Origin of the sequence: Elusimicrobium sp. (genome assembly GCA_015062115.1) — a bacterium.
Classification (GTDB): domain Bacteria; phylum Elusimicrobiota; class Elusimicrobia; order Elusimicrobiales; family Elusimicrobiaceae; genus Avelusimicrobium.
Genome location: SUVG01000005.1, coordinates 57,672 through 115,342, shown reverse-complemented (window position 1 = coordinate 115,342; position 57,671 = coordinate 57,672). Strand labels below are relative to the sequence as shown.

Sequence of the window (57,671 nt, the reverse complement as noted above, 5' to 3'; positions counted from 1 at the left end):
CATTACCAGACTTCAAAAAGGAACTTTTAAGAAAGAAGGCGTAACGAGTTCGGAGTCGTTTGAGGATAATTTGCTGGAAGCCCCGCAATATACACGCCCGGAAGTATGGCGCGGCCGCAGGGTTCCGCAGGTGCTACTCAACGGAAACCACAAAGAAATAGAAGCGTGGAAACGCGAACAATCTTTACAATTAACCAAACAGTTAAGACCCGATTTGCTTGAAACCGCCTCTCTAAAGCCAAAAAAGGTCCAAAAGAAAACGATTCGGAGGAAGTAAGTTTTATGAATATCAACGATATTAAACACAATCTCAAAACCAATATCCCGACTTTCAAAGCCGGTGATACGGTAAGAGTAAAAGTAAAAGTTGTCGAAGGTGACAACGAAAGAATCCAAGCCTTTGACGGCGTAGTAATCGCCCGCAGAGGTTCCGGCATCAGCGAAACGTTCACCGTTCGCAAAATTTCGTTCGGCGTCGGTGTGGAACGCATTTTCCCGCTCCACTCCCCCCGCGTGGACAGCATTGAAGTCCTCAAGATCGGCAAAGTAAGAAGAGCCAAACTCAACTACTTAACCAAACTCTCCGGTAAAGCCGCCCGCTTGCAGGAAATCAAAAAACCCGTAGCCAAAACCGCTGAAACCGCGGCCCCGGCTGTGGAAGAGGCGAAATAGTTATCATTTGATAACGAACTCCGATTCAAAACCCCGCGGTTACTAGTCCCGCGGGGTTTTGTTTTACCCTTTTGAGGGGCCCAAACAGGGCCTAGGTCTTTTGTCCCTTGTTTTTCTGCCTCCATTATTAGTATGCTAACTATATGAGAAAACTGGTTTTCTTCCTGTGTGGTGTGATTCTTTTTACCTCGGCGGTGCTCCAGCCTGTACAAGCCGTAGCCGGCAAGTTGCCCAAAGGCAGACATTTTCTTAAAAAAGCCTCCAAAGCCGCCCGAATTCCTAAAATATCTCAAATACAAGTTTTGGTTCCGCCTTCCGTTGCTTTGTTAGGAACCGCCGCTATAACAGCCCCCATAACTTTGCCGCAAACCAACTTAAAACCGGTTTCCTTACCGCAAACGCCTCAATACCAAGAAACTTTTGCCCGTGTTAAAAAAGCCAAAAATAAAAAACTGCGTATTACTTTTAACAAATACGAAAAAATCCAATCTATCTTAGAAGATGAACATGATGTGCTGGGGGCTCTTAAAAAAGTATGGAACTTGCAAGACCAATACGGCCGCCACGACTTTTTTGAAATTTTTGCCTTGGCCTATTATCATCAACATTTTAGAGTTCTTACCCCTCACTTACGCCAATTATTCGAAACCGTATCCAAGGCCAACAACCGCGATTTGGAATATGCCCTCATCAAGCGTATGCGTTTTCTTTCCATGAACCGCGATAATTTCCGTGCCGTGTTTGCCCCCAATATCCCCAAGGTAGGCATGAGAATGCGTTACCTGCGCGATGTGAAATACTTAGCGCCGGACAACTTTTCCCCCAACGATTTGGTTTTTTCCTTTGAACGAAAAATGGACCCGGGCCAAGCAGAAAATGCTGTTATCCGCCATGTAAATGTACAGAGCCAATTCCCGGCCGGGCAAAAGACCTACCCCGTATATCGCTATGACGGGCCGGCCGATTTGTTGCCCAACTTATACCGCTACCTGTTAAACGGAAAGAAATTACGCTCTCCCTTACTGATGGTTTTTGACGACAAATTGGGAGCACTTGCTATATACAATCAAGACCGCTCCATTTGGTTGCGTGTAACCGCACACGAATATTCCAATTTGGAAAAACTGCATATTCACCTCAACGAAACCCGCACCGCTACCATTACCACCATTATGGGCTTAGAAGCGGAAGAAACGGTGCATTTCAACCTGTCTATTCCCATGGAACTACCGCAAGATTTTCCTTACCAACTTTCAGAAGAGGATCAAAAAAAGTGGCTCTATCATAAATTTTTGGAACACCCGGTAAAACACTTCCAGGGGGACGACCATGTCACCATTTTGTACCGTTCCATTTTCTAACGGTTTAAGGCTGTTTGCCGACTGAAATTATTGGTATAATAAATTATCATGAAGAACGAACTTATACAGTTTGATAAAAAAGAAGCCCTGCGCTTGGAAACCAGTTTTTTGCTGGGAATAGATGAAGCCGGGCGCGGGCCGCTGGCGGGCCCGGTGGTGGCGGCAGCATGCTTTATTCCCCCGTCTTTAGCAACCCTTTTTGAAGATGTAAATGACAGCAAAAAATTAACCGAAAAAAAACGCGAAGCCCTTTTTGAACGCCTCACCAATTCGGGTATTCTGTACGGAATCGGCTTTGCTTCTGCGGCAGAAATTGACCGCTTAAATATCTTGCAGGCCACTTTTTTGGCAATGCGCCGAGCGGCTTACAAATTTTTGAATATGCCCGGAGCAGTGGCCTTGATTGACGGGCCGCACCCCGCCGCCGGCCTTACCCTAAAACAATGTCCCGTTGTGGACGGAGATGCCAAATCCCTTTCTATTGCCGCCGCCAGCATTATTGCCAAAGTAACGCGCGACCGTTATATGAACCTCTTAGATTCCCTGTACCCCGGTTATGGATTTGCCGGACACAAAGGATACGGCACCGCCAAACACTTAAAAGCATTAACGGAATTGGGCCCCTGTCAAGAACACCGCCGTTCTTTCGGCCCGGTGGCGCGCTTACTGACTCCTTTATTTTTACCATGAAAACAACCCAAATCGGCCGAGAAGCCGAAACTCAAGCCGCCGCTTATTTATCCCAAAAAGGATACACGCTCCGTGCACGCAACTTTTCCACTCCCGAAGGGGAAATCGATTTAATTTGCCAAGATAAACAAACGCTTGTGTTTGTGGAAGTAAAAGCCCGCGCTTACGAGGCGTTTGGAGGCCCTTTGGCGGCTGTTACCCCCGCCAAACAAAAGCGTATCATGCGCGCCGCGGTGCAATATGTCAAAGCAAGCGGCTCTAAATTTGATAGTATAAGATTTGATGTTGTATGCGTCCTGCCCGGAAAAACGGAACACATCGTAAATGCTTTCGTACCGCAACGGACGACTTTGTAACTTAAAAACCCATGGAGAAAAGTTATGACCCAACTGCAACAAGTAAAAAAAGCCGCCGCATATATCCTTAAAAAGACTAAAAATTTCAAACCCGAAATTGCCCTCATCACAGGCTCCGGTTTGGCGGGCTCTATTCCTCCCCTGGAAAAAGAAATCAAAATTCCCTATAGTTCTATTCCCGGTTTCTTGCAAAGCACTGTCCCCGGGCATACCGGCAACTTAATCTTTGGGGTTTACAAAGGCCGCAACATTGTTGTGATGCAAGGCCGCTTTCACTATTACGAAGGCCACCCGATGAAAGATTTGGCCATTTCTATCCGCACCTTAAAACTTTTGGGCGTAGAAAAACTGATTGTTTCCGCCGCCGTCGGTTCCTTGGATATGAAATTAAAACCCGGCTCCGTGTGTGTATTAAAAGACCACATTAACTTCCTGGGTTCCAACCCGTTAATCGGCAACCACGAACCGGCCTTCGGCCCCATGTTCTACGATTTGTCCGAAGCGTACGATAAAACCATGCGCAAATACGCTTTGGCTGCGGCTAAAAAAGCCGGTGCCGTAGCGGGCGAAGGGGTTTATTTGGCCACCACCGGCCCGAACTTCGAAACCCCGGCCGAAATTAAAATGTTCAAAAAATGGGGTGCCACGGTAGTAGGTATGTCCGTCGTACCGGAAGTGCTGGTAGCCCGCCATTGCGGCATTTTGGTTTTGGGCCTTGCCTGGGTAACCAACATGGGTTGCGGCATTGCCAAAGAACCGCTTTCTCACGAACAAACCGTGCGCGAAAGCAAAAAGATTGAAGGCAAATTCAAAAAGATGCTGGAAACCTTGTTTGTAAAAATCTAAAAATAATATGTCCCGCGCGGGAATAAAACCGCGCGGGGCTTTTTTCGTTTTATGGCAAAAGATATTAAACGGCTTGGCAAAGAAACCCTTATTTATGGCACCTCTACCGTACTGGCAAGGTTGCTCAATTTTTGTTTAGTTCCGTTTTATACTTACTATCTGCTCCCCGGCCAATACGGCGAAATTGCAACTGTTTTCGCGGCGATTGCGCTGTTAAGTGTCGTGTTTCTTTTCGGCATGGACCAAAGTTACCTGCGTTTTGCAAGCGAGGCGCAGGATAAAAACAAAGTCTTTCGCCAATGTTTTTACGGGGTCTTATTAAACGGACTTCTCTTGGGAGGACTCCTCTATTTCTGCAGCAAACCCGTAACAGCCCTTATCGGCCTGCCGCAAGAGTCCTATGGGCTTATCCGCTTGGCCGCCGCTATCTTGTTTTTAGATGTACTGAATATGATCCCCTTTACCAAACTGCGTTTGGAACGGCGTGCCTGGTATTTTGCCGGGGTGCGGACGGCCTCTATTGTAGTCAATGTATTGGGAAACATTTTATTTATTGCGGTACTAAAAAAAGGGCCGGCCTCTATTTTGTGGGCGAACATTTTTGCTTCTCTTGCTTCTTTAATTTTACTCTCACCCGTACTTTGGCAAGAACTAAAACAAGGCTTTTGCTTCCGCTTTGACCTGAAACTGGAAAAAGAATTATTCGCATTTGCTTGGCCGTTTGTGCCTTCGGGTTTGGCCAGTTTACTCGTCAGTGTAATCGACAAACCGATTTTGGTACACCTGGTGGGTACGGAACAGGTGGGTATTTATCAGGCCAACTTCAAAATAGGCGTATTTATGATGTTGCTTGTGTCCATGTTTGACCAAGCCTGGCGGCCGTTTTTCCTGGCCCATGCCAAAGATGCAGACGCACAAGATACTTTTTCCAAAGTGCTCTCTTATTTTTCGGCACTTGCCAGTTGGTTTTTGTTGGGGCTTTCGCTCTTGATGCCCATTATTATCCAAAGCAACCTATTTGGAAATTTTCATCTTATTTCCCCCGATTACTGGGGCGGGTTATCCGTTATTCCGTTGGTGCTTACGGGGTATTTTTTCTACGGGCTTTATATCAACTTTATGGTGGGCCCCGTGCTTACCAAAAAAACACGCGTACTTATGTGGATAACGCTTTTGGGAGCCGCGGTCAGCATCTCCACCAACCTCGCGCTGGTGCCGAAAATGGGTATTGTGGGGGCCGGCTGGGCCGTAGCGCTGAGTTACGCCTCTATGGCGGCGGCGTTGTTTATTTTCACTCACAAGGTGTACCCGATTGCGTATGAGTACAAAAAATTGGCCTCTATCGCTTTTGTTTGTGTGGCAACGGCCGTCCTTAGTTACTACGCAGGCAAACATTATCCTGCTTATTCTCTGCACGCCAAATGTACCCTCTTAACGCTTTATCCCCTGTGCATGTGGTTTATCCTTAAAACGAAGAATAAATAATTTATCCATAAAAAAGGCCCCTTTGCAGGGGCCCTTTTTTTTATTTGCTTTCTATCTCAAACTAATCAGGCGCATATCCAAGGTAATGTTACCGTCCTTGTAAGTAAGAGCATGCGGGATTTGGGCATCACCCTCAGCATTGGACGGGGCATACTCCTCATAAAACAAGTTAGCCGTATTAAGAAGGGTTACGGACTGGGCTTGCGCGGGGTAGTCGTTCCCTTCGTTATAAATCAAACGGGTTTTAAGGCCGTTTCCTTCGTAAGTAGCCACCGTTTGGCCTCTTTTATTTCGGCGGTTTTTGTAAGTGCCGGGGTCGGACACCAACAAATGCAAGAGTTGCTCGATACGGGCACGCACGGGGGCCGTGTCGGCCTCTTTGAAAAGATAGCGAAAGGCAATCCCTTCCGGGCTCACGACAGCATGCAACAGGCGGTATGCCGCGCCCGTCATCACCATCACATCATAATCTTCTTCCCCTATCTTTTTTATCCGCAAAACGCCTTCCAAATAATCTTCGTTCATCTGCCCTATTACCTTAAAAGCCGCTTGGGTGTGCCCTTGTTCAAAATAATTTACTTTTTTAAGAGGACGGCTGGTTCCCCCCCCTTGTTTGATTTGCCCGCCCGCACACGCACAAAGCAAAAATGCCGTAGAAAAAATTACAAATTTTTTAAGCATAAACTTCCTCCTTATTATGATATTATAGATATTATGAATACTTTTGTCCTTTATCTCATAAGTGCGGGAACTTCCTTTCTGCTGACGGCCCTATCCTTGCCGCTTATGTACCGATACTTAAAAAAATTCTTTTTAGATGCTCCCGGCGGGCTTAAAACACACGCCCGGGCCGTGCCCGTGTTGGGCGGAAGCGGCATTTTTATCGGGGTATTGGGCAGTTTGGTACTGATTCGCTTTATCACCGCTTTTCCCAGCGGGACACTGCATAATTTAAGAGGTCTGTTTATCGGCGGGCTCCTCATTTTTATAATGGGGTTACTGGACGATTTAAGAAAACCGCGCGGACTAAGTATTTCCCTTAAACTGCTCCTTCAGGCTACGGCCACCGCTGCCCTCATTTACTACGATGTATCTATCCATATTTTTGAGTCGCCCTGGCTTTCCTACCCCCTTACTTTTTTGTGGGTCATGGGCCTCACCAACGCATTTAACTTGCTTGATATTCAAGACGGGTTGTGCATCAGCCAAGTAATTATTTGTACTCTGGGGCTGACCGTGGTAGCCTTGCCCAACGAACAGATTTATGTAAATTTTGCCGCACTTTCCCTTTTGGGGGCCGCTCTTGCCTTTTGGCCTTATAACCATGCCAAGAAAAAAAAGATTTTTCTGGGAGACAGCGGATCTAATTTCCTGGGTTTTACCTTAGCCGCGCTTTCCATGGGGACGGAATACTCCCGCCATACCGATTGGGGGGTGCTGGCTCCGTTACTTATCTTGGCGGTACCCTTATTTGATACGGCCTTTGTCTGCCTGGCCCGCGTGTTAAAGGGCAAAAATCCCCTCAAGGGAAGCGACGACCACGCCGCCCTGCGCTTGCAAAAGCAAGGTGTCAAAAAAAGCCATATTTTAATTTTATTTATGGCGGCGGGAATTACTGCCAATACTTTCGCGTTTTTCCTGATTTACAGCAGTTGGAAAACCGCCCTTTTGTTGCTGGGAATTACCGCTTGGGTAATGATAGACACTACCCTGTATTTACTGAAAGAACATGCACACTAAAATTCTTATTTTAGGCGGCGGCCTGACCGGGCTAAGCATTGCTTATCATTTGGAAAAATTCGGCCAAACCGATTACTTGGTAGCCGAGCGGGAAAGTGCGCCCGGAGGTTTGTGCGGAAGCATACAAAAAAACGGTTTTACCTTTGATTACGCGGGCCACCTTTTACACCTGCATACCCCCTACGGGAAAAAACTGGTAAAAAAATTATTGAAAACCAACCTGCTCCGCCAAAAACGAAAGGCATCGATTTATACAAACAAATCACGAATTCCTTTCCCTTTTCAAGCCAATTTATTTGCGCTTCCCGCCCGTCAAAGAAACGCATGTGTAGCGGGATTAGCGGAAGCCTTAACGGCCCCCAAAAAAGAACCGAAAAATTTTGAGGACTGGTGCCTGCACTCCTTCGGCAAGGGAGTATATGAACAGTTTATGCGCCCCTATAACACTAAATTATGGGGTTGCTCTCCCCGAGAGTTAACCTGTGATTGGTGCGGGCCGTTTGTACCCTGCCCGAACGCACAAGAAATTCAAAAAAGTAGCCGACAAAAGCCTAAAAAATCATACGGATACAACGGAGAATTTTATTATCCCCGAAAAGGCGGCTGCCAAGCGTTGGTAGAGGCCCTTTGCAAACATGTCAAAAATTTACGGCTGCGGGCCCCTGCCACCAGCATTAACCTAAAAAAGAAAACGGCCCGAATCGGGGAAGAAACCGTATCGTTTGAGTTTCTTATCAGCACGATTCCGTTACCCGAATTACTACGCAGTTTAGAAGGAGAACCCACCCTTTCGGCCTTGGCGGACGATCTATCCCACACGTCCGTTCGGGTATATAATTTAGCAATAAAAAGCCGCAAAAAACCCTTCAGTTGGATATACCTGCCGGACGAAACCGACCCTTGTTACCGCGTGGGTATGCAAAGTTCTTTTTCGCCGCAAAACGCGCCGTCTTTCACCCGTTCTTTTTATGTGGAACTTCCGGGGGATACACCCCCCACGGCAAAGACGGAAAAACAGATTTGGAACAGCCTTATCCAAAAAGGTATAATAAATAAGTCCGACGAAAAACTGTTTTCCTTTTGGCAATTTTTACCCTACGCTTACGCCGTTTATAATTCCCGCCGCGCCAAAACCGTTTACGCGGCCGAAAAGGCCCTTCTTAAACGGGGTTGTCTGTTGGCGGGGCGTTACGGAAAATGGGAATATTCCTTTATGGAAAAATCCCTTTTGCAAGGATTGGAAATCGCTGAAAAACTTGTATAATGAGGTGTTATGAAAGTCCTAGTTTTTGGGGGTAGTTTTGACCCTGTACATAAAGGCCATGTTTCGCTTTTCCGTCGCGCGTTAAAAATGCTCGCGCCCGATGTAGCCCATATTGTGCCTGCTTATCACTCCCCCTTCAAGGCTAAATCGCCCACACCGTTCCGCTTGCGCATGAAAATGCTTAAACAAGCCTTTGCGGGCATGGGGAAAAATGTTATTTTCGACGATTACGAACTGAAACAAGGCGGCAAAACCTATACCTATCAGTTGGTACAATACCTCAAAAAGAAATACAAAAACCCGGAAATTTATTTACTGGTGGGGACGGACTGCTTAAACGATTTACATAACTGGAAAAACCCCAAATACATTTTTGATAATGCCATAGTAGTAGCCGGAAAACGAAAAGGCTACGATGAAAACCCGGCCGATTTTCGTCATGTATTTTTGCCGGGATTCTTCCCTAAACTTTCTTCCAGCCGCGTGCGCGCGCACATTTTGGCTTGCGGAGATGTGCCCGACACAGTACCTTCCTCTATCGTAAAAACAATCAAAGAAAACAAATTATACGGCTTAGATGTTCACGATTGGTTAAAAGACCACTTAAAAACCAACCGCTACCTGCACTCCAAAAATGTAGCCGAAATGGCTGCCGCACTAAGCGATATTTACGATGTAAATGTGGAATCGGCCGTCCGTTCCGGCATTTTGCACGACGCCGCAAAAGGTTTTTCCGGCGAAGAACTGATTGAATTTTCTAAAAAGCACAAAATAAAAGTGCCCTTTTTTGAAGATATTTGCGGGCAAGAACCCAGTTTACTGCACAGTTATGTTTCCGCGTGGATAGCCAAACATGTTTTTGATGTAAAAGATAAAGATGTGCTCAATGCCATTGCCGAACATACATTGGGCAGCCTAAAGATGAGTACCCTTTCCAAAATTTTATTTGTGGCCGATATTTCTTCTAAAGACCGCAAGTACAAAGATGCGTTTGTTATCCGCAATTTGGCTTTGCAAGATTTGGATAAGGCCCTCGTCTATGCGGCCAACCGAAAACTTTTGTTTACCATTGATTCGCAAAAATGGCTCTGTCCGCTCGGTATTGATTTATGGAATCACTTAATAAAACGCGAAAAATAGTAGGCAAACTGCTACTGTGGTTGTTAATCGCACTCACGGCGTGGGCGGCCTATGCCCAGTTTTCCTCCCCGTATGCCCAGATTCTAAGCGGGGCTTCGCAAGGGGAAGTAAAACTGACCGTGTTAACCACTCCGGCAATGTTTGTATCCTATAATCCGAAAACCAACAAAGCTCTCGTACAAATTTTAAGTGAAAAACGAAATCAAAAAGACCCGGTTACCCGCGTAAAAAAACTGCTGGAAAGCGAAAAATTGCCCACTCAAAACCTGCGCTATTTTATTCCCAAGTTAACCGACCAGGAGTTTTTCTGGGAACATTTCAAATACCGCTTGGCCGCTTGGCGTTATAATCCCTTATTGGCGGCCCGCCTGGCTTGGGAATACCTGGACGCCCGCCACAACCGCCGCACCAACATTACGCCGGCGGAGTTTATCCTTTTGTCTATGAGACTTTCCCAACTGGAAGCCAACGATTTTACCGTTAAATCTTTATCCCGCACCAAAAAACGCCGCAAAAACTCGCAAACCGATATGCGTGCATATCCCATGCAAGATGTGGCCACCGTGTCGGCCAAAGACCGCCCGATTGTGGTGGAAATCATGAACGCCTCCGGCAAGAGGGGCCTTGCCTCCGAACTGACCCAATACCTGCGCGAACAAAACGCAAAAGGACAACTGCGCGTAGATGTATTGCAGTACGACAATTACCCCTCCGTGCAGGAAACTTCCTGGTTGGAAGATTACAGCGGCAGGCTGGTACAGGTAAAACAAATCAGCCAAGCATTGGGTATCCACACCGAAATAAAAGCCGGGGCGCCCGGCGGAGCCATTTGCGATACGCGCATTGTGCTGGGAAAAGATTTCAAAATGCCGCTCTAAAGCGGGTGGCATATATCGCAATACCATACAAAAAATGCTAAACTAATTGTATTGCTATTTATCGTTTAATGAGAGGTCAATTTTTATGAATACAAAAGAACTGGTTTGCCTGGCGGCCCGCTTGGCAGATGACAAAAAAGCGGAAAACATTAAAGTAATCGATTTGTGCGGGCTTTCCTCCTTATGCGACTATATTTTAATCGCCACAGCCACTTCTAAACCTCATTTAGATGCCGTAGAAGAAGAAATCAGCAAAAAACTCAAAGAACAAGGCTACTACAAATCCAACCGCGACGGCGGAGACAGCAACCTCTGGCGCGTAAGCGATTACGGCGGCTTTTTGGCACATGTAATGACCCAAGAAGCGCGCGACTTTTATGCCTTGGACAAAATTTTCAGTTTCGGCAAAGAAATCGATTTCAAAAAACCCGTCAAGAAAACGGTAAAAAAAGCCGCCGCCAAAAAGACGGCCGCCAAAAAAACAACTACGAAAAAAACCGCAGTGAAAAAAACCGCCACAAAAAAGACCTCTACCAAAAAAGCTACGGTCAAAAAAACGGCCGCTAAAAAGACTACGGTTAAAAAAACTACTAAAAAGAAGTAACCTACCATGTTAGAAAAACTGAAACAAGATATTACTGTAAAACTTTCCAGCGCCGAGTATTTCCAAGGGGCGGAACTTCCCGCCGTGGAATTTTCCCCCGCGCCTGCCCACACCGGGGCTGATGTATCCTTAAACTGGGCCATGGCCGCAGCCAAAAAACTGCGCAAAAACCCCATGGAAATTGCCAAAGAAGCGTGCAAAGTCTTGCGCGAAGTAACCGCCGTGGCAGATGCCGTGGCCGTTGCGCCGGGGTTTATTAACCTTACCTTAGAAGAAAAATTTATCATCACCACCGCTTCCGACCGCCGCATCAAAGACCAACAAGGCGAAGTAACCAAGCACAACATTTTAATCGAATTCGTATCCGCTAACCCCACAGGTCCCTTACATGTGGCCAGTGGCCGCGGGGCCAGTTTGGGCGACAGTTTGGTAAAAATTCACCGTGCGCTCGGCTACTCGTGCGACAGCGAATACTATGTCAACGATGCCGGTAACCAAGCGGAACTTTTGGCCGTATCCGTCAAAGCCCGCAAGGAAGGCAAAGAACCGCCGGAAAATGGCTATCACGGTTCCTATCTTATCGATTTAGCCAAGCGTATTCCGGAAGATTTACCCGAAGAACAATACGGACGCTGGGCCATGGAAGAACTGATTAAAACGCAACAACAGGATATGCGGGATTTCCATGTGGACTTTACCCGTTGGTTCCGCGAATCGGATCTTCACAAAGAAGAAGCCCCCAAAAAAGCCTTGGAAGCCTTGGGTGAAAAGGGTTATACTTACGAAAAAGAAGGCGCCGTATGGTTCGGTTCCACGCAAGATACCGAAGCCCAAGACGATAAAGACCGCGTACTCGTCCGCAAAGATGGCAGACCGACCTATTTCTTAGCCGATATTGCTTATCACAAAAATAAATACGATCGCGGATACACCGAACTTATCGATGTGTTGGGTGCCGATCACCACGGTTATGTACCGCGCATGAAAGCCGCCGTGCGTGCTTTGGGCCACGAAGAAAAAACCTTTATTCCGATTATTCACCAACTTGTTCACTTAACCGAGCACGGCGAACAGGTGAAAATGTCCAAACGGGCCGGACGCTTTATCACACTAAAAGAATTGATGGACGAAGTGGGAACAGATGTATGCCGTTTCTTCTTTGCCAGCCGTACGCCCAATGCGCATATGCTTTTTGATTTGGACTTAGCCAAAAAACGCACGAACGAAAACCCTGTATTCTATGTACAGTATGTTCACGCACGCATTTATTCCATCTTCAAAGCCGCTGCCGAAAAAGGCTTTACCGATTTTAACAGTATCACCACGCCGCTCAGCCAACAGGAACGCGCTTTAATGCTTAAACTGATTTGGTTTAAGCAAGTGTTGCGCAACTGCGTGGCGGACTTGAGTCCTCACCACTTGACCACTTATTTAATTGAGTTGGCGGGGCTTTTCCATGCGTTCTACGACACTTGCCGCGTAGTAGATGAAACCAACCCGGAACTGACCCGTTCCCGCTTGTTCATCTGCCAACGCGTAGCGGAACGCATCAAAAAAGGTTTAGAGTTTATCGGTGTCAGCGCACCGGAAGCCATGTAACGCTTTTTTTGAAACATTAGTGAGAATAAAAATCTCTTTCCCCCACATCGGGCGGACAGAGATTTTTATTCTACAAATATATATTGGGGAGTTTTTATGAAAAAATACTTTATTTTACTCACGGCTCTTATCCATTTTCCTTTCCTTGCAAACGCACAAACGCTGCAAGAAGCGGAAAAGTTATTTGCGGAAAACAATTTTGCCGCCGCCGAAAAACAGTACGAAAAACTCCTCTCTTCCGCTACCGGAAACGATTTTCTGCAAGCACGCCTTCGTTTGGCCGCTTGTCAATTTCACCAAGGGCAATACATCACTTCCGCCCAAACAATTTTCGACTTTCCGCTCCCGAGCGAAGATATCTGGAAAGCGCGCTTTTTGCTTTATCGCATTGAGATAGCCAAATCGGCCGCCGAAATCAGCCGCCGCTTACAAAACGATAACGAAATTTTATCCGCCGAGGCTGAAAAGGACTTTTCCAAATGGACAAGCAAACAATGGAACCGGCAGATAAACGAAGATTACCAAACCCTTTGGGCCTTGCGTGCTTCTCTTATTAACGCACCCATAGAAAAAGAAAAATTGATTTTCCGCTTAAAAGATACGGACACCTTGCGTATCCCTACTTTATTTGATTATGTGGTAGAAAACTGGAAGCAATATCTTCAAAATTCTCAATCTGTCGTTACCCTTACCGAAAAAAACGAGACCGAGCCTTTTTTGGAAGGTTCGGCCCGCCTGCTTGAAAACGAAGGAAAAGACCGTTTTATCCAACTGGCTTATCTGTTAAGAACAGCCTATCTGCTCGACGGCACAAACCGCCAAAATGCCAAAATATTTTGGAAAACGGACTACATCCTTTTGCCATTTAACTATACAAGTGATTTCAAAATAGAAGATAAAGATAAAGCCCTCAAAACAGCCCTTATCCAACTGAACCTTTTAAGCGGGTATTCTACCGAAAAACAAAGTTTTTGGAAGAAAGTAAAAGCCTATGTGGCCGCTACCGAACAAACCCGCTATGCTCAATCCTACGCCGCCTTTCATACGGCTCAATTGTTATTTGAAAATGAAAAAGCCCCTCAAGCCTTGGACATTTGCAATTATGCCGCAGAAAAATTGCCCGAAAATTCTTTTACAACTCAATGCCGCCAACTGGCTAAAACCATTACTGCCCAGGAATTACGAGTATCTCTTCCCCCCCACTTCAACCGCCACATGCCCCAAATACAAATAAAAGGGCACAACCTGAAACATGTTTATCTGCGTCTATACAAAACCACCCTGGAAGAACTGACTTCCCTTTACAAACAAAGTCACCGTTCCACGCTAAACGATTGGGATTTTTTAGACCGCCTGGATACGAGCCATTTTAATGCCTTTTTAACCAAAACCCCTTTCAGCAGTTTGGAACTGGCCGTTCCTTTTAAGGAAGTTTACCAAAACCAAGAAACCACTTTTCAACTTCCCGAATTGGAACCGGGTTTTTATGTAGTTTTCTTTTCGTTGGAAGAATCTTTCTCCAAAGAAAAAACCCCCATTTCGGCCTTGGTATTAAACGCTACGGATTTGGCCCTATTCGTTACTTCCGCCCTGGAAGGAGACCCTGCCCAATACACCGCCGTTTTGGGCGCCCCGGCAAAAACCTACCGTCCTTCCGTTTTCCACCTCTATACCGTCAACTTAAAAACGGGCCAACCGGAAGAAAATACAACCTTGGATATGTTTACCCATTGGAACGGTACCCGCGAACAGAAACAAACCGACTCCCGCGGAGAAGCCTCCCTGCAACGCACGGTAACGGTATCCACCCGTAACGATCATAACGAATCTTACCTGTTAAATGCCTTAGCACGCAAAGGCGACAGCATGGCTTATATGCCCAATTCCCTTTATTTCCGTTTTTACAACAGGGAACCCGTCAAACTTTTTGCCCAAACCGATCGCGCCGTTTATCGCCCCGGGCAACGGGTGCAATTTTCCGCCAATGTATTTGAAATTTTACCGCGCGGCCTAAAAACTTTGGGCGGAAAGCGCATCAAAATGCTCTTGCGCGACACCAACTGGAAAACGCTTTTTTCCGCTGAGCACACCTTAAACGAACTGGGCAGTGCCCAAACGGAATTTACCTTGCCGCAAAACGCGCCGTTGGGGCTATATAACCTGCAACTTACGCTTGAGGAAGAAGGCCATACTTATCGTACGAATCACTCTTTCCGGGTGGAAGAATTCAAACGCCCCGATTACGAAATTTCCTTAAACGAGCCGGAAACCGCCTTGGCGTTTTCCATGCCGGCCCACATTAACGGAAAGGCCGATTATTATACGGGAGCCCCGTTACAAAACGCGGTGGTAAAATACACCGTGGAAAGAAAACCCTACTGGCCGCCCTTCTATTGGTGGAGAAACTTTTTCTGGGAAGAACAATCGTCCGCCCTTATCGCGGAAGGCTCTACCCGTACCGATGAAAACGGACAATTTAATATCGTCTTTACTCCCTCCAAAGCCAATGAAGAAGACTCCTTTGCCCAATTTACGGTAAAAGCGGAAATTGCCGACGACAGCGGCCGCATGATAGAAACCACCCGCACCTACAAAGTAAGCACCCAACCGCACTTGTTCCAAGTAACTTTTGCGCAAGGTTTTTACGATGCCAACCAAACGGCTACTTTGGCCGAAATCAATTTAACAGACGGCGAAGGTGTAGGCCAAACAGGAAAAATCACGCTGGTGGCCGAACGCCTCAAAAATGTACTTCCGCCCTCGCAACCCGAAACTCCCTGTTACACGGACAGTTGCGCATTTTCCTTGGAAAACGCCTATAAAGAAGTAGCCAAAGAAAAAACCGCCTTTAAGGAAACGCTTTCCTTCAAAACGCCCGGTGCGCAAAAAGTGCAATTGCCCGCCTTGCCCGAAGGGGTATACCGTTTGGTGCTGTCTTCGGAAAAAGCCGACAAGCAAGAACTCATTTTTATTGTCGCGGAAGAAAATTCGTCTCTGCAATTGCCGCAAATTGCCTTGCCGCAACACACCCGTTACTACCCGGGCACGCAAGCGCGCGTATTGTTGGGGGCCTCAAAATTGGAAGGTTCCAAACGCATTGAACTCTACGAGCAAGGAGCCTTTTTAACCCAAAAAGATTTACAAAAAGGCGGGGTGCAGATTTACACCTTCCCGATAACGGAATCTTCCCGCGGCGGAGTTTCGTTGCGTTGGTTCGGGGCCAGTAATTATAAATTCTACGAAGCCCAAACCCGCGTGGAAGTTCCGTTTGATCAAAAAGCCCTCCACGTAACCTTAAATGCGCCCGAAACACTCTCCCCGGGAGAAAAAGTATCGTGGGAATTATCCGCCAAAACCAAAGAAGGCCAACCCGTTAACGGTTTAGCCAGTTTAACAGTGTACGACAAATCTCTCGATTATTATGCCCAAAAGAAAAACCCTTTCTCGTTGGATACGCTCTATCCGCAACGCACGGGGGTAGGCAATTCTTCCTACAGTCAAAATTCGTCACGCGCAACAACTTCTTACCCGCCGGAAGAATCAACGCTGTTAAATGGAACGCCCCTACAGTTACCCACGCTTGATTTGGTGCCGTTTTTTGGCTCGTACCGTATGATGGTCACCCGCTCCTCTATGCGTGCCGCTCCCACGATGGCCAAAGGAGCCAACAATGTTGCCTTTGACAGCGTAGAAAGCAGTTTTGACGGAGCCGTTATGGAAACCTTTGGCGTGGAAGAAGAAACCTCCGCCGAAACACCTTCCGTTTCGCCCCGTACCGATTTTTCGGAAACGGCCTACTTCAATGCCCTTTTGCCTGTCAGAAACGGGAAAACATCTGCGCATGTTACCATGCCGCAAAGTTTAACTACCTGGAACATTTTGGGCTTTGTGCTTACCCGAAATGCCGATTTCGGCGCATTTACCGCCCAAACCGTTACCCGCAAGGACTTTATGGTTCGCCTTACTTTGCCGCGCTTCTACCGCGAAGGGGATAAAGGCTCCCTGCAAGCGGCGGTAACCAATGTAACCGACAAAAAAATAACGGCGGAAGTAAGCCTTACCGTTACCCAAAATGACAAAAATGTCCAGCACCTTTTCGGCTTGGATAAAACACCCAAACGCGTAACGGTAAAACCCAACAGCACGGAATTTGTGTCTTGGGAAATCACAGCCCCGAACACGCCGGAAGTGTACCAAATCACGGCCGTGGCCCGTAGCGGCAAAGACAGCGATGCCGAGCAACGCAGCCTGCCGATTTTGCCTTCCAAACAACGCTTGTTGGCTACCCAAAACATCGCACTTAAAAAGGGTACGCAAACCTTGTCCCTTACGGAATTAAAAGAAGTTCCTTCCAAACAGGTGGAAACCTTGGTGCTTACGCTTAACCCCAGTTTGGCGTTATCCGTCCTTAATTCCATGCCGGGTTTAATTGCCAACAAACGCAGCGACCTCGTCTCCGCGCTTAACCGCTTTGTACCGTTAAGTGTGGTGCATCAGTTCTACACCACTTACCCGCAACTTAAAGAAGCCGTGGCAAAACTGCCCAAACGCACCACGCTTACCCCCGCTTGGGACGAAAAAGACCCCTTGCGCTTGATGCTGTTGGAACAAACGCCGTGGCTCCGCCAAGCCCAGGGTAACACACAAATTCAGGCCGATATCATTGATTTGTTTAATGATAAAACGGTCGCCCAAGTGCTGGAAAAGGAAACCGCCGCCATCGCCAAATTTCAAAACCCCGGCGGTGCTTTTGCCTGGATTGCAGGCGGACAGGACGACGAATACTTAACGCTTTACGCGCTTGAATCGTTTGCACAGGCTCTTTCTTACGGGGCCCAAGTTCCGCAAGCCTCCGCACAAAAAGCCTTTGCCTACATTTATCCCCGCATTGAAAAACGCCTGAAAGAGGCCGAAGAAGGCTCCGTGCTTTCCGTATCATACGCGCTTTACGCGGCCTATACGCTTTCCGCTTTCCCCGCCGATTGGCCTGAAGCGGAAAAAGCCAAACCGTATATTCAAAAATGGGCCGATTATGCCGATGCGCACGCCCGCTACATGACCCCGCTGGGCCAAATCTATGCGGCGGCCGTTTATCATCGTTTAGGCGATAAAGAAAAGGCCAATCGGTACTTAGATTTACTCTTGGCACGTATCAAAACGGACGAACTCGCCGGGGCCTATTTTGCCCCCGAAGCGCAAAGTTGGGTGTGGTATAACGACACGCTTTCCACCCAAACGGTCACCCTGCGCACACTGCTGGAAATACGCCCTCAAAGCCAATACATTGACCCCATGCTCCAATGGCTTTTGTTCAACCGCCAAGTGAACAGTTGGGATAATGCCAAAGTATCCGCGCAAGCCGTGTTTACAGTGCTAGCGGTGATGAAACACAAAGGGGCCCTTTCGCTACCGACGAGTTATCAAATCAACTGGGCAGGCGAACAAAAGAAACTCTCTTTTGAGCCCATGGATTGGACGGAAGATTTGCAATTTGTCAAAACGGGAACGGCCATTACGCCTGCGGCGTATTCCGCTACCATTACCAAACAAGGCGTACTGACCGATTTTGCTTCGCTCAGTGCCATTTATCAAACGGACAATGCAAAACCCTCTGCCGAAGGCGTCATCAACCTAACGCGCCAATACTTTGTGCGCTTAAAACAAGACGGCGAAACCAAACTCCGCCCCGTGGAAGATTTAGACGAAATCAAAGCAGACGACGAAGTGGAAGTGCATTTAACCTTGCGCACGGACAGTGCTTTTGAATATGTACTCCTGCAGGATCCTCGCCCGGCCGGCTTTGAAAACGAAGAACTTTTAAGCGGTTGGGATTGGAACCCCATTTCCTTCTACAAAGAAATTCGCGACGGCGGAACGAACTTCTTTATAAATTGGCTACCCGCGGGAGAAGTAACCCTGCGCTATGGCTTGCGCCCCACGCAGGACGGCCGATTCCGCGCTCCTGCCGCGCAGGTACAGTCCATGTACGCGCCTGAATTTGGCGCGCACTCCGCCAGTACGCTTTTCAAAATAGCCAAATAAATCAATAAAAAACCCCCGGCATTTAACCGGGGGTTTTTTATGCGGAAAAGAAACTAGCAATTTTCAACTACAAAACCGGTGCTTCTTAATTGGCTGAAAATATCCCCGCCCGACCAATTGCAGACATGATAAAATTTCTTCCACTCTCCGTCAATTAATTGCATTCTAAGTCCATATTCGGGAGCCCCTTGGGAATACGGGTGGGCGTCTGTCCATCTGATTGCGGAAACACTACCGGAACTTTCGGCAGAATAACAAAAATTTTTAGAACAGTAATATTCCCCTGAGCCTGTTGGAGTAAGGTGGGTAACATCAATATCCAAATCCGGCAAAATGTCTCCCACGGAAGAACCGGAAGTCTGGCCGTTCGCCAAAATATATACATCTACCGCTTTTTGCAAAGAACTCAGCAAACTAACCGCTTCACTCATACGCGCCTTTTCAACCGATTTGGTATATTGCGGAAGAGCCACCGAAGACAAAATACCAATAATCAATACAACTACCAAAAGTTCTATCAAAGTGAAACCTTTTTTCATATAACACTCCCTTTATGTAATCTTACGGCCATGTTAGCACCTTATCCGTTGCATGTATTGTAAGAAAAAAAGGAAAGCAGAGCAAGAACTATTTTTTCAAACTTCCGCAAATAAAATTTATCTTCCTACGCATAGCGCACGCGTACGGACGGCAAAAAATATACTATAATGAGGGAAACAATCCTAAAGGAGAACTTTTATGCCCGATTCATTGACGGTCTTTTGTCCCCTAGACGGAAATTCTGTTTCTTTAGATCAAGTGCCCGACCCTGTATTTAGCGAACGCATGCTGGGAGACGGCACCGCCATTCACCCCGCCAGCGGGGCTGTATATTCCCCTATCGACGGAAAAATCATCAATTTCAACAAAGCCCGCCACGCCTTTGTAGTCAGCCAAAACGGCATTGAAGTATTAGTACATGTAGGCTTGGACACCGTTTCTTTGAAAGGAAAAGGCTTTACCGCTCTTGCCAAAGAAGGCGACACCGTAAAAGCAGGCCAACCGATTTTAACTTTTGATTTGGAAACACTCCTCACAGGCCTGGCCTCGCCGCTTGTGATGGTGGTGGTTACCGCCCCGGCGGACATCAAAATTTCCGCTCCTGTCTATGGCCCCGTAAAACAGGGCACGGCTCTTTTTTCTATTCCGGTGGCGTGTGCTTCCTCGCAAACGGAAGCGGCCGAAACTTTTTGGCAATCTAACCCCATTACCATTGCCAATGCCAACGGTATCCATGCCCGCCCCGCGGCCGTGCTGGCACACTTGGCGGCCCAACACCCCTATTCCGTAGAACTCGTTTTTAAGGAACGCTCCGCCAACGCTAAAAGTGTGGTAGCCATTATGGGGCTTGCGCTGTCGCACCAGGACAGCATCGTCCTGCGTGTAGCCGGCCCGGAAGCCGAAGCCCGCACGATGATTGCCAAACTGCAGGAAGCCTTTGAAACAGGCCTTGGCGAAACGGTCACTCCCGTAGCAAAGCCGACCGAAACACAAGAAAAACAAACCTTGCCCCCCTCTGCCACTACAACCCTTACGGGCTTAACGGCGTGTGGCGGGTTGGCAGTCGGCAAGGCGTTTCGTTTTCAAACGCAACAAATCACTTTTGAAGAATTTGCCAAAGACCCCGTTACCGAAGAAGCCGAATTGGAACGCGCTTTGCAGGTACTTCGCCAAGAATTGGAACAAAAAATCGCCGCGGAAAAAAACGAAGTGGCACGCGATATTTTGACGGCACATTTACTGCTCGCCCAAGACCCGCTTCTTTTTGAAGTAGCCAAAGAAACGGTAGCCAAAGGGAAAACGGCCGAATTTGCCTTCAATACGGCTATCCGCCAAAGCGTAGATGTACTGAAAAAAACCAAGAATCCGTTTTTAATGGAACGCATCGCCGACTTAAAAGATTTGCGCTTGGAAGTATTGGCCCTTTTAACCGGGGATAAAAAGAAAACCCTGCAAGTACCCGACGGCAGTATTTTGGTGGCAGAAGAATTGTTGCCTTCCGATGTTACCGCTCTGCCGACCAACATTGCAGGTGTACTGCTCGCCCAAGGTTCCCCCACCGCACACGCCGGTATTTTACTGCGAAACCGTGGGATTCCGTCCGTTGTACGCGCGGGCACTACCGTACACGAAATCGTAAACGATACGTCCCTTCTCTTAGATGCCGACCACGCCAAAGCGGTTATCAACCCGAGTGAAGACCAAGTAAAAGAATTTACCGTCCGCCGCGAACGCTTACAAGCGGAAACCAAAGAAGCCCAGGCCGCGGCCAACACTCCGGCCGTAACGCTGGACGGCAAACGAATTTTTATAGAAGGAAATGTGGCAGGCGCGGCCGAAACAGCCAAAGCCTGCGAAAACGGGGCCGAAGGCATGGGCCTTGTGCGTACGGAATTTTTGTTCCAAGGGCGCGCCATTGCTCCGGCGGAAGCCGAACAAACAACCGCTTATCAAGCCGTGTTGGACGCCGCCAAAGACACCACCGTCACTTTCCGCCTGTTAGATGCCGGGGGCGACAAACCTCTCCCGTTTGTCAACATTGCCCCGGAAGCCAACCCCATTGTGGGCGTGCGCGGAATCCGCGCGTTTGAAAAGAACGAGGGCTTTTTCCGCACCCAACTGCGTGCCCTCTTGCAAGTAAAACCGCTCAACCGTGTACGCATCATGTTGCCCATGGTTACTTTTACTGAGGAATTGGCACATTTCAAACAAATTATCGAAGAAGAAAAAACCGCTCTGGGCATTACCGAATCCGTGCAGGTAGGCACGATGATAGAAGTTCCTTCTGCCGCCCTGACCGCCGAGCAACTGGCCAAACAGGCCGATTTCTTCTCCCTCGGGACGAACGATTTAACCCAATACACTTTGGCAATAGACCGCAGCCACCCGGTGTTAAGTGCCCAGTCGGACTCGCTACACCCCGCCGTGTTGCAACTGATTGCCTCTACTTGCCGCGGAGCCGCCGCATACCAACGCCCCGTTGCTTTATGCGGGGCCATGGCAGGCGATAAACTGGCGGTACCGATACTGATTGGATTGGGTGTAACGGAACTGGCTGTAGGAGCCGGCACGGTGGCGCGTATCAAAGCCTTGGTGCGCAAGTTGAACCTGGCCGACTGCCAAGCCGTTGCCCGACAAGCCTTAACCCTCCCGGACGCCGAAAGCGTACGCAAGTTGGTAAAAGAAAAATTTTCGATGGAATAAGGAGCAAAAATGCAAACACTTAAAAAGTTTTTTTCCGCTGTAGGAAACGGGCTTGTGCAACTGGGCAAAGCCCTCATGCTACCCATTGCCGTACTCCCTATCGCAGGGTTACTCCTGCGCTTAGGCCAGCCGGATCTCTTAAATATTGCCTTCATTTCCGATGCGGGCGGGGCAGTATTTAACAATTTACCCGTCATTTTTGCGGTCGGTGTGGCTATCGGCTTTGCTAAAGAAAACCACGGGGCGGCGGCGTTGGCCTCCTTTATCGGCTATTTAATTATGAGCGCGGCCCTGGCTACGCTGGACAAAACTATCAATATGGGCGTGTTGGGCGGTATTATCGTGGGTGTAACGGCAGGCCTTCTTTACAACCGTTTTCACAACATCAAACTCCCCTCCTATTTGGCTTTCTTTGGCGGAAGAAGATTCGTACCCATTATTACAGGGGCCAGCTGTCTAGTGATTGCGGTAGCCGCGTATTTTATTTGGCCACCAATCGGTAAAGCCATTTCCGCCTTCGGGAATTGGACGATTTCCTCCGGCAGTGTGGGGCTTTTCTTCTACGGGCTCGCCAACCGCTTGTTAATTCCGCTCGGCCTGCACCATGTGCTTAATAACTTGGTATGGTTCCAATTCGGCGATTTTGCCACCCTGCAAAACGGTGTGGAAACCGTTGTTCATGGCGACTTACACCGCTTTTTCGCGGGTGACCCTACCGCCGGGGCGTTTATGGCGGGGTTCTTCCCCATTATGATGTTCGGCTTGCCGGCTGCCTGTTTAGCCATGATTCACACCGCCGACACCAAGCGCAAAAAAGCCACCGCCGGTATTTTACTTTCCATGGCGTTTACTTCTTTCTTAACCGGTATCACCGAACCCGTGGAATTTGCCTTTATGTTCCTCGCTTTCCCGCTTTATGTGGTGCATGCCTTCCTGACGGGTATTTCCATGGCGCTTATGCATATTTTGCATGTAAAATTGGGCTTCACCTTCTCCGCCGGTCTTTTTGACTATTTGTTAAGTTACGGATTGGGAACAAATGCCTGGCTGTTGTTGCCCGTCGGCTTGGCTTACGGAGTAATTTACTATTTTGTGTTCCGTTTTGCTATTGTAAAATGGAACTTAAAAACACCCGGCCGCGAAGAAGAAACGCAAGAGCCCGTTTCTGCTCCCGCCGAGCAAAATGCGGTTGAAAAACCCGCAGAAAAACAGGCCGTTGAACCCGAAAAAAAGGAAGAACCGGCCCCTGCCCCCGCAGCAGAAACCCCCAAAGCGGCTGACTCCCGCGCGGCCAAATATGTAGCGGCTTTAGGCGGAAAAGAAAATCTAAGAGTGGTCGATGCCTGTGCCACACGCCTTCGCTTGGAAGTAAACGACCCGGCCCTCGTGCAAGATGCAACCCTCAAACAGTTGGGGGCGCGCGGGGTAGTAAGAGTCGGCGCGAACAGTGTGCAGGTGGTTATCGGCCCGGAAGCAGACCTGATTTCCACGGAAATTAAAGAAATTATTTAACAAGGATATTAAATTATGCGTTTAGTAGTAACTCATATGAACTTAGGCCAATGGGCCGCCGAATATATTCAAGGGAAAATCAACTCCGCCGCCCCGACGCAAGAAAAACCGTTTAAGATGGGGCTTCCCACCGGGGGAACAGCCGTAGATATGTACGCACATTTACGCCGCTTACACCAAGAAGGCACTCTTGATTTTCAACCTGTTATCACTTTTAATATGGACGAATATGTAGGGCTTGCCAAAAGCCACCCGGAAAGTTACCACAGTTTTATGCACCAAAATTTATTTGGCGGCATCAATATCCGCCCCGAAAATGTGCATATCCTAAACGGTGAAGCCGAAGATTTACAGGCCGAGTGCGAAGCCTATGAACAAGCCATTAACCAAGCGGGCGGAATTGATTTGTTCCTCGGCGGAGTGGGGCAAAACGGACACTTAGCATTTAACGAGCCCGGTTCCTCCTTTGAAAGCCGCACGCGCTTAGTAGATTTAACGGAGAATACAATTCAGGCCAATGCGCGCTTTTTTCAAAACGATACCACCCTCGTCCCCAAACAGGCCCTTACGGTAGGCATTGCCACCATTACCGATGCCAAAGAAGTGCTTTGTCTTGCTATCGGGGACAAAAAAGCCGCTGCCGTGGCGCGCGTAATGCAACCCGGTACGGATATAAATTGCCCGATTACCGCCCTTAAACTCCACCCCAGCGCCACGCTTTTGGTAGATGAAGACGCTTGCTCTTTGCTGGACGAGAAATCCCGCGCCCGCTTACAAGCCTTGCAGACCGCCGAACCGCAAGCCAAACAATGGTGTTTGGAAATCGAGGAATAATATGAACGCTTTTTTAATTACCAACATTTGCGCAGTCACTCCCGAAAAAACATTGGAGAAGGCCGTTATTTGGGTGGAAGACGGGCGTATTAAACAGGTATGCGAAAAAAGCGAACTGCCCTCCACCGCAAATGCTTTGCCGAAAATTGACGGCAAAAATACATTTGCTTTGCCGGGTTTTATTGATTTACATATCCACGGTTTTGCCGGGTTTGGGGTAGAAACCGGCAATGCGCAAGATTTGCTTGCCATGTCGGCCGAACTGGGCAAACACGGCGTAACGGCCTTTACCCCCACCCTCTACTGCGGGCAACCGGAAGACATGGCGCGTTTACTGCGCCTGCTTTCCCCTGCGTTGGGGAAGGAGACGGGTGCGAAAATTTTAGGTTTCCATTTGGAAGGCCCTTTTATTTCGCCTGCAAAACCGGGCGTTATGAAACCACAGGATATTGCCCCCGCCAATTTGGAAGTGTTAAAAAACCTCTATGAAGCATCAAACGGTAAAATTGTTTCCATGACGCTGGCTCCGGAATTACCCGGCATAGAACCCATTATAGAGTTTTGCCGTTCGCACGGTATTTTACTCCAAGCGGGGCACACCAATGCCACCTATGAAGAATTTGCCCTGGGCGCGGCCCGCGGGGTTACCCATGCCACGCATTTGTTTAATGCCATGAGCCCGTTTACCCAACGCGCTCCGGGGGCTTCGGGTGCGGTACTGATGAATCCGGGCATTTCGTGCGAAATTATCGCCGACGGCGTGCATGTTCACCCTGATATCGTAGGGTTTCTGCGTACCGTAAAACCGGTGGAAAATATCATTTTGGTAACAGATGCATTAAGACCTACCGGCCAAGAAAAAGGGCCCTTCCTGGCCAATGGGGAAGAAGTGGTTCTTAGCGGCGGCGTATGGAAAAGAAAAGCAGATAATGTGATTGCCGGCTCTGCCCTGACCATGGCTCGCGGAGTGAAAAACCTGGTAGATTTCGGCTATACTTTGCCGCAAGCATCTCTTTGTGCGTGTGCAAATCCGGCCCGCCTTTTGGGTCTTTCCCATACAGGCAGATTGGAAGCCGGATACTCCGCAGATATTGTTTTACTGGGAAGTGATTTTACCCCGCTAAAAACATTTATTCAAGGAAAAGAAATCTAAAAATATGCCTGATTTCAAAAAATTATTCGTAAAAATATATTCTGCTTTTATCGTAAATAAGCAAAAAAGGCATGAGGTAAGAGAAATTTTGCTCTTGCCCGACCCGAATTCGCCCTCGTCCCAACATACTTGGTGCGGAAGACATACTTATTTCGGCTCAAATTTTACCAGAATGCACGAACAAAGCACTGTGGGAAGTTTTTGTTCTATCGGTAAAAATGTAGCGATAGGGCCTTCTCAACACCCGATAGATTGGCTATCCACCGCCCCATTTCAATATGTTGAATACAAAAAACTCACGGAAGATCAGCCTATCCTATCTTATTCCTATCCTCCAACAGTTGTAGAAAACGATGTTTGGATTGGAAACAACGCTGTTATCAAAGACGGCATTACCGTAGCCAATGGTTGTATCATTGCCTCAAATGCCGTGCTTACGCGCGATACGGAACCCTACGGCATATACGCAGGAGTACCCGCCAAGTTGATTAGAAAAAGATTTTCCGACGACATCATAAAAGATTTACTGGAGTTAAAATGGTGGGAATTAGACGATAAAATTATCGCAACACTTCCATTTAATGATATCCGCCGATGTATAGAAGAATTGAAAAAGATTAGAAAAATGTAACTCTATTAAAACTTTTTTGCAAAAACTCTGTGGAAAAAGGGTTATTCCTTATCTACAGAGTTTTTTATAGTTTGCGGATTGCCCAAGGTTTGGGATAAAGGTTATTGGCCCGGTCTCCCAGGTTTTTCATAAACCCAAGCGCACGACCTTGATAGGTAACGAGCACAAACCCGCGCGGAGTCCCCGCAGGCAAGGCAAAAGTTTCGCGGTGTAGGTAACGCAAAGCCGACTCCAACGGAAGTTCCGCTTTCGGGAACTCTTGCGCAAGAGGCGACAAAGAAAGCGCCTGTTCTACGGAAGGGATAAGTTCCTTGCCTTTTAATTCGGGGGCGGGAATCCCGTTAGACAACACATGTATCAAGCGGTATTTTTTTATCTGCTCCCGCAGAGAGGACGGCAAAGTACCAAATTCGTTTGAACCGTTCCGTTTACGAAGCACCGCCATAAACAAGCCTTCACTGGGCGTTGTGCCGGGAATAAAACGGTACACGGGCTCGTTCCAACCCGCAAGCAAACTTCCCGTTACGTTCCACTGCGCCTGAAGGGGAACGGAAATCAAATCGGCCCCCAGTTCTTCTTGTATCCAACGCACATTTTCTTCGTTTTCGTGCAAATTAAAAGTACAAGTACTATAAATGAGAATCCCCCCGCTGCGCAGACACGGCCAAATACCGCTTAAAATCTGCCGTTGGCGTTCCTGGCAAAAATGCACATTTGGCAAACTCCACTCCCGCACCGTTTCGGGGTCTCGCCGGAAAAGTCCTTCCCCCGAACACGGAACATCCGCCAAGATAACATCAAACGATAAATTGGTTTTAGAAAATTCTTGCGCGGTATTATGGGTAACCAACACGCCCGGGTGCCCTTGTTTAAGCATATTTTCCAACAAGATATTGGAGCGGCGGCGGTCAGTTTCGTTACTGATCATCACCGAACCTTCCGGCAACGCGGCACGCATCAAGGTAGATTTTCCGCCGGGAGCGGCACACAAATCAAGCGCGCTTACAGGGCCGGTAACAAGTTGGCGCAGTACATGATCCAAAAACATAGAGCCCGCTTCCTGCACATAATACACCCCGGCATGAAAAAGCGGATCTGCAGTAAAGTTAGGCCGCTCTTTCAACCAAAAACCATGTTGACACCAAGGCACGGGTGTAGCCTCGGGCGGGATATCCTCTTTCCTTTGTTTCCAGGGATTATAACGAACGCTTACCACCGGTTCTTGTGTAAAAGAATCTACAAAACGCTGCCAGCGTTCCGCACCAAAAAGAGAAGATGTATATTCGGTAAATGCTTGAGGTAAGTTCATATACGGCCTTGCCTTTGTTAAGTAAGTACGCTATTATTTTACAATTTATTCGCCGGCACAATAAAATGCTTTCTCTTTCCCATTTGCACACAAACATTTTGTTATAATTTAGTTAAGAAAAAGGGATTCCCCATGAATAAACAATCAAAACTGTTAGACCAATTATTCACCGCCGCCAAAACAGGTAATGTTGCTGCGCTAAAAAAGCTCGCCGCACAAGGTGTACCGCTGGATATCCGCCAAAAGGAAACGGGGTTTTCCCCTTGTTTGGTGGCCGCGGGTTTGGGGCAGGTGGAAGCATTGGCTTTTTTGGTAGAAAACGGGGTAAATGTAAACGAGGTTACCGCGCGCGGAACAAGCACGCTTATGTTAGCGGCGGCACAAGGCCACATTTCTATGGTAAATTGGCTACTCAATAACGGCGCAGATGTAACCCTTAAAAACGAATCGAACGACACGGTGCTTTCTTACGCACTCCAACTGTTTGAAGGCCCCGAGCGGGTACTAAACGATATCGTAAAATTCTTGTTGGCCCATGGGGTAGAACTGGAAAATCGAGAAACCGAACTGGGTTTTACTCCTTTAATGCTTGCCTCCCATAAAGGCTATTCTTCCATCGTAAAATTATTGGTGGCGCACGGAGCCGATGTGAACGCGGCCTCCGCACGGCAGAAAAACGATTCCAAACAAACGGGGGGAAAAAACTCTCCCGGGGATAATACCAAAAGAGGTTTTCCCATAGAACTTATTACCGTTTCGGTTCCGGAAACGCCTTTAACTCTCGCCAAAACTCCGGAAATTCGTGCCTATCTAAAAGAACACGGGGCTAAAGAATAAACCCATGAAGATACAAATAAAATCGCCGGAAGATGCCCTCCTTTCCCACTATTTCCATCGATCCGTTATTATCACAAGTGTTGTGTTGATAGCCGCGGTTGTTTTTTTGTGTATGGACGGGCTTTTTGAATTTGTGTGGAGCATGTTAAAAGATTTTCTTACCTACCTGAAGGCAGAAAGTTTCGTAACTTGGATATCGATTCTTTTTTTGATGGTAGCGGTTCCCGTGGCGTGTATCCTCACTTTTGTGGAAGTATTTAATTCCCCAAAAAACGGAAAAAACAAATTTACCCACCTTCACTTTACCCCCACCGGGCTGATATTAGTTAAAAAATATATGCCCAAGAAAAATGTTTTTCTCCCTTTTGAAGAAACCGATTTTGATTTTACTTTGGAGGTTTCGGAAAAATTAAATAAGCACCACATGCCTATTCCCTGCATTAAGGGTATTCAAATGCTTTTTACGCAAGCAAACGGAACAAAAATTATCATCAAACATTTCGGTGCATTACCGTTTTTCTACCAAATAGCGAACAAAGCCAAAAAATTCCGCTCTTTCTCTTATAAAACCGTAACGGAAAAAGCAGATTCCGTCGTTCAACAAAAACTGTCCAAATTCGCTACCGAACAAATGGATAACTTTTTTAACCATGGCCTTTTTATCAAATACTCACCCGATACTCATTTCAGTCTTTATCTGTCGGCTTTCTTCTTCCTAGGCATAGCGGGACTTCTGTTATATACCTATCTCAAATTGGGAACCGCGGATAAAGACCTCCGATTTACCGTTTTCTATGCTCTCCCCGCGTTGTTTGCGCTGCCCGGTATTTATTACTTGGCCCAACCGATTAAAGATTTTTTTGTTGCAAAGCGCTTAAAAGCCTTAAAAGTGAAAACGCATCCCCCAAATGGAAAATAATTTTTCTGGAAACTAACCCCTAAAAAACCCTTTCCAAGAAAGGGCCTGTTTTCTATAATATAGGTAATATTCGCCCGAACACGGGCCTTTACACGGAGGGGTAAATATGGATATCACCACCTTAAACAAACAAGTTCAGCAAGAAAGCCTTTTTTTACAAGACTTAAAACGCGAAGTGAGCAAGGTTATTGTCGGGCAGGAAGGCCTGGTAGAAAAAATGTTGGTAGCCCTTTTGGCCGACGGGCATATTTTGATTGAAGGCGTGCCCGGGTTAGCCAAAACCCTCGCCGTAAAAACCTTGGCCCAAGCGATTCACGCTCAATTCCAACGCATTCAATTCACGCCGGACTTGCTCCCCGCCGATATTACGGGTACGCTTATTTTTAACCCGAAAGACGGCCTTTTCTACCCTAAACGCGGGCCGGTTTTTTCCAACTTTGTATTAGCCGACGAAATCAACCGTTCTCCCGCAAAAGTGCAAAGCGCCCTGTTGGAAGCCATGCAAGAACGCCAGGTAACCATCGGCGAACAAACCTACAAACTGCCGGAACCTTTCATGGTAATGGCCACCCAAAACCCGGTGGAACAGGAAGGTACTTATCCGCTTCCGGAAGCGCAGGTAGACCGCTTTATGCTTAAAGTAATGGTTACTTATCCTTCCAAAGAAGAAGAAAAAATCATTTTGGAACGCATGGCCAGCCACCAAAAAATTGAACTCAACACGCAAGTCACCCCGGAAATGATTTTGAAGGCACGCCGAGTAACCGATTCCATTTATGTGGACGAAAAAATCAAAAACTATATTGTAGATTTGGTATTTGCCACGCGCGACCCGAAAGCCGCCGGGTTGGAAAAATTAGCCTCCTATATCCAATACGGGGCCAGTCCGCGCGCCACCATCTTCCTTACCCAAGCCGCTAAAGCCTATTCCTTCCTGAACGGGCGCGGCTATGTAACGCCGGAAGATATCAAAGCCGTCGGGTTAGATGTGTTGCGCCACCGGGTGCTTTTGTCCTACGAAGCCGAGGCGGAAAATGTCACTTCCGACCAAATCGTTAGACAAATCTTTGATGCCGTAGATGTGCCGTAAACCGAACCCTGGGGGTAAACCGTGGATACTTCGGAAATTCTTAAAAAAGTACGCCAGATAGAAATTCAAACCAACAAATTGGTCTCCGAAACTTTTGCCGGGGAATACCTCAGCACGTTCAAAGGCCAAGGGATTGAATTTGCCGAAGTGCGCGAATATACCCCGGGGGACGATATCCGTTCTATTGATTGGAACGTAACGGCCCGAACGGGTGTTCCCTACATTAAAAAATACAACGAAGAACGCGAACTGACACTGATGATTGCGTGCGATGTTTCCGCCAGCGAGCAATTCGGCTCTACCGATAAATTAAAATTGGAGGCCGCCGCTGAACTGGCTGCACTTTTTGCCATGTCTGCCCTTAAAAACAGCGACAAGGTAGGCCTCTTGTTATTTTCGGACCAGGTGGAATTGTTTGTCCCCCCCCGAAAAGGCAAAAAACATGTGTTACGCCTGATTCGCGAAATGATTGCTTTTGAACCCAAACGCAAAGGTACTAATTTGGGGCTCTGCCTGGAAACCTTAAATAAAGTAATCAAACGCCAAGGAATTTTAATTCTCATTTCCGATTTTTTGGAACCGTTTGAAAATTTCGCAAAACCTTTTAAGTTGGCGGCTAAAAAATTTGATTTAATACCTGTTATCGTTAAAGATAAACTAGAAGAAAAAGTTCCCTCTTTGGGGGTTTGCATCGATGTAGTGGATCCCGAAACGGGCGCAGAAGATTTAATTTCTCTTTCCGGTAGCGAACTAAATGCCCAACTAAACCAATACCGCCAAAAACAAGACGAACAACTGAAAAGTCTTTTCAACCCTTTTAAGATTGAACCCATTGTGGTGGATACGGCGCACTCCCCGTTTGAACCTGTGATTTCGTTTTTTAAGCAACGCGCCAAGAAACTGCGGAGATAGGCCATGAAAAAACTGTTACTGTTTTCCTTATTTTTCTTTTCTTTCGGTGTAATGGCGCAGGAAATCAGCATTACCCAAAAGCAAGCGGCCGCTTCCGTGCCTTTCGCTCAGCCGTTTGCCGTACAATATGCCCTTTCCCACTCTCCCGATTACCAAGTGGCAGTGGACGAAGATTCCCTGCCGGCTGAATTTGAAATTACCCAAACCTCGGTTGTCAAAAATTCCCCCGCCACTCAAACATACGATTTTACCGTTATTCCGTTTTCTTTGGGAAAATCTACTTTTACGGTTACCTTCAATCTTACCCAAGAAGGTAAAACCATCGCTCAAGCGCAAGAACCCGTTTATGTAGAAATTACCCCCGCCAAAACTTTCCCCGGAGAAGACCTGCGCGAAATCCGCGGGCCGAAAGTGCCGGACGGTTGGCTGACCTGGCTGTTGGCTTTTTTGGCGGCTGCGGCCCTTATTTGGGTGCTTCACCTGTGGCGCAAAAAAGTGACGGAAGAAAAACTGCAAATTACCCGGCAGGAAGATTCCCGCCCCGGCCATGTAATTGCGTTATCCAAAATCGATGCTCTCCTGGATAGCGGGCTTTGGGAAAAAGCGGAATATAAGTTGTTCTATATTACTTTGTCCGATATTTTGAGGGAATACCTGTGGCGTCAATTTCAAATAGATGCTTCGGCCGATACTTCCGCCGAACTGTTGCGCCGTGTAAAAAATATGCCGCAAATGGCACCGCTGCTTTATCAGTTACGGGATTTCTTAAGTTCGGGCGATTTGGTTAAATTCGCCCAAGCCGTTCCCAACGAACAAATTCGCAACAAAGATGTTCAAATCTTGCGGGAACTAATCACGGAAACCGCCCCCAAAGAAATTATCCCCGCCCAAGAGGAGGAGCCCTTATGATTTACTTTTTCTTAATCTCGTTGGGGTTGTTACTGCTGAGTCTGGTGGTTTCTCTATTCGTTAAAAAAGCCCCCCGTATGCAAGCCGCCGTACTCAGTGTGTTGGGAGCCGTGAGTGCTTTTGCTTTGCTGGGGCTCTTGTTTACCCGGTTTTTTGGCGGACGCATAGAGTTTATGCACCCGTGGGCTTTTGTTCTTCTGCTGGTGGTATTGGCGGTCTTTTTGGGGCAAACCCTTTTCAAAAAATCATTTTCCAGACAGATAAATTATCCTTTTTCGCACTTGATTATTCACCAAGCTTCCTTGCGGGTACTTTTTACCCGTTGGGTTCCTATGTTCTGCTATTTAGCAGCTCTTTCCTTGATGATTTTGGCCTTAGCCCGTCCCGTAAAAATAGACCGAACTCTCCTCCCCCCCACCGAAGGGATTGATATTATCTTACTGTTAGATGTTTCCGCCTCCATGCAAAAGCAGGACTTTTACCCCAACCGCTTTGTAGCGGCCCAGAATACGGCTTCCCGTTTTATCGCCAAACGCCCCACGGATCGCATGGGTCTGGTGGCCTTTGCCAAAGAGGCCATGCTTCATGCGCCTTTAACTTTGGATCACGAAGCCTTGCAGGAATATATTTCCACCCTGTACTTAGGCATTATCGATGCCAACAATACTGCCATAGGCGATGCTTTGGGCGTGGCGGCCAATCACTTAAAAAACAGCAAAGCCAAAAGCAAAATCATCATTTTACTGACGGACGGAGATTCCAACGCCGGCGCCATTGACCCCAGCATGGCGGCCAAAGCGGCAGCCGCGTACGGAATCCGCGTTTACACCATCGGCACGGCCAGTGCCCCCGGAGAAAACCCCTATTCCAGCCAAGAAGATGAAATCAATGAAGGCCTGATGCTGGAAATTGCCCAAGAAACGGGCGGAAAATTTTATCGCGCAAAAAACGAAACGGAACTGGAGCAAATTTATAACACGATTAACCAACTGGAAAAGACGGAATTTTCGCCCAGTTCCATTATCAGTCGTACGGACTTTTACCAACCGCTCCTTTTACTGGCGGTGGTTATGTTGTTTGCCGGGCTGATAGCGGAAAAAATTCTTTTTATCAAGGTGCCATAATATGGAATTATTCGCTAAACCTGTTTTCCTGCTTTATTTGTTGGGAGCCCTCTTGGTAGCGGGCGGCGTGCTTGCCTTGGGGAAAAAACGAAAAAACAGCATTATTCACGCCTTGTTCGGCACCCAGGCTTATCACAAACTGGTGGCCCACTTGCGCCCGCAAAGCGCCTGGAGAAATGTTCTGCTTTTAGGCAGTTTGGTTTTTCTGTTTGTGGCGTTGGCCGGCCCTCAATGGGGAACGGAAATTACGCAAGCCCAAGGCTCTTTTGCCCAAACCGTTATTGCGGTAGATGTATCCTCTTCCATGAAAGCACGCGACCTTCGGCCCGACCGTTTGGACAACGCCAAAACCATGTTGCGTATGCTTATCAGCCACCTCAAGGAAGAACGCGTCGGCATTTTGGCCTTTACCTCCCAGGCCTATGTGCAATGCCCCATCACAACGGACGAAGATGCACTTAAATACTTTATCACCGCCTTAAAACCCGATATGCTCCCCGTGCCGGGCACTTCCCTTGCGGCGCCTGTTTCTTTAGCCGCCAAAATGTTAGCCAAATATCCCGGCAAAAAAGCCCTTATTCTATTGACGGACGGAGAAGATCACTCCCCCGAAGAACTGAAAGCCGCCAAAGAAATTGCCGCTAAAAACGGAATCCGTATTATCGCTATCGGTATCGGCAGCAAAGAAGGCACCCTTATCCCGGCGCGCGTGGAACCGGCCAGCGGAAAAATTTTAGAGTATAAAAAAGACCGTCAAGGTAATACCGTTGTGTCTAAATTGGACGAAAACACCCTACTGGAATTAGCCCAGGCCACCGGCGGCGTATATATTGCTTACACCACCCCTGCGCAAGTAGCGGCTAAAGTAGAAGATGCCGTACGCGGGTTGGACAAAACCGTATCCAACACTTCCCGCTGGGTAACCTATAAAAACCGCTATCGTTTCCCGCTTGCACTTGCCTTTTTGTGTTTGGCAGGTTATTTGTTGTGGCCCAGAGGCACCCGCAAAAGAACGAACGAGGAAAAAGAGCCTCAAAAAAGGTAAAATATGAGTATGAAAAGTCCGCTGATTTTATTTGTGCTTTTACTCTCTCTTCCGCTCCAGGCGGGAGTGCGCGGAGAATTGCGTAAAGGCGGCAATTTGTACGAAGACAAAAAATACGGTCAAGCCCTCAGCACTTACAACAATATTTTGAAAAACGAACCTCAAAACGAAGAGGCCGTATTCGGGGCAGGAGCGGCCGCCTATCGCTTGAAAGATTACTCCTCGGCTCAAGCCGCCTTCACTCAAGCAGCCGAAAAAGAAGGCGACCTTCAGCAAGATGCTCTTTTCAATTTAGGTAACACTTACTATCGGGCCGGAAATATGGAAAAGGCCAAGCAAAGTTATCGCCAGGCCATTGTAAAAAACCCGAAAGATAAAGAGGCCGTACACAATTTGCAACTTATTTTGCAGGAACAGAAAAACCAAAATAACAAAGACCGGCAAAACAATCAAAACAACAGTGCCGATAATCAAAATAATTCGGGTGCGGATGCTGCACAACAAAACAACGAACAAAATAACCAAAACGATTCGCAAAGCCAACAACAAAAAGATGCCGCCGAACGTGTGATGCAAATGGCTCGCGAAAGCGAATATAAGAAACCTACGGCTTCTGCTCCGGCCCAAAATCATACGGTAGAAAAAGATTGGTAAATTTATGAAAAAACTTTTACTCGCTTTATTTTTCTGTTTTTGTTTCGTTTCGGCCATGGCCCAAGTCTCACTGACGGCCAGCGTAAACAAAACAGCCCTTGCGCTTGATGACGAAATTACTTTAACGGTGGAAATTCGCGGGGCCTCCGGCAATATGATTATGCCCCAACTTCCCAGTTTGCCGGCTTTTAATGTTTATTCGCGCGAAGTGGAACAATCTACCGTAAACGGCCATACCACCACTGTTTTTCGTTATGTAATGTTACCTCGTTTTGTAGGGAAAACCTCCATTGGGGAAGTTTCCTTCACTTATGACGGCAAAACCTATAAAACGGAACCTATCTCCGTCACTATTTTCCGCCACGCACAAGGGGTAACCAACGCGGGGGGCGCGTCCTCCGGTGCGCGCCGCAACTCCGCCGGGAATTACGACTCTGCCTTTGCCAAAGTTCCCAAGGTGGATCCTAACCTTCCGCCATTGGAATCTTCCCTGGCTAACTTAGCCTACGCTCATGCGGAAGATGCCTTCTTTATGGTAGCAGCCGTCAGTGACAAAACCCCTTATGTAAACCAAACCATCACGCTCGCGGTTCGCTTTTACTATTCCAACAGTTTTTACGATGCCCCCTACCAAAAGCCGAGCGTCACCAATATTTTTATGGAAAGTGCCGGTTCGGCGCAAGGCACCCAAAGCATTAACGGTGTGTTGTACCGTTACGAAGAACAACGCTATCACTTAACGGCCGCGGCACCCGGCAAAGCCACCATCGGCCCGGCCTCGATTCGTTTTCAAACGGGGTCTTCCCCCTTTACGGCTTTCGACCGTCTTTTCGGCGGGGCAGCTGTCAGCGAAACGCAAACCGTTGCCAGCGACCCTATTACCCTTCAGGTACGAGCGTTCCCACAAGACGGAAAACCCAAATCTTTCTACGGGGCGGTGGGCGAAGGTTTTGTATTGCAAGCCCAGGCCGACCCGACCCGCGTAGAAGCCGGGGAAGCCGTTAATTTGACCGTTACGGTAAAAGGGCCCGGGAACCTGAAACCGACGACGGACTTGGTTTTCCCTGTCTTGGACGGATTTAAGATGTATAACACGGCGGCCACTTCCGGTTCGCTACCGGCTAACGGTCAAGCACGCAGTTACAAAATCTTTAAGGCGGTTCTCGTACCGTCCGCCTCCGGCATTTATACGATTCCGGAAATCAAATGGTCTTATTTCAACCCGAATACTTCTTCCTATAAAACCTTGCGTACCCAGCCGATTCAAATACAAGTATCTCCCTCCTCCAAAACGGAAGCCGGGTTTGATTTTGGCGCGCAAGGCTCCGGCCCCAGCGGGTTCCATACCTTGGGAAGCGATATTGCCTACTTAAAAAGCACCCTCGCGCCCGAAGCCGGTTTCTTGACCAAAGTATCCGCTTTGGCTTGGATAAATTGGCTGGCAGGTGCGTTACTTTTTGTCTCCGTACTTTTTGCCCTGTTTGGCAGAAAGACTTTAGCCCAAAAACGCGCTTATTCCCAAGCAAAAGCCTTATTAAAAGCCTCCCCGAACGAAGAAGCCGTAGCCGATGCGGTAGCCGGCTATTTACAACAAAAATTCAAAATAAGCACCGGCAGTTTGCCTCTTAAATCTATTGTAAATATGTTGGGCAAAAAAGGGGTTACCCCTGCCACGGCAGAAGCATTTTCCCTCTTGTGGCAACGATTGGATGCGGCCCGCTTTGCTCCAACAGAAAAAGACGCGCAAAACACGCGCAATTTGGCCGCCCAGGCACTCGATGTACTTACCTTAATGGAGGAGGAAACCAAATGAAAAAAATAATACTGGCTCTCCTGCTCGTTTTTACCTGTCATCTATTCCTTACGGCTCAAGATTCTTTACAAAAAGCCGAGGACTTTTACCGCCAAGGGAAGTACTCTGCGGCTTTGGGTATTTACGAAGATGAATTAAAATCTCACCCAAACGACCCGTTTGTTTACTACAATATAGGTAATTGCTATTTTAAGATGGGTAGCAAAGGGCTGGCCGCCGCCAACTATTACCGTGCGTTCCGCTTGGCCCCGCGAGACGGCGATATCCGCCAAAATCTTTCCCTTACTTTAGAATCGGGTGGGGAAAAATTAGTTCCGTCCGGAATTCCGGTTATTTTGCATCGCGCTTTTTATTGGTTCTCTTATCCGGAACTAAAAGGACTTGTTTTTTTAATATTTTGGTTGTTTTGTGCAGTAGGAAGTTTCTGGCTCTTCAAAGGAAAAGCGGGCCGATTAACCCTCATTTGTGCGGTTATATTGACTGTTTGTAGCGGGTGGCTTTATTTAAGACATCAAGAACAAAACGCCCATTTAGCCGTAATCGCCTATCCTATTGCGGAAATACGCAGTGGCCCGGGTACTAACTTCCCCGCCAGTGCCAGCGTAGCCCAAGGGCACTTGGTAACGGTACAAGATGCCAAAGATTCGTGGTATGAAGTTGTTGTAAAATCCCAAGGAATCAAAGGATGGGTAGAACAAAACGCCGTGGAAAAGATTTAATTTAGTGAGGTATTTTGATATGTTTGTAAAAAACGAAGCCGACACCTTAATTCAAGCCGTAACTTATGTAAAAGAAAACTTAGCCGATAAAGTGGAATTATTGGCCGAGAAAGTAATTGAAGCCTTCAAAAAAGGAAACAAAGTTATTTTGATGGGAAACGGCGGAAGTGCGGCTGATGCCCAACATATCGCCGCGGAATTTGTGGGCCGCTTCAAAAAAGAACGCCCCTCTCTTCCTGCTTTGGCACTCAACACCAATACCTCTACTTTAACCGCTATCGGAAACGATTACTCTTATGATGTTGTTTTTTCCCGTCAAATTGACGGATTTGCCAAAGAAGGAGATGTGGTCATCGGTATTTCCACCTCCGGCAACAGCAAAAATGTATATTTGGCTTTAGGCCTTGCCAAACGCAAGGGTTGTTACACCGCTGCCTTTTTAGGTAAAGACGGCGGCACCATTAAAGATATTTGCGACTTACCCCTCACGGTAGCCGTAAAAGATACTCCGCATATTCAAGCCTGCCATATTTTTATGGCGCATTGTATGTGCGACTTGGTAGACCAAGCCTACTAATTTATGAAAATTGCCATTGGATGCGATCACGCGGGATTCCCGCTGAAAGAAACCGTAGCGGCTGTTGTGCGCCGCTTGGGGCATGAAGTAGAAGATTGCGGCACCTTCTCTTGCGAGAGGGCCGACTATCCCGATTATGCCGACAAAGTTGCCCAACAAGTGGCCTCCGGCCGGGCTGAACGCGGAATTTTAATTTGCGGCAGCGGAGTTGGGGTTTGTGTGGCGGCCAACAAAACCAAAGGGATTCGCGCCTGCGTTTGCCACGATGCTTACTCTGCCCGCCAAGCCGTGGAACACGATGCCTTAAATGTATTGTGCTTGGGAGCGCGCATCATCGGTACGGCCGTTGCCGAAAACTTAACCGAACAATTTTTAATGGCCTCTTTCTTAACGGGTTCCCGTCATGAAGGACGCTTAAATAAAGTAAAAGCGATTGAAAACGCAAATTTTAAATAAGGCCGACAGGTCTTTATAAAAAAGGATGAAGAAATAGTATGAATACACAAGCAACCCCCATAGCCGAAGGAATTATCCGGGAAGGCGAAATTAAACTGGAAGGACTTGAATTTAACACCAAGTTCTGGGCGAAAGACCCTACCCTTTGGAAACAAGACAAAGAACACATGGAGTTTATCGTTAAATTCTTAGGCTGGCAAAAGGTATATGACTGGACCTTGGAACGCATTGAAGATGTAACCACTTTTGCTAACGATGTTAAACAAAATTTCAAACATTGTGTAATCATGGGTATGGGCGGTTCTTCTTTGGCCCCCGAAGTATTCCGCACCGTATTTGGCAAGCAAAACGGCTGGCCGGAACTTATCGTACTCGATACCACCAACCCCGATTGGGTAGGCGCGGCCCGTGCCCGCATCAACCCGGCGGAAACTCTTTTCATTTTTGCCAGCAAATCCGGCGGAACGGTGGAACCTTCTTCTCAATTTGCTTATTTCTTTGACGAAGTAAAAAAAGCCGGCGTAAAAGAACCCGGTAAAAACTTCGCCGCTATCACCGATCCCGGCACCGGTTTGGAAGCGTTAGCCAAAAAACACAACTTCCGCAAAACCTTCCTCAACCCGGCCGATATCGGCGGTAGATTTTCTGCCCTTTCCATGTTCGGTATCGTTCCCGCCGCCATCATGGGGGTAGATGTAACCAAACTTTTAACCGTAGCCAAAGAACAAGCCGCCACCTTCAGCGCCGAAGCCCCGGTAAAAGATAACGCCGCGGTTAAATTGGGGGCTTTTATGGGTGCGTGCAATGTCAACCACGGCCGCGATAAAATGACTCTCTTAACTCCTTGCGATTTTGCTACTTTCGGTCTTTGGGCTGAACAATTAGTAGCCGAATCTACCGGTAAAGAAGGTAAAGGCATTGTGCCGGTGGCCGGCGAAAGCTTGACCAAAAACTTCGACTACCGTGACGATCGCTACTTTGTCTACCTTTCCACCGGCAGCGATGACGACAAACGCGTTTCCGCCATCGTTAAAGATTTGGCCGAACGCGGTTACCCGATTTTGACCATCGTCTTGGAAAACAAATACCAATTGGGTGCTATGTTCCTGTTGTGGGAAATTGCCACCGCCGCCGCGGGTGCTATTTTGGCCATTGATCCCTTTGACCAACCCAACGTACAAGAAGCCAAAACCATGACCAAAAACATCTTGGCTAAGTTGGAAGCGGGCGATATTCCTGCGGAAGTTTCCGCCCCCTTGTTGGTTTCCAAAGACATTGCCGGTGAAGTGAAACTGGAAACCTTGTCCCAAGATTTGTATTCCTTGTTGGAAAGCAACGACTATGTGGCTATCTTGCCCTATGTCTATCCTTCCGAAGAAGTAGATCAAGCCTTGCTCGGTTTGCGTGATAAAATCATGACCCGCACCAAACGCGCCGTATTGTTTGGCTACGGGCCGCGCTACCTACACTCCACGGGTCAATTGCACAAAGGTGACGGCAACAACGGGGTATTCTTGCTCCTTTCCGCCGAACCGGCCGCCGATATTAAAATTCCCGGTCAACAATACACCTTTGGACAACTCTGCAACGCCCAAGCGTTGGGAGATTTCCAAGCGCTTGAATCCAAAGGCCGCCGCGTGATTAAGATTCACCTCACCCAGCCGCTTACGGAAAGCATCAAAAAAATCAGCGACTTATTCTAACTTAAGTTGGCAGGCGGTCTGTTATATCGGGCCGCCTGCATTTTTTATATCCATGAAAAAAGTTTTTATTCAAACCTACGGTTGCCAAATGAATATTGCCGATTCGGAGGAAATGTTCTCCCACTTGGCCGCGCGCGGCATGGTAACCACCGATAATTTAGACGAAGCCGATGTGGTGCTTATCAATACCTGCACCGTACGAGACCACGCGGAACACCGTGCGGTTTCCTTCCTCGGCAGACTCGGCACCTGGAAAAAAGAAAAACCGGGCAGAGCCATTATTTTTGCAGGTTGCGCCGCCCAACGGTTGGGCAGACAACTGCGCCGCCACTTCCCGTTTTTAGATGTATTATCCGGGGCAAAAGATATTGAAAACTTTTCGGATACCTTGGACAACAGCGGTTTGTTCCCCCCCACTACCGATGGAGGCGAAATCCTTAAACCGGGGCTGACGGGTTATGTTACCATTATGCGCGGGTGTAACTTTGCATGTACCTACTGCATTGTACCCACGGTGCGCGGCCCGATTAAATGCTTGGCTCAAGAGGATATATTAAACTCCGTCCGTCAAAAAGTAGCCCAAGGCGCCAAAGAAATTATGCTCCTGGGCCAAACGGTAAATGCCTATCAGAACGGCAACACCACTTTTGCCGATTTACTCAACCGCACCACCGAAATTCCCGGAGTGGAGCGCGTACGCTTTACAAGCCCGCACCCCATTTACTTCACCCCGGCTTTTTGGCAAGCGGTAAAAGATAACCCGAAAATCGCCCGTCACTTACATTTACCCGCGCAAAGCGGTTCTACAAAAGTTTTGGGTGAAATGAAACGCGGTTACACGCGTGAAATTTTATTGGAAAAAATCAAAGAATTAAAATCGTGCGGGTTTCACATATCTACCGATTTAATTGTAGGATTTCCCACGGAAACCGAAGAAGATTTCCAACAAACATTGACCCTGGTGGAAGAAGCCGGCTTTAGCACGGCCTATTGCTACAAATACTCGCCCCGCCAAGGTACCGTAGCCGCACAAATGACGCTTTTGCCCGAAAAGATACTGGAACAAAGGCTTGATATTTTGTTAAATAAAGTAAGAGGACTTGCCGAAGCCGCATACAAAGCCCAAGTAGGCACCGTGCAAGAAGTGCTTTTAGAGTCCGAAAACAAGGGTCGCTCGTCGGGCAGTTATTGGGTAAAACTAAATAAGAACTACCCCATCGGCACCGTCGTAAAAGCCGAAATAGAACGAGCAGACGGAACATTATTATTTGCGAGGGATTAAATTTATGACTAAAAAGAACTTTTCTGAAAAACGCCGCCACCCGCGTATGCCGGTTATCAGCAATTTAATTGAACCGGTCAACTTACATTACAAAACCGAAGACGGAAAGGAAACTTCCTTGGTAGCCATTTTGGCCGACTTGTCCGCCTCCGGTATGCGTATGATCAGTTTTTTGGGTGCGCCGCTTGCTGACAAATTTTCTATCAGCCTGCAGTTACCCGGTACCGGCAAAATGGAAGTAGAAGCCAGACTCGCCTGGGTAAAGCAACGCGAAAATGTATATACCATTGGTATTGAATTTATTAAAATGGCAGAAAAAGACGCTAAACTTATCAGCGAAATGGCTGACGACTTTAACGATTGCGACACCCGCATTTTGCTTAAACTGCCCGAAGTGTGTGTAGCCGGTTGCAAATGCAACAAAATCTGCAACAAAATTCAAAAAGACGAAAGTTTTTTTGAAGGGAAATAACCCCTGCTCCTTCGCAAGTAATGTTTATAAAAAAACCCTCTCATACGAGAGGGTTTTTTGTACGAAAAAACTTTAATAATACTCACTGGTCGCATCAGCCCAAGCACGGCATAACTGCTTTTGATAGTCTGTTGCTTTACCATACAGATAACAAATTTTTCTTCCTGTATTATAAATCATCAGCGAATATACTCTGCCCCCGCTTACATCTGTATCATTTTCGCGCCGAGCTGCCACAGCAATCCCCGATTGGGCACCATAAGAATTACTGGCCGAGAAAATAAAATTTTTACTCATGCGTGCGGATTGGGCTGTTTCTTCCCCGGAAGTAGAACCATATTCCGTTTCGGTAATATTATAATCAATATCTAAATCATTGATATTGCGAGTATAAGTGCCGTTGGCCAAATAATACAATTGATTTGCTCGGGCAATAGCCTCTACGGCCATAACGGCCTCAGTCATGCGTGCCTTTTCAACTGATTTTGTATATTGAGGAAGTGCCACCGCAGATAAGATACCAATAATAAGTACCACTACTAACAACTCTATCAAAGTAAAACCTTTTTTCATACAGATACCCTCTTAGCAGCAATTATAGCAAATAAAAAATTACTCTCAAAAGTTATCCTTATCAACCGCCTCTTTCGTTTTTAAAGGAAGTAGAACCACTCTCTCCCCAAGAAAAAGTACAATATAAGTATGAAACCCATTGTTCTCTGCGGCCCGACCGCTTCCGGTAAAACAGAACTGGCACTTGAACTGGCACGCCAGGCAGGGGGCATTGTGGTTTCCGCCGACTCCCGCCAAGTTTACAAACGCCTTACTATCGGTACGGCCAAACCGCTGGGAACCTATCAAAACGGTTCCTACACGGTAGACAAAATCCCCTACTTACTGGTAGATTTTTTAGAAGTAACGGACGGCTTCAACGCAGGGGCCTTTCGCACGCAAGTAGATAAAATACGCGCACAATTCCCCAACACCCCTCTTATTTTTGCCGGTGGCACGGGTATGTATTTACATGCTTATTTTGTAGGAATGGACGAACTCCCCGCCGGAACTGCACACACGCGCGAGTATCTTACAAGTTTACTAAAAGCACAAGGAAAAGAAGGTTTACACAAAGCCCTGGCGGAAAAAGACCCCGTCTCCGCGGCAAATATCCCGATAGGGAATGTGCAACGCACCATGCGCGCCTTGGAACTATACCTGCTGACGGGAAAACCTGCCAGCGAACTGAAAAGCGGAACTTTTTTTCAACTCCCCGATGAAACCAAATCTCTTTGGGTATATTTAGATTGGGATAAAGACGCTCAAAACGACCGCATCAACCGCCGAACCGAACAAATCTTTGACGGTATGACCGAAGAAGCCCGCCAATTATTAGCCGAAGGCTACGCGGAAGATACCCCCGCACTGAAAAGTTTGGGGTATCCGCAGGCTATTTCCTTTTTGAAAGGGGAACTCTCCCGCGCACAGGCGGTGGAACGGGTTGCCACGCTGACACGCCAATATGCCAAACGCCAACGCACTTGGTTTAACCGCTATAAAAATGCCCTGCGAATTTCCTTACAAAACCCGCAGGACTTTGACACCCAAAAATTAGCGCGGGAAATTCTCTCCCGCGCCAAGTAAATTATTTCTTTTTCAATTCTTCCAAGTCTTTGGCTCCGTATTCTTTAAGCAAAGCCACCTCTTCCGCCAAACCATGCTTTGCTTCGTACTCCAGCGCCAAAGAAAGCGGACATCTGTATTCGTTTATTTCTTGCCCGCTGTGAGCCTCGCTTAATTCAATCATTTTTTCGTTGGCCGGTTCGTACCAATGCGCCAAATAATTTACATCGGCCCCCTTTTCCACCAGTTTGCGGATAACGAGTTTATTACCTTTTTCTATTGCCAAAAAAAGCGGTGTGTCAAAAGGAACAAAGCCGGGAGCGTCTAAATCTATTTCTTCGTCCAAGAGCGCCAGCGCCTCTTGCGTGCGGTAATGACGAATCGCACTTAGCAGTTGTTTTTCTTTTTCACCGAAAGCCATATCTTTCTCCTTGTTTTTATTTTATAAAATATGAGATATGGAAAAGGTAATTTTAGTAGGCGTTACCCTTAAAACAGATATCCAAAATACTTCCTCGCTGGAAGAACTGCACCGCTTGGCCCATACGGCAGGCGGAGAAATAGCAGGCGTTTTCCGCGTGCGTGTAAACGCGTTCCACCCGGCAACCCTTATCGGTAGCGGGAAAATGGAAGAAATTGCGGAGCAAACCCGCCTGTTAGAAGCCCAAACGGTCATTTTTGACGATGAAATTACCCCCGCCCAACAAAAAAATTTAGAAAAAGTAATCTCTGCCAAAGTAATAGACCGCACCCGTCTTATTTTAGATATTTTCGCCCAACGGGCACGCACGCAGGAAGGGAAGTTACAAGTAGAATTGGCGCAACTAAAATACCTCTTACCGCGCTTGGGCGGACAAGGCACAGCCCTGATGCAACAAAAGGGCGGTATCGGGCTTCGCGGCCCCGGGGAAACAAAACTGGAATACGACAAACGCCGCCTTCGCCTGCGTATCAGCAAATTGGAAAAAGAAATAGAACAAGTCAAAAAAGAACGCAGTTTACGAAGAGAACGCCGCGGAGAAATTCCGCTTCCTCAAATTGCCATTGTGGGATACACTAATGCCGGCAAAAGCACTTTATTAAATGCACTTACGCGCCAAAGTGCCGTCTATGCGGACGACAAACTCTTCGCCACTTTAGACCCTACCACCCGCCGCGTTAAAATGCCTGCCGGGGGAGAAATGCTTTTTACTGATACGGTGGGATTTATCCAAAAATTACCGCACAGTTTGGTCAGTTCCTTCCGTGCCACTTTGGAAGAAACCACCTTTGCCGATGTTATTTTACAAGTACACGATGCCGCTTCCGCTCTGCGGGAAGAACAAGCCGCCACCGTACGCCAAATCATAGCCGATTTGGGCTCCAAGCAAACACCCATATTAGATGTGTTTAATAAAACAGATTTGCTCCCCCCCGCTCAACAAAAACTGTTAAAAGAACAATACCCCGACGGTATTTTTATCAGTGCCGCCCAAGAAAAGGGCCTGACGGAACTGTTGGAAAAAGCGGAAGAGGCCGCCGCATACCGCTGGAAAATCTGCCGCCTTACACTGCAACCGCACCAACTTAATTTATTGGGAATTATCTACGAAAAAGCCATCGTAACCGGCCGGAAAGAAAAACCGTCCGGTGCCTTGGAATTAACCTTAATGGCAACGGACGGGAATTTTAAGAGTTTGCAAAAACGGCTAAAAAACCATTGAAGTTCCTTCTACCTGTTTGATAATATCGTTGAAATCTTGTTCAGTGGGTTCTGCAAAAAAGGGCACTAAACTAATAGTACGCAGGGAAGGAACTTTATTGCGGATAAAACCCATCGTAGAGCCGTTAAACCCCGTAAAGAAAAAGAAACTGCTGGCATCTTTAAGTGTAAATACGGTTTTCCCTTCTTCATCGTGAAAAGCCAAATCTTTTCCCGTAAAAAGACCGGAAGAAACAATGCCGATTAAATCTCCGTCGGCCGTAAACACCCCGCCCCCGCTATTGCCTTGACGAACGCCAAAATCGGGCGAAATAAAGTGTTTCAGTTTTTCTACAAAGAAATTATCCGTCGCGGATAAACGGTAAGACACCACCCCTCTGCTCACCCGCGGCACCGCCAGTACAGGGTTCAACTTTGCGGTAGGAGCCGTGGCGGAGTTAATTAACCGCACCCCGTAGGCCTGGTACTGTGCTTTTGTTTCCGGAGAGAAACGAAGCAGTTTCTTAAATTGGTCATACTCCAAAGATTCCCCCGTTTCCATATTGGCAAACAGGTAGTGGGCGGTTTCCGGATCGAAATAAATAAGCGCGGCATCTACCCCGCTGATACGGTTTTGCCCCGGGAAAAACCCGCTGTAAATAAACACCCGCGGAGAAGCGGTGCTATGCATAATGCGCACATCCGCTTTCAATTCTGCTTCTGCTAAGGTAATTTGTACCGTGCAAGATTTGGAATCGCGGCAGGAAGCATACACGCAGTGAGCCGCTGTAATAAACCAATTCTTATGCACGCGCACCGCTTGGCAAGAATACACCCGCGCCTTGGAATTATAGGTTTGCGAAGTTTCCCAAGTCGCAATTTCTTTTTGTACCAAAAAAGCATTTTCGTGCACCGCGGGTTCTTTCTCCTGCGCGTATGCGGAAACGAAAAGACTTAAAAATAAACTTAAAATTAAAATGTTTTTCATATATTTAAGTTTATATAAAAAACTTCAAAAAAACCACCTTTTCTGCCAAAGTACCTATTTTCAAAGGTTCAAATATAATATAATAGATATATGATGATAACTATCACCCTACTCGTGTTGTTCAGTTATTTGCTCGGGTCTGTCCCGACCGGTTACCTCATCGCCAAACGCGTGATGGGCATTGATATCAGAGAACATGGCTCCGGCAACCCCGGTGCGGCCAACGTGTACCGCACGGTCGGTAAATGGGCCGGTGTCAGCACCTTCCTGATTGACGGGCTGAAAGGTTTTATTCCGGTGTGCTTGGCCCGCCACTACTGCCCGGATAATTACTGGATTGCCATTTTGTGCGGTATTATCGCCATTTTGGGCCACATGTGGACGATTTATTTGAAATTCCGCGGCGGTAAAGGTGTAGCCACCTCTGCCGGTGTATTTGCCGCTATCGTACCGATTCCCACTGCCATCGCTTTTGCTTCCTTTGTGTTGTGTGTGGCCTTATGGGGACGCATTTCTATCGGTTCCATTTGCGCTTGTATCGTTTTGCCTGTTTGCAGTTTTCTCATCGGCAATCACCCCTTATCCGTTAACTTAATGGTTAGTGCGGTGGGTGCGTTGGTTATCTACAAACATGTACCCAATATCAAACGCTTGTTACAACAAAAAGAACTTAAATTTGAAGACGGCTCTAAAAAGAGAAAAGCAAATGAAAATAAATAAAATTACCGTATTCGGTGCCGGCATTTGGGGTAGCGTTATTGCCCAACACTTGGCTAAAAAAGGCTATCAGGTTTCGTTGTGGGAATATAACGAACAGTTGTTAAATGTCCTTAAAACCATCGGCCGCCACCCGAATATCCCTAATTTTAAGATTCACGATAATATCCGCCTTACGGGTAGTGTGGAAGAAGCCGTAAAAGATACAGATTTAATTGTTTTTGTTATTTCTTCCAAAGCGATTCGCGCTTTCTGCCGCGAGCAGTTGAAACCCTTATTGAACGGCCGCGTAGTACCGATTGTCAGCGCATCTAAAGGGATAGAAGAAAAAACTTTCAAAACCATTTGCGAAATTGTAGAAGAAGAACTTCCCCACTTGCAGGACAAAGTGCTCGCTTTCAGCGGCCCGAGTTTTGCTTTGGAAGTAGCCCAAAATGTGCCGACCAAAATTATGCTCGCGGGTAAAGATCCTGTGCTTGTGGACGAAATCCGCGACATTATGAACGCCGACCCCATTATTGTGGTGCCAGCCTCGGATAGACGCGGGGTGGAGTACGGCGGCGGTATTAAAAATGTGCTCGCCATCGGCTGCGGTGTCATTGACGGTATTGGCGACGGGGCCAACGCCAAATCGGCCCTTATTACCCAAGCCTTGCAGGAAATGAACGATATTATCGTCAGCCAAGGCGGTCAAGCCAACACGGTTTACAGTTTGGCCGGTTTCGGTGATGCTATTTTAACGGGTATGTCCGCTATTTCGCGCAACCGCCGTTTAGGCGAAAAACTGGGCGCCGGGCTTTCCTTGGAAGAAGCAAAAAAAGCCGTGGGTACGATTGCCGAGGGCGTAAACTCCGTGCAAAGTGTATACGATATCGCCCGCAAAAACAACTTAAAAACCCCCATTATAGATGCCATTTGGCAACTGGTTTGCCAAGGACAGGAACCCCATGTATTGTTGCATGCCATGGGTTTTACCGAACGGGGCAATAAATAATTTAGAAGGATATTAAAGGTATGAATAAAGACGATGTTATCCGCCATTTAACCCGCCATGTACTCGACAAAAAGCAGGCTAAAATGTCGGTAGATAAAGTGTTTGAAATTATTAAACACGGCTTGAAACGGGACGGCAAAGTGGTTATTAGCAACTTTGGTACTTTCCACTTAAAAACAGCCCGCCCGGTCATGCGCCATAACCCCAAAACAGGCGAAAAGGTACAAGTCCCTGCCAAACAAAAAGTACGCTTTAAGCCTTCCGAAAATGTTTTGAAGAAATAAAAAAACCCCTGCCCATAGGCAGGGGTTTTCTTAAAAATAAAACTATAATACTTGCTTCAATTCGATGGGAAGATCCGTCTTGGCAATGCGTACGGCAGTGTGGGTGTTGGTTTTTCCGTCCAAGCCAAAAATATTTACCCGGTAGATGACCACCATTTTCCCGTCTTGCAATACCACATCTTGAATTTCAAATACTTTATCGGGCAGGTTGCTGGTAGACTCCAACACCACGATATAGTCTTCTTTGAAATTAGCCGCCGGATAACTTCCGCGGGCAACCCGCTTAAAAGCCTTATATTCGGCCGAAGATTTAATCAGCTTTACTTTGGCGGGGGCTTCTATCATGGAAATCTTACTTTCCGTAGCAGGAATCTGCTGGAGCGTCCCTGTTTGGGAAGGAACCAAATCGTCCCCGGGAAGTTGAACCGGATTATCGTTTTCTTCCTCTTTGTTTTTTACCACTGTACCCGTTCGGGAAACCACTTGAGCCACGCCTTCCAATTTAATTTTAGTTAATTGGGAAGGAATGGCAGAGTCGTCCACCACGGCGGGTTCTTCTATCACTTCTACTCCTTCGGGAGTAGTGGCCCCGTCCATGTTTGCGATAAAGAGCGAGTCCGTATCGCTCACCTGGAAAGGTGCAGAGGAGGCTTGTTCTTCCGCCAGAGCGGTCTTGTACGCGTCCCAAACGCGAACGGAAACCGTGCCGGCCAAAAAGACCAAAATAAAAGAAACCGCTAAAAAGATATTTTTTTTCATTTTATTTTTCGTAGCGGGCCGTAATCACCGAGCGCAAACCGCCGCGCGGAGTAAATACCCCGGTAACGGTGGCTTTTTTGGGTTTACAGGCCTTTACAACATCGTCCAAGATTTTGTTGGCAATGTTTTCCATAAAAATACCCATATCGCGGTATTCCAACAAATAGTATTTAAGAGATTTTAATTCCAGGCACAATTCGTCCGGGATATACTCAATGGTAATCACGCCAAAATCGGGCAGGCCCGTTTTCGGGCAGACGGAAGTAAATTCCGGGAGTTCGATTTTGATATCGTAATCCCGTTTGTACTGGTTGGGCCAGCATTGAATTTCCGGAAGTACCACATCCGCATTTTTGCGGGCGTGATCGGACGTGTAACCAAAGTCAATATCGTGTGTACTCATTTTATTTTTAATAACCTCGCAGAATTTAACCAAATCAGTAGGACTATGGCCAAACTTCCCCCCACAGCCCAATGCCAGCCGGAATTACCCGGCCCGCGCCAAAACAAATACCCCGTCAACGCGGCGTTAAGCCCAAAAGCAAAACAGGCATTACCGGCAGTAATACGGCGCAATTTCTTATTTATTGTAAATAAATCTAGCAGGGAATACAAGTCCCGCCGTTTGATGATAACATCTACCCAGTTGTTATACACATTTCTACCGGAGGAAAACACCACCCCCGCATCGGCACGCAACAAAGCAATAATGTCGTTAAAACCGTCTCCCACCATTACCACTTTTTTTCCCATAGCGCGCAGGTTGGAAACAATCTCGGCCTTGGTTTTGGGAAGAACATTGGCGTTTACCTTGGCTATGCCTGCCTGTTGGGCCATATAGGCAACGGAAGATTCGTTATCCCCCGATACCAAAACCAACTCTTTTTTCTGTTCATGTAAGAAAGAAACCAGTTCGTTGGCTCCGCGGCGCAATTCGTCAGACAAAGTTAAATACCCCAAGAATTTACGGTTTTTGGCCACGCAAATGACGGCTTCGGCCATGTGGTCGGCCTTGGTGGAAGTTTTAACGCCTTGCTCTTCCAACCAGGCGGAACGACCCGCCAGAATTTTATCTTCTCCGCAAATGGCCTGTACGCCCAAGCCGGGGAGCACATCAAAACAAAGCACCCGACGGACTTTAACACCTTTCTTTTTGGCATACCCGTTAACAGCATCGGCAAACGGGCCGTCCACCAATTGTTCGGCCGCGGCTACGGCTTCCAACAATTGCTTTTCCAAAGAAGGCTTCACGGGATACACCCCCGATACGCGCAGTTCCCCGTAAGTAAGAGTGCCGGTTTTATCAAAAAAGAAAGTATCGGCCTGCACAACATCTTCAAGGGCCTGTAAATTTTGTATTTTTATTTTAGCCCCACGCGCACCGCTACGGGCAAAAAAGGAAGGAAAAATGGAAATAAACAAAAGAGCCAAAGGCGAACCCAACGCACAACCCGCCAGCAAAATGCCCGAATAATAAAACCATTGGTCAGCCCCGTGGCGGGAAAGCATAAAGGCATATCCCCCCACTGCACACAACAGCGTGATTGCTAAAAATACGGCACACCATTTATCCAACGAAATCTTAAAATTTCCGCGGCGGGTTTCCCCTTTTTTAATAGCGGAAATAACAGTCATCAAGGCGGATTGTTCAAGGGTTTCAGTTACTTCTACATATACATCGGCCGATTTATTGAGTGTTCCGGCGTACACACGGCTTCCTACCGTTTTGGAAGTAGGCAACATATTGCCGGTAATTAGTTGTTCATCGATGGAAGTTTTCCCCTTGCGAACGATTCCGTCGCAAGGCAGGCGTTCTCCGGTTTTTACAAAAATAATTTCGCCTTGTTTTAATTCCTGCGCAAAGACTTTCCTGAATTGATGCCCCACACATAAGCGTCCTGCCTTGGGAAGGAAATCGTCCAGTTTTTTAATAAAAACACGGGAAAGTTCTTTTTGTTGAGCAAAACGACGGCAAACCCAAAGAGAAATGGTGATAAAAAGAGAAACATATAAGTAGAGTTCCGCGGAAGGGCCAAAGAGCGTACGGGTTAAAAAAGTATTAAAAGAAGAATACAAAAAACCGCCGAAAACAGAAACTGTCACCCACATGGGAAGGCCTACCCGCCCGACGGTCAAATCTTTCCAAGCACATTGGGCAAATACATCGGCACAAAAAAGAAAATTGATTAACGCCAATACAAAGATTCCCACTTTCGAGTGTTGGAAAGTAAGGGAAAACAAAATAAGTATAAGCAGACAAACAGACAGGAAAAACCGGTAGGTAAATACCCGAGACGGCAACTGAAGCACCGCCGGTAACCGGCGAGAAGAATTTACTTTTTCAGCCATAAAAATTAACGCGGGAAAAAGCGGTTGGCAAGAACCCGTTCGCGTCCTTCTTCCGTACGCATCAAGCGCATTTTGGCTTCATACTTGCGGACATTGGCCGGATCCAATTTTCTGGCCGCCATATAGTTTGCCGTAGCCGCTACCGGGTCTTCCACGGCTAACATATCCCCCATCAAATCGTAGGTGGGAGCATATTGGCTGGCCAGTTCTTTTGAGCGAACCAAAAGGCCCAAGGCGTAATCTGTTTCCCCTTTGCGGAACATCAAATCGCCCATGTAGTAGTAGGCTAACGCATAGGTGGGTTTTAAGGAAACGGCCATTTCCAAATCTTCATAGGCATCGGCAGGATAACCGGCTTTAATAAAAGCACGCGCGCGTTCCAAATAAGCACGGGCATCTTGAGGTTTAAGCGAAATAAGATACGAAAAATCGTCCAGGGCGGACTGATATTGGCCCATATCGAAATAAGCCAAACCGCGGTTTAAGAACAAAAGAGGTTCTTTGGAGTTAATCTTAAAAGCACGGTTAAAATCTAACAAAGATTCTGATAAGCGGCCTTGTTTATAGTAGGCAATGGCGCGGTTCAGCAGAGCAACAAAATACTGCGGATTGCGGGCAATGGCTTCATTTAATTGGTAAACGGCATCGGCGTAGCGCCCTTGATCCACGTACAAAGCACCCAAGTTGCTGTAAGTTTCGGGCACATTGGGGCTGAGTTTAATGGCCTGCAAGTAATCCAACTCGGCATAGCGGCGGTTTTTAAGGCGTTCTTTCACGTCTTTCGCCGGGAGGCTTTCCCACAAAATACCGCGGTTTACATAAGCGGCAAAGGCTTTGGGAGATTGCTTAATCAAACGGGAATAAAGTTGGATAGCCTTATTATAATTGCCTTTAGAAGTTTCGAATTGGGCCTCCTTGAACAGTTTTTTATCTCCACTGCAGGCCGCTAAAAATAAAACCGCCACGAAAATGCAAAATACTCTTTTCATTTTTTCTCTCCTTGCTCTTTTTTGCAGGTGAATAAAGAAATTACAAACAAACAACCGCCTATCGTAATAAACGAATCGGCCACATTAAATACGGGCCAAATCCGAAAATCTAAAAAATCTACAACAAACCCTAAGGTTATTCTATCATAAAGATTGCCCAGCGCACCCGCTAAAATAAAGATACAACCCCATTTTACTATTTCTCCGTAAGAACAGAGTTCCTTCCAACTTTTTAACAGGTACGCCACAATCCCCAGCATAATAAAAATAAGCCACAAGTTACCGTTTTGCATCATGCCAAAAGCAGCCCCGGTATTTTCCACATAACGCAAATGGAAAAAAGGGAACAACTCCACAGGGGCTTCTTTCAGCCAAAAGAGTGCAGCCATTTTGGTCAAACGATCCAACAGGAACACAAACGCCACGGCCCCTATTGTATAGGAGTTTTGCCAATACCACTTGCACACTTTTTTCCAAGTGTTACGCACCAACGGGTTCTCCTTCTTCTACCACAAGGCCTTCTTTAGCCAATACTTCGGCGCAGCGGGCACAAATATCACCATGTTTAGCATCGGAGCCGACATCTTCTCTCCATTGCCAGCAGCGGGCACATTTTACACCGCTTGCATGTACGGCTTCTACGGTTAAGGTATCCGTGCCGTCCGCAATCTCTACCGCAGAGACGATAGCAATTTCGGGCCAAAGATTTTTGGTTTCTTCCAAAAAGGCTTTCATGTTCGCATCGGCCGTTTTGAAAATTACTTTGGCTTCCAAGGAAGAGCCGATTACACCTTTTTGACGGGCTTCTTCCAAGGTTTTCTGCACGGTTTCGCGTACGCGGCGAATTTGGTTCCATTTTTCTTCCAATTTCACTTGCGGAATAAGCGACGCATTTACCGGCATATTGGAAAGGAAAATGCTTTGCGGCAAATCACGCCCCAGGGAAGTTTTGCGAAGTTCCTGCCAGGCTTCTTCAGCCGTGAAGGAAAGCACGGGAGCCATCAACTGCAAGAGCGTTACGGCAATTTCAGCCAAAACCGTTTGGGCACTGCGGCGGGCCGGAGAAGAGGCACCCAAAGTGTATAAGCGGTCTTTGGAAGCATCTAACATAAAGGAAGACAAATCCAAAATACAGAAATCCGTAATGGCACGCATGGCACGGCGGAAGTTAAATTCCGCATACCCGGCGTGGACTTCTTGGATAAGCGCGTCTAAGCGGCCCAACATGTATTGATCCATTTCCGTCAATTCTTTGCCCGGAACTTGGTGAACAGCCGGGTCGTAATCGGCCAAGTTCCCCAAAGCGTAACGAACGGTATTGCGGATTTTGCGATAAGTATCAATCGGGCCGCCCAAAATTTCGTCCGAAATGCGTACATCTCCCTGATAGTCGGAGAAGGAAACCCACAGGCGCAAAATATCAGCCCCGTACTTGTTCACTACCTCTTCGGGATCAACGCTGTTTCCAAGAGATTTATGCATTTGACGGCCGTCTTGTGCAAGCACCATGCCGTGCGTTAAAATCGTTTTGAAAGGAGCCGTTCCTTCTAAAGCAAAAGAAGGGATATAGGAACTTTGGAACCAACCGCGGTGCTGGTCGGAACCTTCGGAATAGACATCGGCCGGGAAATCTAACCCGCGGTCTTTTAATACCGCCGCCCACGATACGCCGGAATCCAACCACACATCTAAAATATCGGTTTCTTTTCTAAATTCGTGGCAACCGCATTCACACGCATACCCTTGCGGCATGAGTTTTTCCACTTCGTCCGTAAACCAAAAGTCGGAGCCTTCCTTCATGGCGCGCGCTTTGATAAACTCGAACAAATCGTGATTGATTTGCGGTTTACCGCATTTTTTACAATACAAAATGGTTACCGGGGTACCCCAGAAGCGTTGGCGGGACAAACACCAATCGGGGCGCAAAGCAATCATGGAGCGCATGCGTTCTTCGCCGCCGGCCGGATAAAATTTAACATGGGAAAGGTTATCCATCAATTTTTGGCGCAGACCGTCTTTATCGATACTCATAAACCATTGTTCCGTAGCACGGAAAATAATGGGGTTATGGCAACGCCAACAATGCGGATAACTGTGCACGATTTCCTGTTCTTTAATCAGGGCACCCAATTCGTCCAATTTTTTAACCATAAGCGGGTTGGCTTCAAACACATGCATACCTTCAAACACACCGGCATCTTTGGTGTAGCAACCGCGTTCATCAACGGGGCAGAAGGTTTCCAAGCCCCATTGTTTACCGGCTCTAAAGTCATCTTCCCCGTGGCCGGGAGCGATGTGCACGATACCCACCCCGGCGTCCATGGTTACAAAGTCCGTCCAAATAATCGGGTTTTCTTTATTGGTAAGCGGGTGATAGTATTTCATGCCTACCAATTTTTCTCCGGACACTTTGCCGGCTTGCGTGCATTCCAAACCGGTATTTTTCAAAAATTCTTCGGCCAATTTTTCGGCAACAATGTAATACTCGCCCGTTTTGTCATCTTTCAAAATGGCGTAATCTTCCGTGTTGGAAACAGCCGCCGCCATGTTGGAGGGAATCGTCCACGGGGTGGTAGTCCACACACCCAAACTGATAGGTTGGGTATAGTCCAACTCGCCCAACACTTCGGGGTTGGGGTTTGCGAGTCTAAAACGCAGGTAAATAGAAGAAGAGGAAACATCTTTGTACTCGGTTTCCGCATCGGCCAAAGCCGTTTCGCAATGGGAACACCAAGTGATGGTTTTTTGGCCCTTGTAAACATATCCTTTTTCAATTAAGTCCAAAAACACGGCAATCGTAATGCCTTCGTAGCGGGGAGACATGGTGAGGTACGGATCGTCCCAATCGGTTTGAACACCCAAGCGTTTGAAACCTTGGCGTTGCAAATCGATAAATTTGGCAGCAAATTCGCGCGCTTTCTTGCGGAAGGCGGGCACATCGGTAATGTGTTTTTTGTCTTGTTTGAGTTCTTTGAGTAACGCCTGTTCAATGGGCAGACCATGGCAGTCCCACCCCGGCACATACGGGGCGTAATGCCCTGTCATGCTGCGGCTTTTGAGAATAATATCCTTAATGGTTTTATCGAGTGCGTGGCCGATGTGAATTTTCCCGTTGGCGTAGGGCGGCCCGTCGTGCAATACAAAGTGTTTGCCCGCTTCGTTTTTCTTGAGAACGGCTTCGTAGAGGTTGATAGACTTCCAAAAATCTAAAATTTTAGGTTCTTTTTGCGTAAGACCTGCACGCATAGGGAAATCCGTTTTGGGAAGCAAAACGGTGTGAGAATACTTATTTTTTGCCATGGTAAAAACTCCGTAAATTAAGGATACTTACATTATAGAAAATTTAGAAGGAAGCGGATACCGAATTTCTATTTGTATGAAATACTTTCTTTTTGGCAAATTTTCATGGCCTGTTTTTCCGGCAGGGAAGAACTTTCGACAAATACGGGATAACAATAGCGATAGATTTTTAAGCGGGGTTTATTTTCGGCAGAATACGGATAAAACGCCCGGATTCTGTACGCAACCGGCAAATCTTTTCCAAAAACGATTATTTCCACCCCTTTTTCTTGCCCGGTGCTATCGGCACTGAGGTAAAATTGATCCCCTTTCTCGGTTATGTAGGTGGTATTTTCGGCCGTTAGAAACGTCCCTTGGAAAGGGTCGCTTATGTACCGGGGACGCTCCAGTTCTTTGCTTTTTGCCGGCGGGAGGGATATATCCAATTTATCCAAATCGCCCGTAAAATTTTCTTTACTGAGATAATAGACTTTTTGGGCTTGTAAAATTTGTTCCGCTTTGCCGATAATCAAACGGTAGTGTTTGCAGGGTAATACATAGTGGGATAGAAGCAATTTTCCCAGCACCAACAAAAAAAGCAGGGTTAACAAATACCTCAACCAAGGAGGAGATTTAAGTGCCAAGCGAAAGCCCAGGCTATACCCGTTCACGGCTTGGCTCCTTTTCCTTTAAGGAAATTCACAATTTCCGCGTGGCCCATGCACTCAGCCAATTTCAAAGCGTTCATACCGGTAGGGTTTCCGTCCATGATATGCGGCATATTGATATCGGCCCCGTGTTCAACCAGTATTTCCACCATTTGTTTCTTGCCCATGGAGCAAGCCAGCATCAAAGGCGTATAACCGTTTTCGTCCGTTATATCGGGTTTCATTCCGTCCGCCAACAACTTACGCAGTTCGTCTGCATCATCAGCCGAAATAGCACTTGCAGCACGGGCATATAGTTTATAGCGCATATCTAAAAGAAAACTATCCTTTTCCAAAAGTTCTTCATCTGTTTCTTCCGGGAAATCTTCCTCGGTACTTTCTTGAGAAACCGGTGTTTCGGCCTGTTCGGGTTCGTCCGCTTCGGCCCCCAAATGCCAAAGGGATACCTGTTCGCCGTTAGGCAAAGTAACCAGGCTTGCCTTGTAACCGTTTTTAAGGGTTACTTCCAATGAAGGGGTTCCTTCCGGGATATCGGACAAAATCTTTTGTTGCAAATCTCCCACCGCTCGCAAAGCCATCTTATCTGTGGGATTCAGTTCCAACGCTTTTTGAAAATCTGCTAACGCACCCGTGGAATCGTCCAACTTCATTTTTGCATCTGCGCGGTAGCCATACAAAGAAGCCTCGTTGGGAAATAAAGCAATCGCTTGGTTATACTCTTCCACCGCTCCCGCATAATCCTCAAGCGCATACTTACAGCGGCCTCTGCCAAAAAATCCCCCGCCGTAATTGGGGTTAAATTCTATCCCTTTTGTATAATCGGCCAGGGCCCCTTCGTAATCTTTCAAGGCATATTTGGAGTCGGCACGAAAAGCATAGGTACGATTTCCGGCAAGGCCGCCGTCAATCGCTTTGGTAAAATCTTCTACGGCTTTATCGTACATTTCGTAGCGTTTATACAGTTCCCCCCGATAGGCATAGGCTTCCCAATCCTGCGGGTTAGCCGCGATAGCGCGGGTATAACCGGCCTCCGCCTGTGCAGGGTACCCAAGCAACAAATTGGCATAACCCCATAATTTGTGCGGTTCGGAATAGTGGGAATCCAAATCGGTGGCTTTTTTTAATAAATCGGAAAATTCTTCCCGCGGAAGGTCAAACACTTCGCTTTTGTTCCACAAAATAACTGCCTTTTGGTAATACAACTCGGCCACCTGGGGAAATTCGCCCACGGCCTCACTGCAAAGAGCCAAGGCTTCGTCAAATTTATTTTCTTTTGTTAATTGTTTAATTTTTTCCAATTGTTGGCTGACTTTTTCCATAATTTTTTACTCTTCCGTTCCGGTTATTTTGTGTAAGTAGGTATGGAGTTTTTCCAAGGTCTCGCGGCTGATGGCATGCTCCATTTTACAGGCATCTAAATCGGCCGTTTTGGAATTGACCCCCAATACTTGCGTGAGAAAACGACTTAAAATAGC

52 protein-coding genes and 1 pseudogene (2 of these 53 cut by a window edge) are annotated in these 57,671 nt (G+C 47.2%); 39 read left to right on the top strand and 14 right to left on the bottom strand.

Annotated elements, in window-relative coordinates:
* From trmD to E7027_04940, 14 genes are all read left to right on the top strand, one after another.
* Positions 1–277 carry the 3' end of a tRNA (guanosine(37)-N1)-methyltransferase TrmD gene (gene trmD, locus E7027_05005; GenBank protein ID MBE6421471.1) on the top strand. 440 nt of this gene lie to the left of the window's left edge, so 277 of the gene's 717 nt are visible here — the last part of the coding sequence; its start codon lies off the left edge, out of view; its stop codon occupies positions 275–277.
* 5 nt (positions 278–282) lie between these two features.
* A complete protein-coding gene (gene rplS / locus E7027_05000) occupies positions 283–672 on the top strand; it encodes a 50S ribosomal protein L19 (GenBank protein ID MBE6421470.1) in 390 nt (129 codons plus the stop codon).
* A gap of 143 nt (positions 673–815) precedes the next feature.
* Positions 816–2,033, top strand: coding sequence for a hypothetical protein (locus E7027_04995; GenBank protein MBE6421469.1), 1,218 nt, complete (start codon positions 816–818; stop codon positions 2,031–2,033).
* Positions 2,034–2,081: 48 nt separating this feature from the next.
* Complete coding sequence (locus E7027_04990; GenBank protein MBE6421468.1) at positions 2,082–2,723, top strand: ribonuclease HII; 642 nt, start codon at positions 2,082–2,084, stop codon at positions 2,721–2,723.
* Entirely contained in the window at positions 2,720–3,079 is a 360-nt protein-coding gene (locus E7027_04985) for a YraN family protein (protein MBE6421467.1), read from the top strand. Before E7027_04990 ends, E7027_04985 begins: the two co-directional genes overlap by 4 nt.
* Before the next feature lie 24 nt (positions 3,080–3,103).
* Entirely contained in the window at positions 3,104–3,925 is an 822-nt protein-coding gene (locus tag E7027_04980) for a purine-nucleoside phosphorylase (protein ID MBE6421466.1), read from the top strand.
* A gap of 51 nt (positions 3,926–3,976) precedes the next feature.
* The gene (locus E7027_04975; GenBank protein MBE6421465.1) at positions 3,977–5,410 is read left to right on the top strand and encodes a hypothetical protein; all 1,434 of its coding nucleotides are present in this window, start codon (positions 3,977–3,979) and stop codon (positions 5,408–5,410) included.
* Between the two features lie 111 nt (positions 5,411–5,521).
* The gene (locus E7027_04970) at positions 5,522–7,150 is read left to right on the top strand and encodes an undecaprenyl/decaprenyl-phosphate alpha-N-acetylglucosaminyl 1-phosphate transferase (protein MBE6421464.1); all 1,629 of its coding nucleotides are present in this window, start codon (positions 5,522–5,524) and stop codon (positions 7,148–7,150) included.
* Entirely contained in the window at positions 7,140–8,414 is a 1,275-nt protein-coding gene (locus E7027_04965; GenBank protein ID MBE6421463.1) for a hypothetical protein, read from the top strand. Before E7027_04970 ends, E7027_04965 begins: the two co-directional genes overlap by 11 nt.
* Positions 8,415–8,423: 9 nt before the next feature.
* Positions 8,424–9,554: a nicotinate-nucleotide adenylyltransferase gene (locus E7027_04960; protein ID MBE6421462.1), complete on the top strand. Its 1,131-nt coding sequence runs from the start codon at positions 8,424–8,426 to the stop codon at positions 9,552–9,554.
* Positions 9,524–10,432 (top strand): LytR family transcriptional regulator, encoded by a 909-nt coding sequence (locus tag E7027_04955; GenBank protein MBE6421461.1) that lies wholly within the window; start codon positions 9,524–9,526, stop codon positions 10,430–10,432. Before E7027_04960 ends, E7027_04955 begins: the two co-directional genes overlap by 31 nt.
* A gap of 85 nt (positions 10,433–10,517) precedes the next feature.
* The gene (gene rsfS, locus E7027_04950; GenBank protein MBE6421460.1) at positions 10,518–11,036 is read left to right on the top strand and encodes a ribosome silencing factor; all 519 of its coding nucleotides are present in this window, start codon (positions 10,518–10,520) and stop codon (positions 11,034–11,036) included.
* Positions 11,037–11,042: 6 nt separating this feature from the next.
* Complete coding sequence (locus E7027_04945) at positions 11,043–12,635, top strand: arginine--tRNA ligase (protein MBE6421459.1); 1,593 nt, start codon at positions 11,043–11,045, stop codon at positions 12,633–12,635.
* Positions 12,636–12,731: 96 nt separating this feature from the next.
* On the top strand, positions 12,732–18,677 hold the full coding sequence (locus E7027_04940; protein ID MBE6421458.1) for a hypothetical protein: 5,946 nt from the start codon (positions 12,732–12,734) through the stop codon (positions 18,675–18,677).
* A 416-nt stretch (positions 18,678–19,093) separates the two neighbouring features.
* Here E7027_04940 and E7027_04935 read toward each other — a convergent pair.
* Positions 19,094–19,216 (bottom strand): annotated as a pseudogene (locus E7027_04935) (prepilin-type N-terminal cleavage/methylation domain-containing protein).
* A 199-nt stretch (positions 19,217–19,415) separates the two neighbouring features.
* Here E7027_04935 and ptsP point away from each other — a divergent pair.
* The 5 genes from ptsP to E7027_04910 are packed head-to-tail and all read left to right on the top strand — an operon-like array spanning position 19,416 to position 26,050.
* Positions 19,416–21,920 carry a phosphoenolpyruvate--protein phosphotransferase gene (ptsP, locus tag E7027_04930; protein ID MBE6421457.1) on the top strand — a complete coding sequence of 835 codons (2,505 nt, stop codon included), beginning with the start codon at positions 19,416–19,418 and terminating at the stop codon, positions 21,918–21,920.
* Positions 21,921–21,929: 9 nt separating this feature from the next.
* On the top strand, positions 21,930–23,432 hold the full coding sequence (locus E7027_04925) for a PTS sugar transporter (protein ID MBE6421456.1): 1,503 nt from the start codon (positions 21,930–21,932) through the stop codon (positions 23,430–23,432).
* Between the two features lie 15 nt (positions 23,433–23,447).
* Positions 23,448–24,266: a glucosamine-6-phosphate deaminase gene (nagB, locus tag E7027_04920; GenBank protein MBE6421455.1), complete on the top strand. Its 819-nt coding sequence runs from the start codon at positions 23,448–23,450 to the stop codon at positions 24,264–24,266.
* Entirely contained in the window at positions 24,160–25,419 is a 1,260-nt protein-coding gene (gene nagA / locus E7027_04915; GenBank protein MBE6421454.1) for an N-acetylglucosamine-6-phosphate deacetylase, read from the top strand. Before nagB ends, nagA begins: the two co-directional genes overlap by 107 nt.
* 4 nt (positions 25,420–25,423) lie before the next feature.
* Positions 25,424–26,050 carry a CatB-related O-acetyltransferase gene (locus tag E7027_04910; protein MBE6421453.1) on the top strand — a complete coding sequence of 209 codons (627 nt, stop codon included), beginning with the start codon at positions 25,424–25,426 and terminating at the stop codon, positions 26,048–26,050.
* 64 nt (positions 26,051–26,114) lie between these two features.
* Here E7027_04910 and E7027_04905 read toward each other — a convergent pair whose 3' ends face one another.
* Entirely contained in the window at positions 26,115–27,359 is a 1,245-nt protein-coding gene (locus tag E7027_04905) for a hypothetical protein (GenBank protein MBE6421452.1), read from the bottom strand.
* A 132-nt stretch (positions 27,360–27,491) separates the two neighbouring features.
* Here E7027_04905 and E7027_04900 point away from each other — a divergent pair, with 132 nt between their 5' ends.
* The 15 genes from E7027_04900 to E7027_04830 all read left to right on the top strand — a co-directional run bounded on the left by E7027_04900 (position 27,492) and on the right by E7027_04830 (position 41,871).
* Positions 27,492–28,196: an ankyrin repeat domain-containing protein gene (locus E7027_04900; protein ID MBE6421451.1), complete on the top strand. Its 705-nt coding sequence runs from the start codon at positions 27,492–27,494 to the stop codon at positions 28,194–28,196.
* Positions 28,197–28,200: 4 nt separating this feature from the next.
* The gene (locus tag E7027_04895) at positions 28,201–29,115 is read left to right on the top strand and encodes a hypothetical protein (protein ID MBE6421450.1); all 915 of its coding nucleotides are present in this window, start codon (positions 28,201–28,203) and stop codon (positions 29,113–29,115) included.
* Positions 29,116–29,221: 106 nt separating this feature from the next.
* Positions 29,222–30,205 (top strand): MoxR family ATPase, encoded by a 984-nt coding sequence (locus E7027_04890; GenBank protein ID MBE6421449.1) that lies wholly within the window; start codon positions 29,222–29,224, stop codon positions 30,203–30,205.
* A 21-nt stretch (positions 30,206–30,226) separates the two neighbouring features.
* A complete protein-coding gene (locus E7027_04885; GenBank protein MBE6421448.1) occupies positions 30,227–31,117 on the top strand; it encodes a DUF58 domain-containing protein in 891 nt (296 codons plus the stop codon).
* A gap of 3 nt (positions 31,118–31,120) precedes the next feature.
* Complete coding sequence (locus E7027_04880; protein MBE6421447.1) at positions 31,121–32,026, top strand: hypothetical protein; 906 nt, start codon at positions 31,121–31,123, stop codon at positions 32,024–32,026.
* Positions 32,023–33,150, top strand: a complete 1,128-nt coding sequence (locus E7027_04875; protein MBE6421446.1) for a VWA domain-containing protein — start codon at positions 32,023–32,025, stop codon at positions 33,148–33,150. The genes E7027_04880 and E7027_04875 overlap by 4 nt, the downstream gene beginning before the upstream one ends.
* 1 nt (position 33,151) lies before the next feature.
* Entirely contained in the window at positions 33,152–34,195 is a 1,044-nt protein-coding gene (locus E7027_04870) for a VWA domain-containing protein (protein ID MBE6421445.1), read from the top strand.
* Positions 34,196–34,198: 3 nt separating this feature from the next.
* Positions 34,199–34,849: a tetratricopeptide repeat protein gene (locus tag E7027_04865; GenBank protein ID MBE6421444.1), complete on the top strand. Its 651-nt coding sequence runs from the start codon at positions 34,199–34,201 to the stop codon at positions 34,847–34,849.
* A 4-nt stretch (positions 34,850–34,853) separates the two neighbouring features.
* Entirely contained in the window at positions 34,854–36,662 is a 1,809-nt protein-coding gene (locus E7027_04860; protein ID MBE6421443.1) for a protein BatD, read from the top strand.
* Complete coding sequence (locus E7027_04855) at positions 36,659–37,381, top strand: hypothetical protein (GenBank protein MBE6421442.1); 723 nt, start codon at positions 36,659–36,661, stop codon at positions 37,379–37,381. Before E7027_04860 ends, E7027_04855 begins: the two co-directional genes overlap by 4 nt.
* A gap of 19 nt (positions 37,382–37,400) precedes the next feature.
* Positions 37,401–37,958 (top strand): D-sedoheptulose 7-phosphate isomerase, encoded by a 558-nt coding sequence (locus tag E7027_04850; protein MBE6421441.1) that lies wholly within the window; start codon positions 37,401–37,403, stop codon positions 37,956–37,958.
* 3 nt (positions 37,959–37,961) lie between these two features.
* Entirely contained in the window at positions 37,962–38,414 is a 453-nt protein-coding gene (gene rpiB, locus E7027_04845) for a ribose 5-phosphate isomerase B (protein MBE6421440.1), read from the top strand.
* Positions 38,415–38,452: 38 nt separating this feature from the next.
* Positions 38,453–40,117 (top strand): glucose-6-phosphate isomerase, encoded by a 1,665-nt coding sequence (locus E7027_04840; protein MBE6421439.1) that lies wholly within the window; start codon positions 38,453–38,455, stop codon positions 40,115–40,117.
* A 52-nt stretch (positions 40,118–40,169) separates the two neighbouring features.
* Complete coding sequence (gene miaB, locus E7027_04835; protein ID MBE6421438.1) at positions 40,170–41,399, top strand: tRNA (N6-isopentenyl adenosine(37)-C2)-methylthiotransferase MiaB; 1,230 nt, start codon at positions 40,170–40,172, stop codon at positions 41,397–41,399.
* A gap of 4 nt (positions 41,400–41,403) precedes the next feature.
* Positions 41,404–41,871: a PilZ domain-containing protein gene (locus E7027_04830; GenBank protein MBE6421437.1), complete on the top strand. Its 468-nt coding sequence runs from the start codon at positions 41,404–41,406 to the stop codon at positions 41,869–41,871.
* Positions 41,872–41,943: 72 nt separating this feature from the next.
* Here E7027_04830 and E7027_04825 read toward each other — a convergent pair whose 3' ends face one another.
* Positions 41,944–42,444 (bottom strand): prepilin-type N-terminal cleavage/methylation domain-containing protein, encoded by a 501-nt coding sequence (locus E7027_04825; GenBank protein ID MBE6421436.1) that lies wholly within the window; start codon positions 42,442–42,444, stop codon positions 41,944–41,946.
* Between the two features lie 129 nt (positions 42,445–42,573).
* Here E7027_04825 and miaA point away from each other — a divergent pair, with 129 nt between their 5' ends.
* Positions 42,574–43,509 carry a tRNA (adenosine(37)-N6)-dimethylallyltransferase MiaA gene (gene miaA / locus E7027_04820; protein ID MBE6421435.1) on the top strand — a complete coding sequence of 312 codons (936 nt, stop codon included), beginning with the start codon at positions 42,574–42,576 and terminating at the stop codon, positions 43,507–43,509.
* A 1-nt stretch (position 43,510) separates the two neighbouring features.
* Here miaA and E7027_04815 read toward each other — a convergent pair whose 3' ends face one another.
* Complete coding sequence (locus E7027_04815; protein ID MBE6421434.1) at positions 43,511–43,909, bottom strand: hypothetical protein; 399 nt, start codon at positions 43,907–43,909, stop codon at positions 43,511–43,513.
* 37 nt (positions 43,910–43,946) lie between these two features.
* On the opposite strand from E7027_04815, the gene hflX reads away from it, so the two are divergent.
* Complete coding sequence (gene hflX / locus E7027_04810) at positions 43,947–45,191, top strand: GTPase HflX (protein MBE6421433.1); 1,245 nt, start codon at positions 43,947–43,949, stop codon at positions 45,189–45,191.
* Here the strand turns inward: hflX and E7027_04805 are convergent.
* Positions 45,177–46,157, bottom strand: coding sequence for a serine protease (locus E7027_04805; protein ID MBE6421432.1), 981 nt, complete (start codon positions 46,155–46,157; stop codon positions 45,177–45,179). The two genes, hflX and E7027_04805, sit on opposite strands and share 15 nt — an antisense overlap.
* A 90-nt stretch (positions 46,158–46,247) precedes the next feature.
* Between E7027_04805 and plsY the strand changes: the two genes are divergently transcribed.
* Genes plsY through E7027_04790 form a run of 3 tightly spaced genes read left to right on the top strand, consistent with a single transcriptional unit; the run spans position 46,248 to position 48,152 of the window.
* Positions 46,248–46,877, top strand: a complete 630-nt coding sequence (plsY, locus tag E7027_04800; GenBank protein MBE6421431.1) for a glycerol-3-phosphate 1-O-acyltransferase PlsY — start codon at positions 46,248–46,250, stop codon at positions 46,875–46,877.
* Positions 46,789–47,868, top strand: coding sequence for an NAD(P)-dependent glycerol-3-phosphate dehydrogenase (locus E7027_04795; GenBank protein ID MBE6421430.1), 1,080 nt, complete (start codon positions 46,789–46,791; stop codon positions 47,866–47,868). Before plsY ends, E7027_04795 begins: the two co-directional genes overlap by 89 nt.
* Positions 47,869–47,888: 20 nt before the next feature.
* Positions 47,889–48,152 carry a DNA-binding protein HU gene (locus tag E7027_04790; protein ID MBE6421429.1) on the top strand — a complete coding sequence of 88 codons (264 nt, stop codon included), beginning with the start codon at positions 47,889–47,891 and terminating at the stop codon, positions 48,150–48,152.
* Between the two features lie 42 nt (positions 48,153–48,194).
* Here E7027_04790 and E7027_04785 read toward each other — a convergent pair whose 3' ends face one another.
* From E7027_04785 to E7027_04745, 9 genes are all read right to left on the bottom strand, one after another.
* Positions 48,195–48,911 (bottom strand): hypothetical protein, encoded by a 717-nt coding sequence (locus E7027_04785; protein MBE6421428.1) that lies wholly within the window; start codon positions 48,909–48,911, stop codon positions 48,195–48,197.
* Between the two features lies 1 nt (position 48,912).
* Complete coding sequence (queF, locus tag E7027_04780; protein MBE6421427.1) at positions 48,913–49,314, bottom strand: NADPH-dependent 7-cyano-7-deazaguanine reductase QueF; 402 nt, start codon at positions 49,312–49,314, stop codon at positions 48,913–48,915.
* Positions 49,311–51,260 (bottom strand): cation-translocating P-type ATPase, encoded by a 1,950-nt coding sequence (locus E7027_04775; GenBank protein MBE6421426.1) that lies wholly within the window; start codon positions 51,258–51,260, stop codon positions 49,311–49,313. The genes queF and E7027_04775 overlap by 4 nt, the downstream gene beginning before the upstream one ends.
* Before the next feature lie 5 nt (positions 51,261–51,265).
* The gene (locus tag E7027_04770; protein MBE6421425.1) at positions 51,266–52,249 is read right to left on the bottom strand and encodes a tetratricopeptide repeat protein; all 984 of its coding nucleotides are present in this window, start codon (positions 52,247–52,249) and stop codon (positions 51,266–51,268) included.
* Entirely contained in the window at positions 52,246–52,638 is a 393-nt protein-coding gene (gene lspA, locus E7027_04765) for a signal peptidase II (protein MBE6421424.1), read from the bottom strand. Before lspA ends, E7027_04770 begins: the two co-directional genes overlap by 4 nt.
* Positions 52,639–52,729: 91 nt before the next feature.
* A complete protein-coding gene (gene ileS / locus E7027_04760; GenBank protein ID MBE6421423.1) occupies positions 52,730–55,549 on the bottom strand; it encodes an isoleucine--tRNA ligase in 2,820 nt (939 codons plus the stop codon).
* A gap of 68 nt (positions 55,550–55,617) precedes the next feature.
* The gene (locus E7027_04755; GenBank protein ID MBE6421422.1) at positions 55,618–56,199 is read right to left on the bottom strand and encodes a hypothetical protein; all 582 of its coding nucleotides are present in this window, start codon (positions 56,197–56,199) and stop codon (positions 55,618–55,620) included.
* On the bottom strand, positions 56,196–57,515 hold the full coding sequence (locus E7027_04750) for a tetratricopeptide repeat protein (GenBank protein ID MBE6421421.1): 1,320 nt from the start codon (positions 57,513–57,515) through the stop codon (positions 56,196–56,198). Before E7027_04750 ends, E7027_04755 begins: the two co-directional genes overlap by 4 nt.
* A 6-nt stretch (positions 57,516–57,521) precedes the next feature.
* Positions 57,522–57,671, bottom strand: partial view of a metal-dependent transcriptional regulator gene (locus E7027_04745; GenBank protein MBE6421420.1) — the end only. Its footprint extends 300 nt past the window's final position; only the last 150 of its 450 coding nucleotides appear in the window; the start codon falls outside the window, past its right edge; its stop codon occupies positions 57,522–57,524.

Bases quoted from the DNA above. Each gene is read 5' to 3' on its own strand.
- rplS (MBE6421470.1), top strand. From the start codon at position 283: ATGAATATCAACGATATTAAACACAATCTCAAAACCAATATCCCGACT.
- E7027_04995 (MBE6421469.1), top strand. From the start codon at position 816: ATGAGAAAACTGGTTTTCTTCCTGTGTGGTGTGATTCTTTTTACCTCG.
- E7027_04990 (MBE6421468.1), top strand. From the start codon at position 2,082: ATGAAGAACGAACTTATACAGTTTGATAAAAAAGAAGCCCTGCGCTTG.
- E7027_04985 (MBE6421467.1), top strand. From the start codon at position 2,720: ATGAAAACAACCCAAATCGGCCGAGAAGCCGAAACTCAAGCCGCCGCT.
- E7027_04980 (MBE6421466.1), top strand. From the start codon at position 3,104: ATGACCCAACTGCAACAAGTAAAAAAAGCCGCCGCATATATCCTTAAA.
- E7027_04975 (MBE6421465.1), top strand. From the start codon at position 3,977: ATGGCAAAAGATATTAAACGGCTTGGCAAAGAAACCCTTATTTATGGC.
- E7027_04970 (MBE6421464.1), top strand. From the start codon at position 5,522: ATGCGGGATTTGGGCATCACCCTCAGCATTGGACGGGGCATACTCCTC.
- E7027_04965 (MBE6421463.1), top strand. From the start codon at position 7,140: ATGCACACTAAAATTCTTATTTTAGGCGGCGGCCTGACCGGGCTAAGC.
- E7027_04960 (MBE6421462.1), top strand. From the start codon at position 8,424: ATGAAAGTCCTAGTTTTTGGGGGTAGTTTTGACCCTGTACATAAAGGC.
- E7027_04955 (MBE6421461.1), top strand. From the start codon at position 9,524: ATGGAATCACTTAATAAAACGCGAAAAATAGTAGGCAAACTGCTACTG.
- rsfS (MBE6421460.1), top strand. From the start codon at position 10,518: ATGAATACAAAAGAACTGGTTTGCCTGGCGGCCCGCTTGGCAGATGAC.
- E7027_04945 (MBE6421459.1), top strand. From the start codon at position 11,043: ATGTTAGAAAAACTGAAACAAGATATTACTGTAAAACTTTCCAGCGCC.
- E7027_04940 (MBE6421458.1), top strand. From the start codon at position 12,732: ATGAAAAAATACTTTATTTTACTCACGGCTCTTATCCATTTTCCTTTC.
- ptsP (MBE6421457.1), top strand. From the start codon at position 19,416: ATGCCCGATTCATTGACGGTCTTTTGTCCCCTAGACGGAAATTCTGTT.
- E7027_04925 (MBE6421456.1), top strand. From the start codon at position 21,930: ATGCAAACACTTAAAAAGTTTTTTTCCGCTGTAGGAAACGGGCTTGTG.
- nagB (MBE6421455.1), top strand. From the start codon at position 23,448: ATGCGTTTAGTAGTAACTCATATGAACTTAGGCCAATGGGCCGCCGAA.
- nagA (MBE6421454.1), top strand. From the start codon at position 24,160: ATGAAGACGCTTGCTCTTTGCTGGACGAGAAATCCCGCGCCCGCTTAC.
- E7027_04910 (MBE6421453.1), top strand. From the start codon at position 25,424: ATGCCTGATTTCAAAAAATTATTCGTAAAAATATATTCTGCTTTTATC.
- E7027_04905 (MBE6421452.1), bottom strand. From the start codon at position 27,359: ATGAACTTACCTCAAGCATTTACCGAATATACATCTTCTCTTTTTGGT.
- E7027_04900 (MBE6421451.1), top strand. From the start codon at position 27,492: ATGAATAAACAATCAAAACTGTTAGACCAATTATTCACCGCCGCCAAA.
- E7027_04895 (MBE6421450.1), top strand. From the start codon at position 28,201: ATGAAGATACAAATAAAATCGCCGGAAGATGCCCTCCTTTCCCACTAT.
- E7027_04890 (MBE6421449.1), top strand. From the start codon at position 29,222: ATGGATATCACCACCTTAAACAAACAAGTTCAGCAAGAAAGCCTTTTT.
- E7027_04880 (MBE6421447.1), top strand. From the start codon at position 31,121: ATGAAAAAACTGTTACTGTTTTCCTTATTTTTCTTTTCTTTCGGTGTA.
- E7027_04875 (MBE6421446.1), top strand. From the start codon at position 32,023: ATGATTTACTTTTTCTTAATCTCGTTGGGGTTGTTACTGCTGAGTCTG.
- E7027_04870 (MBE6421445.1), top strand. From the start codon at position 33,152: ATGGAATTATTCGCTAAACCTGTTTTCCTGCTTTATTTGTTGGGAGCC.
- E7027_04865 (MBE6421444.1), top strand. From the start codon at position 34,199: ATGAGTATGAAAAGTCCGCTGATTTTATTTGTGCTTTTACTCTCTCTT.
- E7027_04860 (MBE6421443.1), top strand. From the start codon at position 34,854: ATGAAAAAACTTTTACTCGCTTTATTTTTCTGTTTTTGTTTCGTTTCG.
- E7027_04855 (MBE6421442.1), top strand. From the start codon at position 36,659: ATGAAAAAAATAATACTGGCTCTCCTGCTCGTTTTTACCTGTCATCTA.
- E7027_04850 (MBE6421441.1), top strand. From the start codon at position 37,401: ATGTTTGTAAAAAACGAAGCCGACACCTTAATTCAAGCCGTAACTTAT.
- rpiB (MBE6421440.1), top strand. From the start codon at position 37,962: ATGAAAATTGCCATTGGATGCGATCACGCGGGATTCCCGCTGAAAGAA.
- E7027_04840 (MBE6421439.1), top strand. From the start codon at position 38,453: ATGAATACACAAGCAACCCCCATAGCCGAAGGAATTATCCGGGAAGGC.
- miaB (MBE6421438.1), top strand. From the start codon at position 40,170: ATGAAAAAAGTTTTTATTCAAACCTACGGTTGCCAAATGAATATTGCC.
- E7027_04830 (MBE6421437.1), top strand. From the start codon at position 41,404: ATGACTAAAAAGAACTTTTCTGAAAAACGCCGCCACCCGCGTATGCCG.
- E7027_04825 (MBE6421436.1), bottom strand. From the start codon at position 42,444: ATGAAAAAAGGTTTTACTTTGATAGAGTTGTTAGTAGTGGTACTTATT.
- miaA (MBE6421435.1), top strand. From the start codon at position 42,574: ATGAAACCCATTGTTCTCTGCGGCCCGACCGCTTCCGGTAAAACAGAA.
- E7027_04815 (MBE6421434.1), bottom strand. From the start codon at position 43,909: ATGGCTTTCGGTGAAAAAGAAAAACAACTGCTAAGTGCGATTCGTCAT.
- hflX (MBE6421433.1), top strand. From the start codon at position 43,947: ATGGAAAAGGTAATTTTAGTAGGCGTTACCCTTAAAACAGATATCCAA.
- E7027_04805 (MBE6421432.1), bottom strand. From the start codon at position 46,157: ATGAAAAACATTTTAATTTTAAGTTTATTTTTAAGTCTTTTCGTTTCC.
- plsY (MBE6421431.1), top strand. From the start codon at position 46,248: ATGATGATAACTATCACCCTACTCGTGTTGTTCAGTTATTTGCTCGGG.
- E7027_04795 (MBE6421430.1), top strand. From the start codon at position 46,789: ATGTACCCAATATCAAACGCTTGTTACAACAAAAAGAACTTAAATTTG.
- E7027_04790 (MBE6421429.1), top strand. From the start codon at position 47,889: ATGAATAAAGACGATGTTATCCGCCATTTAACCCGCCATGTACTCGAC.
- E7027_04785 (MBE6421428.1), bottom strand. From the start codon at position 48,911: ATGAAAAAAAATATCTTTTTAGCGGTTTCTTTTATTTTGGTCTTTTTG.
- queF (MBE6421427.1), bottom strand. From the start codon at position 49,314: ATGAGTACACACGATATTGACTTTGGTTACACGTCCGATCACGCCCGC.
- E7027_04775 (MBE6421426.1), bottom strand. From the start codon at position 51,260: ATGGCTGAAAAAGTAAATTCTTCTCGCCGGTTACCGGCGGTGCTTCAG.
- E7027_04770 (MBE6421425.1), bottom strand. From the start codon at position 52,249: ATGAAAAGAGTATTTTGCATTTTCGTGGCGGTTTTATTTTTAGCGGCC.
- lspA (MBE6421424.1), bottom strand. From the start codon at position 52,638: ATGGCTGCACTCTTTTGGCTGAAAGAAGCCCCTGTGGAGTTGTTCCCT.
- ileS (MBE6421423.1), bottom strand. From the start codon at position 55,549: ATGGCAAAAAATAAGTATTCTCACACCGTTTTGCTTCCCAAAACGGAT.
- E7027_04750 (MBE6421421.1), bottom strand. From the start codon at position 57,515: ATGGAAAAAGTCAGCCAACAATTGGAAAAAATTAAACAATTAACAAAA.